Consider the following 56,820-nt stretch of genomic DNA (forward strand, 5'->3'; position numbering starts at 1 on the left):
TCGGAGAACGCCGTGCGCATCCAGGTCTACGTTGCACTGATCGCCTACATTCTGCTGCGCATGGCCCAAGCCTGCCAGACCGCGATTTCCCAACCGCTCGCCTTCACCCGCCTCGTCCGCCTCAACATCATGCACCGCAGACCGATCAACGCGCTCAGGCAAACTCCCCCATCACCGAGATCCGACCCACGACAATTGCCTCTGCCAATCGTGGAAATTTAAACCGGACAGCAGTGGGCTTGACCCGAGGATCCAAGCACGCGCATCGCCGGATGGTTAAGCGTTGATGGGCTCGGGGATGGATCCTCGGTCAATCCTCGGGTTAAACCCGAGGACGAGGATGACGACCTTGAGTCAAGCCGAAGATCCACTTTCAGACCGCAAGCCGGCACATCCCTGACTGCCTCATCATCCCGCAGGTCGCATGAGCCGCGCCCGGCGCTGATCGGACGGTGGGGGCGTCGTGAAGGTTTCTGCGGGGGCCGGGCGGCCGACGTAGTAGCCTTGCACCTGGTCTATGCGGAATTCCTGCATGAGCCTGAGCTGCTCATCGGTTTCCACCCCTTCGACGAGGATGTTGTGGCCGCGATTGCGTACGAGGCCGATGATGTCCTGGAGCATGGCCTTGCCGCGCGGGGTGCCGCAGTCGTGCAGGAACGAGCGGTCGATCTTCACCGTGTCGAAATCGATCAGGCGAAGCCAGGAAAGACCGGCAAAGCCTGTCCCGAAATCATCGAGCCAGATCTTGATGCCCAGCGTCTTCAGGTCGCTGATGCAGCGCAGAATGTCCGAATGCATCTCCATTTCGAGACCTTCGGTGATCTCCAGCGCCAGCCGGCCGCCGCCGACACCGGTCTCTCCGAGGATCGCCGCGACGGATGCGGCAAAGCCGGGGGTCTTGAGCTGGAGGGGCGAGACGTTGACGCTGACCACCGGCACGTGGTCGTTCACCAGGAGTTCGCGGCAGACCGTCCGTATGGCCCAGCGCCCGAGTTCCAGGATGGCCCCGGTGCGTTCCGCGACGGGAATGAAAAGGCTCGGCGTGACCGCTGTGCCGTCCAACATCCTCAGGCGCATCAGCGCTTCGACGGCGTCGACCCGGCCAGAGGCGACGTTGCGAATCGGCTGGTAGACGAGGGAAACCAGATGCTGGTCTATGGCGATCTTCAGCAGGGCCGCGACGTTCTCGCTCTCGTCGCTGCTCTGGGGATCGTTCGGATCGAACAGGCGCACACAGTTGCGGCCGCTTGCTTTGGCTGCGTAAAGGGCGCGGTCCGCCTCGTGGATGACCTTCTCGAGCTTCGTGCCCGTTTGATTCCGGGTGAACGAGGCGCCAACGCTGACGGTGACGATCGACGTGCCGTCCCGCCGCTGGCCGTGCGCGAGCGCCAGGTCCTCGACCGTGCGACGAATGGCTTCGGCAAGTTCCGCCACCCGCTCGCCGGTGTCCAGGTGGGCGAGAACAATGAATTCCTCGCCGCCATAGCGTCCGATCGAGCCGCCATAGGCGCTGATCGTGGCCTCGAGCGCATTGGCGACGAGGATAAGGCAGCGATCGCCCTCCTGATGGCCGTAGCAGTCATTGTACCGCTTGAAGAAATCGACATCGATCAGGATCGCCGCAAAGCTCATGCCGGATTTTTGCCAGTCGTTCCAGAGGCTGCGCAGCCTCTGGTCGATGGCCCGGCGATTTGCAAGGCCGGTCAAAGGATCGGTGTTCGACAGCCTGAGCAGAGCCTTGCCGCGTTCGGATGCCTCGTTGTGCTGAACCTTCGCCTCCAGGGCGTTGAGGAAGACCTTGTAGCGTTCCCTGTTGAGCTTCCAGTTCACGTAGGACGTGAAGACGAAGCATGAGGCGCAGAAGGTGCCGAATGCGAGCTTGTAGGTGGTATCCATCGGCGGGAAGGACAGGAGAGCGGCCAGGAAAATGACGAGAATGATGACCGATGCGACGACCGAAAGGCGAAAGTGGAAGCTGAAGAACAGGTTGACGCTCATCATGAAGATGGCGCCGTAGACCATGTAGTAGGATATGCTCTGGATATCGGCGGTCATCATGGCTGGGTATAACCAACCGGCATAGGCGAGGATCACCGCGCCCGCACAGGTGGCATCGATCGCGTTGGCGCTGGCGTTCAGGCGGAACTGCGTTTCCAGCGCGGCGATCGCGATGATGCAGACGGCGAAGCGGGCGGCGATCGTGTAGAACGCGACGTCCGGAACGAGCAAAATGTCGGTGATCGAAAACAGCAGATAGGCGGCGACCGCGATCCACAGGCCGTGTCTCGTGGCCTGCTTGCGCTTGCATTGGCCTTCCTGCCGATAGAGCGCACTAAGCTCCGCCGAGGCCGGTCTCGGCGGCTCGGTGTGGAGATCGATCTCAACTACGTCGGCCAACGTGTGCTTCATGCACTTTCCATAGCGTTGCGTCGCATTCTCTCGAGCTTGAGGCCTCTTTCCAGCAATCGACGCTGTTTCAGGCGCCCCACGCCGGCCATCCGGACAGGAAACCTATCAGGAAAGGGCAGCACTTTTCCGCACCATAGGGGAGGTGCATTAACTTTTTCTGAACTCGGTAAAAGAGCAGCCGTGTGCGACGCACAGCCGAGCCCACAACGGGCCCGTGCGTTAACCATGTCCAGCGAAAGCGGGACAGCGCGGATTGGCACTGCCTTCATTTTTCATCATTATGTTAATGATCTATTAACCGACGAGGTTCGAGTGTCCCAATTCAATATTGCGTTCGACGGCGAAAGCCTGATCACCCCCCAATCCATCATCACCGAACTTTCTTCCTCCAAAACCGATCGACACGACGAGCAACTGGCAACAGCGAAAGCCGAACTGGCGCTCGTGCTGGCAATCGCCATGCAGCAGATCGAGGAAGCCCGAGACCCGGCCCAAACCGTAAAGCGGCTCATCGGCGCGCTGCATGAAACGCGCAACAAGTTCGAGCCAAGCGTCTGGCAGGCGCTGATCCCGATCGTGCAGAGCCATCCGTCGGCGAAGATCTTTCAGCAGGATCCGTTCACGCGCTGGTCGTTCGAAAAGCCGCGCGGCTATTCCGGTGACGCGAGCCTGATCGACTTCATCTATGGCCACCCCGCCGTTGCCCACGAAGTGGCAAAGTCCACTCCGCTTGGGCTCGGGATTTATGAATATACCCGCAACGCCCCGGGCCCTGTAGCCGTCAGGGAGCGGCGCGACATCCTCACCCGCTATGTCGACGAGATCGCCGCGGAAAAAGGCCCGGAAACGGAGATACTCACGGTCGCCGCAGGCCACCTGCGTGAAGCCGACAGCTCGGTCGCCCTGAAGAACGGGCAGATCAAGCGGTGGGTCGCCCTCGATCAGGACCCGCTCAGCATCGGATCGATCGCCCGGGATTTCCAGGGCACCAGCATCGAGGCAATCGATGGTTCCGTCCGCGGGCTGCTCAGCAAGAAGCATCAGCTCGGCGAGTTTGACTTCATCTATGCCGCCGGTCTCTACGATTATCTTGCCGACAAGGTTGCGGTGAAGCTGACGCAGACCTGCATGGACATGCTCAAGCCGGGCGGTGTCTTCCTCTTCGCCAATTTCGCCAAGGGCATGGCCGACGATGGCTATATGGAATCGTTCATGAACTGGGCACTGCTCTTGCGCTCGGAGGCGGACATGTGGAACGTCATCAATTCGAGCGTCGAGCGCAACAGCGTTGAGGCGAGTGTCTGGTTCGGCGAGAACCGCAACATCGTCTACGGCACGATCAGGAAGCGCTCCTGATCCTTTGAGGTCGCGCAATGGCCTGCTGCCTGCAGCAGGCCATTTTTGTATGGACGCGGAAGATCGCAGCCGATGCCGGTCTCACGCTTTCTGTTATGGAGCCGCCGCCGGCGCGTGCTCAGATCGGCGCCGGGAATTGGCGGTGCAGCCGCCCGATTCCCTTCAGCACCTCGGCTGACAGCCTGACATCCCCGGCACCGATATTCGTCTTCAGCTGTGCCATGCTCGTTGCACCGATGATGACCGAGGTCATGAAGGGCCGGGTAAGGCTGAAGGCAAGCTGCATCTGGGCGAGATCGAGGCCGTGGGCGCGGGCGAGCTCGGCATAGGCGGCGACTGCGCCTTCCTGGTATTCGGTATAGCGTCCGCCGAGGTCGCCGTTGATGCTGAGGCGTGAGCCTTCCGGGCACGCGCCGTTGAGATACTTGCCGCTCATCAGGCCGGCGGCGAGGGGCGAATAGGCGAGCAGGCCGACATCCTCGTGATGGCTGACCTCGGCAAGATCGAGATCGAAGGCGCGGTAGAGGAAGTTGTATTCGTTCTGGATCGAGGCGATGCGCGGCAGGCCGTGCTTCTCGGCCAGCGACAGCATCGTCATTGCGCCCCAGGCGGTGTCGTTCGACAGGCCGACGGCGCGGATCTTGCCGGCCTTGACGAATTCTCCGAGCGTTTCGAGGAGCGCCAGGAGCTCGGCCGGTACCGTCGTCCTGTCCTGTTTCGACGGGTCGTAGGTCCAGGCGTTGCGGAAGTGATAATGGCCGCGGTTCGGCCAGTGCAGCTGATAGAGATCGACATAGTCCGTCTGCAGCCGTTTCAGGCTTTCATCGAGCGCGATCCGCATGGTGGCGGGGCTCATCGGGCTGCCGCCGCGGATATAGGGGCGTCCGGGGCCGGCGACCTTGGTGGCGATCACCACATCGTCGCGCTTGCCGCGCTTCTTCAGCCAGGTGCCGATATAGGCTTCGGTGAGGCCCTGGGTTTCTGCCGAAAGCGGCGTCACCGGATAGAGTTCGGCCGTGTCGATGAAGTTGATGCCCTGGCCGACGGCATAGTCCAATTGCTCGTGGGCTTCGCTTTCCGGGTTCTGGCTGCCCCAGGTCATGGTGCCCAGGCAGATTTCGGAAACGGTAATGCCGGTGCGGCCGAGTGTCTTGTAGCGCATGGAAGTGCCTCGATCTGGTTTGCCGGCGAATGTAGTGGCTGTTTGCTGCGGCGCAAGAGAAAAGCGCACACCCGATGCATAGACGGGCCGAAGGCCGCTCAAGCCTTGACTCGGACGCAAGGAATGTGAATGGAGAGGAAAATTGAAGGGAAGGACATCCCCATGGCAATCGCATTCACATTTCCCGGACAGGGCAGCCAGGCTCTCGGCATGGGCAAGGACCTGGCCGATGCCTTTCCGGAGGCAGCAGCCGTCTTTGCCGAGGTCGACGACGCGCTCGGCGACAAGCTCTCCGACATCATGTGGAACGGCCCGGAGGAGACGCTGACGCTGACGGCCAATGCCCAGCCGGCATTGATGGCGGTGTCGATCGCCGCCATTCGCGTGCTCGAGGCCAAGGGGCTCGATCTGAAATCCAAGGTCGCCTATGTGGCCGGCCATTCGCTCGGCGAATATTCGGCGCTCTGTGCCGCCGGCACCTTCTCGCTCGCCGACACGGCGCGGCTCCTGCGCATCCGCGGCAATGCCATGCAGGCGGCGGTGCCCGTCGGCAAAGGCGCGATGGCGGCGATCATCGGCCTGGAGCACGGCGATGTCGACGCGATTTGCGCGGCAGCATCCGCGCTCGGCTCCTGCCAGATCGCCAATGACAATGGCGGCGGCCAGCTGGTGATTTCCGGCGAGAAGGCCGCGGTCGAAAAGGCGGCGATGCTGGCGACCGAGAAGGGGGCAAAGCGTGCCATCCTTCTGCCTGTGTCCGCGCCCTTCCATTCGGCGCTGATGGCGCCGGCGGCAGACGCCATGCGCGAGGCTCTCGCAACCGTGGCGAAGAGCAATCCCGCCGTGCCGCTGATCGCCAATGTACGGGCTGCACCGGTGACGGATGCGGACGCGATCGCAAGCCTTCTGGTCGAACAGGTGACCGGCCAGGTCCGCTGGCGCGAGACCGTCGAGTGGTTCGCCGCAAACGACGTGAAGACGCTGTACGAGATCGGCTCCGGCAAGGTGCTGACCGGTCTTGCCCGCCGCATCGACAAGACGGTGACCGGCATCGCCGTCAATTCCCCCGCCGACATCGACGCGGCGCTTCAAACGCTGCTCGCCTGAATCGAGGCGAATGGCGAATAGAAGAAGCTGACGCTACGATTGGTCTTCGCCTATTTGCCGCCGCCTGTTCGCTATTTGCTCTAAAAGAGGAAACCAACCATGTTCGATCTGTCTGGCCGCAAGGCTCTCGTCACCGGCGCATCCGGCGGCATCGGCGAAGAGATCGCCCGCATCCTGCATGCGCAGGGCGCCATCGTCGGCCTGCACGGCACCCGCGTCGAAAAGCTCGAAGCGCTCGGCAACGAGCTCGGCGAGCGCGTCCACCTGTTTCCGGCGAACCTTGCCGACCGCGCCGCCGTCAAGGCGCTCGGCGAAAAGGCGGAAAGCGAACTTTCCGGCGTCGACATCCTCGTCAACAATGCCGGCATCACCAAGGACGGCCTGTTCGTGCGCATGAGCGACGAGGACTGGGACGCGGTGCTGGAAGTCAACCTGACCTCGGTCTTCCGGCTGACGCGCGAATTGACCCATCCGATGATGCGCCGCCGCCATGGCCGCATCATCAACATCACCTCGATCGTCGGCGTCACCGGCAATCCGGGGCAGGCCAACTACTGTGCCTCCAAGGCGGGCATGATCGGCTTCTCCAAATCGCTGGCGCAGGAGATCGCCACCCGCAACGTCACCGTCAACTGCGTTGCGCCCGGTTTCATCGAGAGCGCCATGACCGGCAAGCTGAACGACAAGCAGAAGGACGCCATCATGGGCGCCATCCCGATGAAGCGGATGGGAACCGGTGCGGAAGTGGCCGCCGCCGTCGCTTATCTCGCCTCCAACGAGGCGGCTTACGTTACCGGCCAGACGATCCATGTGAACGGCGGCATGGCGATGATCTGAGCGCGGTAAACGCCTGCGCCGCCGCGTTTTCGCGTTAATCGAAGGGGCGGGGCGGAAATACCGGGAATTGCGTGTTGACCAAGCCATTCCCGGCCATTTTCGGACTTTGCGACAGACATAAACCGTGTTAAGCGGGCCATGACTGTGCGCAGTCGATCGGAAGATATGAGGCACACGCCGTCTTTTGCAGCGCGTGGTTTGCCGCTCTTGCGGTTGAAGAGATTGCCGGGGTGATCGTCTTGATCTCTCTGGCGTTAATAGGGTACCGATGTCAGCACGGCATCGTTGAGAAAAAACAAAGGTCGAGGAATCCGACATGAGCGACGTAGCAGAACGCGTAAAGAAAATTGTTATTGATCATCTTGGCGTCGATGCCGAAAAGGTTTCGGAAGGCGCAAGCTTCATCGACGATCTGGGCGCGGACTCGCTCGACACCGTCGAACTGGTCATGGCATTCGAAGAAGAGTTCGGCGTCGAAATTCCCGATGATGCAGCGGATTCGATCCTGACGGTCGGCGACGCCGTCAAGTTCATCGAAAAGGCACAGGCCTAAGGCCGTGCAGGGCGGGGCGCGTCGCGGCCCGCCTTCAAGTCCCCGGCGGGGCAGGCTCCCTTTTTGGGGGCGACAAGCGCATTTAAGGAAAGCCTGATGGCTTCCGTACCTGATTGCGCGATATGAACATCACGGAAATGGATGTACGGGTCCGGTTTTAGCATGTGGTCCGGTCCGGTTCTGGAATTAACAGGCAGGGTGGATCACGGGCTATGAGACGTGTCGTTATCACCGGTACCGGCATGGTATCTCCATTGGGTTGTGGAACCGAGATCACCTGGTCGCGGCTGATTGCCGGAGGCAATGCCGCCCGCAGGGTGACGGAATTCGAAGTCGAAGACCTGCCTGCGAAGATTGCCTGCCGCCTGCCGTTCGGCGATGGCACCGACGGCACGTTCAATCCCGACAACTGGATGGAACCGAAGGAACAGCGCAAGGTCGATGATTTCATCATCTATGCGATGGCTGCAGCCGACATGGCGCTTGCCGATGCCGGCTGGCACCCGAAATCCGACGAGGACCAGATTGCCACCGGCGTCCTGATCGGTTCGGGCATCGGCGGTCTCGAAGGCATCGTCGATGGCGGCATCACCTTGCGCGACAAGGGCCCGCGCCGCGTTTCGCCTTTCTTCATCCCCGGCCGCCTGATCAATCTCGCCTCCGGCCAGGTTTCGATCCGCCACAAGCTGCGCGGACCCAACCATTCGGTCGTCACCGCCTGTTCGACCGGTGCCCATGCGATCGGCGATGCGAGCCGCCTGATCGCGCTTGGCGATGCCGACGTGATGGTCGCGGGTGGCACGGAATCGCCGATTTCGCGCATCGCCCTTGCCGGCTTTGCGGCCTGCAAGGCGCTGTCCACCCAGCACAACGATGATCCGCAGAAGGCGTCTCGCCCGTATGACAGGGATCGTGACGGCTTCGTCATGGGCGAGGGCGCCGGCATCGTCGTGCTGGAAGAGCTCGAACATGCCAAGGCGCGCGGCGCAAAGATCTATGCGGAAGTCGTGGGCTATGGCCTCTCGGGCGACGCCTTCCACATCACCGCGCCCGCCGAAGACGGCGACGGCGCCTATCGCTGCATGCAGATGGCGCTGAAGCGCGCCGGCCTGACGGCAGCCGACATCGACTATATCAACGCGCACGGCACCTCCACCATGGCGGACACGATCGAGCTTGGCGCCGCAGAGCGCGTTCTTGGCGAGCACGCCGGCAGGGTTTCCATGTCTTCCACCAAATCGGCGATCGGCCATCTGCTCGGCGCTGCCGGTGCGGTGGAGGCGATCTTCTGCGCGCTGGCGATCCGCGACAATGTCGCGCCGCCGACGCTCAATCTCGACAATCCTTCGGTCGAAACGAAGATCGACCTGGTGCCGCATGTTGCGCGCAAGCGCGACATCAATGTCGCCCTGTCGAATTCCTTCGGTTTCGGCGGTACGAACGCCTCCCTCGTGCTGCGCCGCCTTGCCTGATATCGGCGGTCACGGGGCCACCTGTGGGCCCCGTGTCGGCGGCATGTCGCCGGCTTATTGTATTTGATGCTTTAATTGCATCCCTTATCCAGCTTTTGCCGCATTGCTCGGTTCAAACGTGCAATAGGGACGATTTGTGACCGGAAACCGGGATGCCGGGTGTCGCCAGATCATGCTGACACAAGGCAGACGGCGTAGATTGCTATAGTCGCAGCGAAATGATTCTCTTTCCTGGTACTCTTCTGGAGTTCGCATCAGGGATTGGGACGTGCATGATGCGAACTCCAGAACCAGGACACTCGTGAACGACGCAAACGAAAACAGCGCAGTGCCTTTCGGCGGCAGCGAGGCCGGCAACAACGGCCCGATCATTCCGAAATCGGCGAGCGAAGCCCTTCGTCCGGAAAAAGTGCCGCAGCCGCCGAAGCGGTCGCGCAAGGCGAAAAGCCAGGTCGTCATCTTTCTGAATTTCGTCATGACCGTCATCGTCTGTCTGACGGTCGCTGCCGCCGCGACGATTTATTACGCGATGACGGCCTACGAGGCCAAAGGCCCGCTGACGGCAAACACCAATTTCATCGTGCGCAACGGTGCCGGCATTCAGGAAATCGCAGGCAGCCTCGAGCGCAACAATATCGTTTCCGATGGGCGCGTCTTCCGCTTCATGTCGGAAGCCTATCTGGACGACGACACGCTGAAGGCCGGCGAGTACGAAATCAAGGCAGGCTCCTCGATGCAGGAGATCATGCAACTGCTGAAATCCGGCAAGTCGATCCTTTACTCCGTGTCGCTGCCGGAAGGCCTGACCGTCAAGCAGATGTTCAGCAAGCTGAGCGCGGACCCCGTGCTCGAAGGCGATCTGCCGGCGGAGCTGCCTGCCGAAGGCACGCTGCGTCCCGACACCTATAAATTCTCGCGCGGCACCAAGCGCGGCGAAATCGTCGCGCAGATGGCAGCTGCGCAGAAGGCCCTGGTCGATCAGATCTGGGATCGCCGTGATCCGGACCTGCCGATCGCCAGCCGCGACGAGTTCCTGACGCTGGCATCGATCGTCGAGAAGGAAACGGGCATCGCCGACGAACGCTCGCGCGTTGCCTCCGTTTTCATCAACCGGCTGGAAAAGGGCATGCGCCTGCAGTCCGACCCGACGATCATCTACGGCATCTTCGGCGGCGACGGAAAGCCCGCCGACCGGCCGATCCTGAAATCGGACCTCGACAAGCAGACGCCCTACAACACCTATCTGATCAAGGGCCTGCCGCCGACGCCGATCGCCAATCCCGGCCGCGCGGCGCTAGAGGCGGTTGCCAACCCCTCGCGCACATCAGATCTCTATTTCGTGGCCGACGGCACCGGCGGGCATGTGTTCGCAGCCACGCTCGACGAGCACAACAACAATGTCCGCCGCTGGCGCAAGCTGGAGGCCGAGAAGGCCGCAGCCGCAGCCAAGGCGGCAGAACCGGCGACCGTTCAGGAATAATCGGTACCACGCTTGTGGATGATACGGCTCCGGCCCGCTTGACCCTTGCGGTCAACCGTGCCGGAGCCGTACACATTCATGCACAATTTCAAGAATTCCCGCACGCCAAGCCAGCCGGTCCGGCTGCGCGCTGCAAGGACCGAGGGAGAAGACAATGCCGCTGCAATCCATGACCGGATTTGCCCGCCGCGAGGGAACCTCCGGGCGCTATCGCTGGGCGTGGGAACTGCGCTCGGTCAACGGCAAGGGGCTCGATCTCAGGCTGCGGCTGCCGACCGGCACCGAACATCTGGAAGCCGATGTTCGCAAGCTGGTGGCGGAGTGTTTTTCGCGCGGCAACATGCAGGTGAACCTTACACTGAACACCAGCGAGGCCGGGGTTGAAACCGTGGTCAACCAGGGTGCGCTGGCAGCCGTGCTGGCGCTGCGCGAGCAGTTGCGCGATGTGATCGACCCCGCGCCGTTGCGGCTCGACGCGCTGCTTGCCATTCGCGGCGTCGTCGATTTCCGGGAGCCTGAGGAACAGGAGGGCGAGCGCGTCGCCCGCGACGGGGACCTCCTGGTTGGCCTGAAACTCGCACTCGCCGACATCACCGCCATGCGCGAGACGGAAGGTGCCGCACTCTGCCGGGTGCTGCTCGACCAGATCGAAAAGATCGCCCTCTTGACCGGGCAGATCGAGGTGGATCCGTCGCGCAGCCCGCAGTCGATCGCTGCCCGGTTGGCGCAGCAGGTGGCTCTGGTGCTGGATGGCGGCGTGACGATCGATCAGGACCGCCTCTATGGCGAGGTGGCGCTGCTGGCGGCCAAGGCCGATATCCGCGAGGAGATCGACCGGCTGCGCACGCATGTCGCCGCTGCCCGCGATCTTTTGAAGAAGGGCGGCCCGGTTGGCCGGAAACTCGATTTCCTTTCCCAGGAATTTAACCGCGAATCGAATACGATCTGTTCCAAGTCGAATGCCGCAACGGTTACTTCCGCCGGCATCGAACTGAAAGTCGTCATCGACCAGTTTCGTGAACAGGTCCAAAATCTGGAGTGACCATGAGCCCCGCCAGCCCACCATCCACAAAAGCCATTCAGCGCCGCGGCCTCATGCTGGTGATCTCGTCACCCTCCGGCGCCGGCAAGTCGACGATCGCACGTAACCTCCTGGAAGCTGATCCGCAGATGAGCATCTCCGTCAGCGTGACGACGCGCAACCGCCGTCCGAGCGAGATCGAAGGCCGTCACTACTTCTTCAAGTCGATCCGCGAGTTCGAGGGCCTGCGCCAGACCGACGCGCTTCTGGAATGGGCCGAGGTGCACGGCAATTTCTACGGCACGCCGCGCGACGCTGTGGAAGAGGCCATGGCCGAGGGCCGCGACATGCTGTTCGACATCGACTGGCAGGGCGCCCAGCAGCTGCAGGAGAAGATGGGCGGCGATGTCGTATCGATCTTCATCCTGCCGCCGTCGATGGCCGAACTGCAATCACGCCTGCACCGGCGCGCCGAGGACACGGAAGAGGTGATCCAGACGCGGCTTGCCAATTCGCGCTCCGAGATCGAGCACTGGATCGAATACGACTATATCGTCGTCAACGAGGACCTCAACAGCGCGTTTGCCTCCGTCAAGGCGATCGTCGAGGCCGAACGCCTGCGCCGCGACCGGCGCCCGGGACTGTTCGAGTTCGTCAACGGGCTTTTGACCGAAACGCCGAAGCTCTGAACGGATGTCTGATGCAGGAACGGTATCTCGGCGATTCCCACGACTATGCGAAATATTCACTCCTGCGCCATCTCGGAAACGTGCTCGGCGGGAGAGTTGGACTAAATTGGTATCTAACGCGGCACGACCAAGTTGATAAACTTGGAAACAACGATGGCGAGAAACGTCATCACGTAACGTCGAAGACATGGCGAGGATGGGAGATTGACCTTCTTCGGCAATTGCAGCCGCTTCAAACGCCGAGCGAGAGACGCCTCAGCCGAGTAGCCGAACTGGGAGTTCTACCTCAAGACACCATATATTTTGACGACTATGTTCCGCAGTTGGATAGGGCGATTTGGCACCGTACAGGACGTGAGTTGCTGAAGAGTGCCGATATAGTGTTCTTAGATCCAGACAACGGTTTTGAAGTTCCCTCGGCTACGGGCCGGACGAGACCAAAGTACGCTCTCTATTCCGAAGCAATCGACTTTCTTAACGACAACAAGATTGTCGTAGCCATTCAGTTTGCGCGCCAATGCGCGCCTGTGGAGAGAGCTTTGACAGTTCGCAGTCGACTGTCCGCTCTCGCTGAAAGAGATATTAAAACTCCAATCATACGGGCTCGTCTTGCTCCCAACCTGCTCTTTGTGACACTCGCGCCACAAGAGCGGGAAGCGGAGGTTTCCGCAGCAATCAATACTTTCGGCGAGCGGCGAGAGAAAATCGAGCTGATCGACTGATCGATATTAGAGGCAGTTGGCGATCCGGCAGAATTCCTCGACGGACAGCGTTTCGGCGCGGCGTTGCGGGTCGATGCCGGCCTTGGCCAGCAGGGCCTCGCCGCCGATCGACTTGACGCTCTGGCGCAGCATCTTGCGGCGCTGGCCGAAGGCGGCCATCGTCACCTTTTCGAGGGCGGCGGCAGAGCAGGGGATCGGGTTCTCGAGCGGTTCCAGATGGACCACGGACGAGGTTACCTTCGGCGGCGGCGAAAACGCCTGCGGCGGCACGTCGAAGGCCATTCGCGCCTGCGTCCGCCAGCCGCACAGCACGCCGAGACGGCCGTAATGGTCGTCGTTTTCTTCCGCCACGATCCTCAAGCCAACCTCGCGCTGGAACATCAGCGTCATCGACTGGTAGAAGGGAGGCCAGGCTTTCGGCAACAGCCAGTTGACCAGCAGTTGCGTGCCGACATTGTAGGGCAGGTTGGCGATGATCCGGACCGGGCCATCGGTCACGAGGTTCTCGAAGTCGATCTTCAAAGCGTCGCCCTCGATCACCTCCAGGCGGCCGGGATAGTGATCGGCGATCTCGGCGAGCGCCGGCAGGCAGCGGCTGTCCCGCTCGATGGCGATCAGCTTTTTGGCGCCGAGCGACAGGATGGCGCGGGTGAGACCGCCAGGCCCGGGGCCGACCTCGATCACCGTCACCCCCTCGAGCGGCCCGGCGGTGCGGGCGATCTTCTGGGTGAGATTGAGGTCGAACAGAAAGTTCTGGCCCAATGCCTTCCTGGCATCGAGACCATGGCGCTGGATGACGTCGCGCAGCGGCGGCAGGCCGTCGATAGCCGCCATCAGCCGTTCGCCTTCGCAGCGTTGTCGGCAAGCTCCCGCGCCATCTTCAGCGCGGCCAGCAGGCTGTCGGCGCGGGCAATGCCCTTGGCCGCGAGGCTGAACGCCGTGCCGTGGTCCGGCGAGGTGCGGATGAAGGGAAGGCCGAGCGTGACATTGACGCTGTCGTCGAAGCCGAGCGCCTTGGCCGGGATCAGCGCCTGATCGTGATACATGCAGATCGCCACGTCATAGGTTGCGCGGGCGCGGTCATGGAACATGGTATCGGCGGGCAGGGGCCCGATGATGTCGAGCCCCTCGGCCTTCAGCTGATCGATGACCGGGCGGATGATCGCATCGTCCTCGAGACCCAGGGCACCGTTTTCGCCGGCATGCGGGTTGAGGCCCGCCACCGCGATGCGCGGCGAGGCAAGACCGAAGCGCCGTTTCAGGTCATGCGCCGTGATCGTGCATGTCCGGTAGATCAGGTCGGAGGTCAGCTGCGCCGGCACGTCCTTCAGCGGGATATGGATCGTCACCGGCACGGCCTTCAGCTTCGGCCCGGCCAGCAGCATGACCGGCAGCAGTTTTTCGCCGGTCATGCGTTCGCCGATATCGGCGAGGAATTCGGTGTGTCCGGGGAACCGGAAGCCGGCTTCGTAGAGAACCGATTTGGCGATCGGATTCGTGACGACGGCGCAAGCGGCACCTTCCATCGTCAGCCGTACGGCCGTTTCGATCGCGCCGGTGATGGCGCCGGCATTGGCGGAATCGGGCTCGCCCGGCATGGCGGGAACGGCGCAGGCAACCGGCAGGACCGGCAGCGCTGCGTCGAAAGCGGCAATCGCTTCGGTGCATTCCGCTTCGCGGATCGCGACGTCATGGCCAAGCAGGCGGGCGCGCTCGGCAAGGGCGGCGGGATCGCCGACCAGGATGAAGGGCGGCGTCTGCCAGGCCTGCCTGTTCGCCCAGGTGGCAAGGCTGATGTCGAGGCCAATGCCGGCCGGATCGCCCATGGTCAGGGCGAGCGGCCTGTCGCTTGCTGGTGCGGTCATGGGAGAGCAGCTACTTGTCGATGATCTGCGCGCGCTTGCGCAGTTCCTCGATGTATTTCTTGCTGTTGCTGTCGTCGCCCTGGTCCTTCTTGCCGATATCCTCGGCGCGGAAGACGACTTCGGCGGCAAGGTCGTCGGAAACCTGGCGCTTCTTGCAAATGCCGAGATACTCGACGCCCTTTTCCGTCACGCGCGTCGCCGTCGTGTTGCCGTCGCCGGCCTTTTCGACCAGTGGCTTCCAGTCCCCGGGGATCTCCTGCACCATCATGCGGCCGAGATTGCGGACCGACACGTCCCGCATCGTGGCGGCAAACACCTTGGCCTGTTCGCAGCCGGGATATTTCGCGCGCGACGCGTTGGCTTCCGCCTGGCGCTTGCCGATGATGGCGTTGCGCTTGGCGGCGGGTACCACGAAGATCACCTGTTGCAGGAAATATTCCGTCGTCACCGGCTTGTTGCCGCCGTTTTCCTGCATGCGCCGGACGAGTTCCTCGTTGGAAAGACGGCCGCTTCCGCCGCCGCCGAACCGGGCATTGACGACGCGCGGCCAGCTCATCGCCACGGCGACGTAGCTCTTGAAGTGGTCGAGGCCGACACCGGCCTGGTCGAGCACCTGCGACAATTGCTGGACGGTCAGCTTGTTGCCGGCCGCAAAGCGGCCGACCGCCGCATCGACATCACTCGTGCTGACGGAGGCGCCGACCCTGACGACTTCGGCGCGCTTGAGAACTTCGTCGATCAGCTCCTGGCGGGCGGCGGCCTGGCCACCGGCATGCCGCTGCAGGCGCAGGAACGCAGCACGCTTGGCGACATCGCCGGACGTGATGGGCGTGCCGTTGACGACGGCGACGACCTTGCTCGCCGCCTGCACCGCCGCCGGCGCTGCCGCAAATGCGATACCGCAGGCGAGGATCAGTGTCGAAACCGCGCGTGTGATCGAGAGTTTCCCGCCCATGTCTTATCCTTTTCGTCTTCCCCGACTGCGAAGCCCCGGAGGTCGTGATCTTGTGCCGAGCGCAATCGTCCTGCGCGTTTCCTCGCAAGATGCATAATACATGCGGCCGAACAATGACAAGACCTGCAGCGCGACGCAGGCAGCACTTGCGTCTGCCCCAGCGAAGCAATGTGCGCCGCTCAGTTCAGGCTGTCGAAGTCGGTATCGCCGACATTGATGTCGCCCAATGTACGGAAGCTGATGCGGGCGCCGATCGACCAGTCGTTGGCGACGGTCTGATCGGTATCGCGCTCTTCCTTGTAGACCAGCGAGAAGATCGTGTCGCGGTCGTCATAGGTGATGCCGATGCCGTTGCGGGTCACGACGTTGCTGTTCAGGTCGTAGGTGACCGAACCGAACACCGACCAGTAGTCCTGGAACTTGTATGCGGCCGCCGTTTGGATTTCGTCCTGGTCGCTCGTCGATCCGTAAAGCGGTTGCGCCTTGATGCTGGTGTAGGTCAGCGCTGTCTGCCAGAAGATGCCCTGGTAGCCGATCGTTGCATCGGCGCGCTGCAGGTCGAAATTGCTCTCGTCGAAACGGCCGCTCAGGCTTGTCGTGATGCCGGAGGGGGCGTCGATGCCGAACATGGCGACATAATCCGAACTGTCTGTTTCCAGCCCGGAATCCGAACCGACCTTGACCAAGTCGTCCGTGGCGAAAGAATTCAGCCCGCCCAAATGGAAGGATTGGCCGGCAATGGCGCGCAGCGCATAGCCGTTGCCGAGCGCGCCGGTGTAGCGGACCCCGAGATTGGCCCGCGTGCCGCCTTCGATGCGATCGTAGCCGGAGAACTTGTCGCGGTCGAACAGCGTGGTTGCATCGAAGACGAAGCTCTGTGCGTCCTCGTTCGGCAGGCCGCCGGCATATTCCTCGTCGGGACGGGCAAAGACCTGGGCGATCGGCTCGATGATGTGGCTGCTGTAATCGGTCGTCAGCAGAATGGGATAGCGCGCATCGATTCCCGCCGTCAGCATGCGCCGGGCGGCCGCGTCATCATCGTTAAAGTTGCCGGTATAATTGGCCGGATCGGTCATCGACGTGCCGGTCAGGTCGCCCCGCGCGGCAAGGATCGGCGTCAGCGACAGTCCGCCCGGAAGGATGAAATTGCGCTTCCATTCGGCTTCGGCGGTAAACCGCTGGTAGCTGCCTTCCAGCCCCCGATAACGAAACACGTCAGGACCGGGCACGCTGACCTGCAGTTCGTCCTCGCGGTTGCGCTTGACGTTGGTGAGGTTGAAATTGGCGGTCAACTCGCCGCCAAGCACCGGCTCAGGCGCCGTGTAGGAATAATCCGTCACCTGCGCGATGGGCTGCTTGTTTTCGGCAAGGCTGTCGAGGTCGGCATCCTGGATGTCGAAGTAGAAGGCGCGGGCGTCGAAGTAATTGCGCTTGCCAAGACCGGTCAGATAGACCTGATTCGTGTAGGTCGTTCCGTCGAAGGTCGAAAGCTCGTAGGTCTTGGCGAAGTTGTTGTCGCTCTGCACCAGAACGTTCCAGCCGAACGTCCAGCGCGGATTGATCTCGAACCTGGCCTGCGAGGCGATCATGCCACGGGCGGTTTCCTTGGCATCGACGGTGCCTTCGGTGAAACTGTCGCGGTCCATCTGGCTGATGCCGGCCATGCTGAGGATGTGTTCGCCGTTTTCGAACCGCTGGCGGAACTCGCCCTCGAGCAGGAAACCCTGGCGGGTCAAACCGGTCGCGGTGACGGTGGCGTCCATATAGGGCGAAATCGCCCAGTAATAGGGGATGCCGACACCGGCGCCGAGTTTCTGCGTGTATTTGAATTTCGGAAACAGGAAGCCGCTCTTGCGCTTCACCGTGTGGTCCGGAACCTCGAGCACGGGCAGAAACATGATCGGCTTGCCGAACAGCTCGAACCTGGCATTCTCCATGCGAACGGTATGGGTCTTGCCGTTCTGGACGATGCGCTGCGCCTTGACGTGCCAGAGCGAGCGATGGTCCGGATTGGTCGCGCAGGGCGTACAGGCTGTGTAGATGGCATTGTTGAGGATCATCTCCTCGCCGTTGCGCCGCTCGCCGGTGACTGCGGCGAGCTTCGTAAGGTCGGTCGTTTCAAGCCGCATCGTTTCGATGAAGCCATCGGCGAAATTGTCCGTCACATCCATCTTGTCGGCGTAGATCTTGTTGCCGCCGGGTTCGATGAGTTCGATCTCGCCGGTCGCAATGATGCGCCCGGTCTTCTGGCTGTATTCGACCTGCTGGGCGACCATCTGGTAGCCGCCATAATTGATCTGCACGGCGCCGCGCACGATCACTCGCTCGGCGTCCTGGTTGTAGACGAGCTCGTTGGCCGAGAGAAGCATCTTGGCATCTTCGGGGAGCTTCGGCTGAAGCGAATCGATATTGGTTGCTTGTGCCCAAGCAGGTGCGACCGGGGTAAACGCCTGGAACGCAACGCCGGAAAGCAGAAGGGCCGTGAGCAGCCTGATATGTTTGCGGTTGCCTGCCGCCACTAGCCATCTTCCTCATGCAATAGAATCGTAGAGCCCAGTGCCATCGCTACAACAACTGGCAACCAGGCTGCAACGAACGGAGGCACTATGCCGCTACTCCCGAATGCTTTGACAAGCACGGTGACGACATAAAGCACGAAGCCTGAAAGGATGCCACCGAGAATCACCGGCCTCGATTGGTTAAACCGGCTAAATTTTAGAGAGACGCTTGCAGCGATCAGCGTCATTGCCACCAGAAGCAGAGGAAGCGAAAGCATGGAATGGAACTGGGTTTCCATGCCGTTTGTCGGGAAGCCGAATGATTTCGCCACTTCAATTTTGCGCTGCAAGTCAAAAAACTGAATGGAATCAGCCTTTGTAAGCGTTTCCTGAACGAATTCCGGCTTCAGATGGGTCGGCAGTTGTGCCGTGGCGAGACGGCGTGGCAGCTGCCCGTTGCGCGTTTCCGTCACGGCGTTAAGGAGCCAGTAACCATCTTCCAGTTTTGCCGTGGCGGCATCCTGTCTCGAAACGATCGTGCCGAGCGGATCGAAATGGAGCACCGTGACGTTGACCAGCGTCCTGCCCTCATCCTGAACCGAGCGGGCGCCGATGATCGTATCGTCGTTTCCGTAAATCTGCCGCAACCAGGGGATGGAGATCGCCGAGTGGGCGGAGGAAGAACTTCCCCATTCCGCTTCCAGCGCTTCGGCCTGCTTCGTTCCCCAGGCGGCGATCGGATTGAGAGCGATCACCGTCAGGATGCCGAACAGGAGCGCGCCGATGACGAAAGGCTGCAGGAATTGCCAGACGGAAATGCCGGCGGCCCGCGTCACAACCAGCTCATAGCGGCGGTTGAGCGAGATCAGTGCCGCCATGCCAGCAAACAGCGCGACGAAGGGAACGGTCTGCTGCAGGATCATCGGAATGCGGAACGTCGTCATCAGCAGGGCGCCCGCGACTGAGTATCGCGGCAATTGCGACATCCGGTTAGAGAGTTCGCTGAAATCGATGATGAAGATCAGTGCGAAAATGCCGGTGAGGAACCAGAAGGTCGTCACCGCGTATCGCCTGAAGAAATAACGCCCGAGCGTGGTGAACATCATGCGGACTGGTTCCCGTCGGAGGCAGGCGCGACCTTGGCAAGGCGCAGACGAACCAGGATCTCGTTGAGCTTCTGCTCCCAGGTCAGCGGGATTTCAAGCCGCTTGTTGCCGATCAACTGACGCACCGCCAGATAGCCGGTTGCGAGCGGAATCAGATACATGACCGGAACGAAGGCGGCTGATTCCTCCGCGCTGTTGGCGGCGTAAAAAGTCGCCCAGCGGACGAAAAGGCAGGTCAGGAGGGCGGTAATCATCGGATGCATGCGGGCTTCGCGATGTGACCGCGCATCGCTGCTGACGACCAGCGCAATCAGTGCAAACAGCAGGGGAAAGGTCCACTCGGTGAATCGGCGGTGCAATTCTGCCGAAAAGGACATCGGGTTCTTCTCGTAGACCGGGTCCTTGGGATCCGGATTTAGCAGGAAAAACAGGTCCCGGTCCTTCGCGCGGATGGTGGCTTCGCCGGCCATCTTGGTCAGGTCCGTGAGGTCGAAGGCATAGGAATCGAACTTGATGATCGAGACATTGCTGTCCGGAAGCTTGCGGTGCACCTCGCCATCCTTCATCACCAGCGCCGAGCCGTTTTCGTCGACCGCGCCCTCGCGGGCATAATAGACCAGCTCATAGGCCGGGTTGCGGGAATCGGCGACGAAGATCCCGTGCAGGACGCCGCCGCTGCGGCGCGCGGCAACCTGGACATAAAGGCCGTCGGCAATCTTGCGGAAGGTGTTTTCCTGCACCACGGACGACAGGAGGTCGGCATGGGCGGTGGCGATCATCTTGCGCACGGCCATGCGTGAATAGGGTTCGACGAAATTGTCGACCGCAAAGGACAGGACGCTGAGCGCGATGCCGAGACAAAGGACCGGCCGGATGATCGTCATGCGCGAGGCGCCGGCGGCATTCAGGACGGTGAGCTCCGAATCGGCGTTCATCGCAGTCAGAGTCTGCGCCACGCCGATCACCAGGGCGAAGGGCAGGATCAGCGGGATGATCGAGGGCAGGATGAGCGTTGCGAGCTTGAGGAAGGCGAGGATGGACTGGCCGCTGTCGGTCACCAGGTTGACGCTGGCAAGCGCCTGCGTCGTCCAGACGATCGCCATCAGCGGCAAAAGCGTGGCAAGGAACATGCCCGTTGCCCGCCTCAGGATATAGCGCTCGATCAGTTTCATGCCCGGTCCTGGCTCATCTTCCTGCCGCTTGCCCGGTCCGACGCCGCCGATAGGTATCGGGTCGGACCAGATGTCCCTATTGCGCTGATCGGACCGGTTTGCAAGTTTTCCACGACAACCAAATTGTAAAAGGGCAGGGCAAATGCACGGCAAAGAATGAAAGTTAACAGCATGTAAACATACGCTCGCGTCTTGCCAAGGCCATCAAAACCAAGAAGGGTGCACAGACCTGTTTGCGGGCTTGCGGTCGATGGCGAATGTTTGCCACTGTAGCCGCCATGTAACATAACGGCGCCGGCCCGCGGCCCTCCTGGAGTATCTTCATGGCGATGAAATTCGAAATCGGTTTCAGCAAATCAGCACGTTTGTCCGGTGGTCTGGCTATCCTGCTCAAGACTGTTGACGGAAAAGAGGCGGCTGGCGCTGCGGAAGCCGATCCAGAGGCAATTATTGCCAAGGCTGCGCGGATCGCGAAATTCAAGGCCAAATCGCTCAGCACGCTCGATATCGTTGCACCGCAAGGGGCGCCGGTCGATCGAATCGTGGTTCTCGGGCTCGGCGATGGTGCCGGCCTTTCCACGCACGACTGGCTGAAGGCGGGCGGCGCCGCGGCCGCAAAACTCCGCGGCGCGGACAAGGTGACGATTTTCCTCGATGCGCCGGGCGTCGAGGTCACCGGCAAGGCGGCCGCGGATTTCGCGCTCGGCATGGAGATGAACGCCTACAGCTTCGACACCTACAAGACGACAAAGAAGGACGACGACGAGCAGAAGGGCCCGCCGAAGCCGGTGAAGGTGACGATCGTCACCGGCGCTGTGATTGCAGCCAAGAAGGCGGCCGCCAATTCCCAGGCGATCGCCGAAGGCGTTTTCATCGCGCGCAACCTCGTCAACGAACCCGCGAACGTGCTGGGGCCGGTCGAGTTCGCAGCCAAGGCCAAGGAGCTCGAAAAGCTTGGCGTCGAGGTCGAAATCTTGACCGAGCGCGAAATGAAGAGGCTCGGCATGGGTGCGCTGCTTGGCGTGGCGCAAGGCTCCGTGCGGCCGCCACGGCTTGCGGTCATGCAGTGGAAAGGCGGAAAACCGAAAGACAGGCCGGTTGCCTTCATCGGCAAGGGGGTCGTGTTCGATTCGGGCGGCATTTCGATCAAGCCCGGCGCCGGCATGGAGGACATGAAGGGCGACATGGGCGGGGCGGCGGCCGTTACGGGCCTGATGCATGTGCTGGCGGCGCGCAAGGCCAAGGCGAATGTCGTCGGCATCATCGGCCTTGTGGAAAACATGCCCGACGGCAACGCCCAGCGTCCCGGCGACATCGTTACTTCCATGTCCGGCCAGACGATCGAGATCATCAATACGGACGCGGAAGGCCGACTCGTCCTGTGCGACGCGCTGTGGTACTGCAATGACCGCTTCAAGCCGCAGTTCATGATCAATCTGGCGACGCTGACCGGTGCCGTCATGGTGGCGCTCGGCAGCCATCATGCAGGCCTGTTCACCAATGACGACAAGCTTGCGGGACAACTGACGGCGGCGGGCCTGGCCACCCAGGAACGGCTGTGGCGCCTGCCGCTCGGCAAGGAATATGACAAGATGATCGACAGCAAGTTCGCCGACATGAAGAACACCGGCGGCCGCTACGCCGGCTCGATCACCGCGGCACAATTTCTCAAGCGCTTCGTCAAGGATACGCCGTGGGCGCATCTCGACATCGCCGGCACCGCCATGGGCTCGCCGACGGACGAGGTCAACCAGTCCTGGGGTTCGGGCTTCGGCGTGCGCCTGCTGGACGAGTTCGTCCGCACCAATTGCGAGGGCTGATCGCAGCGTGACGGATATCCTGTTCTATCACCTGACCGAATCGAAGCTCGAAGATGCGCTTCCGCCGCTGCTCGACAAAAGCGTCGAGCGCGGTTGGCGCGTCGTCGTGCAGACGGCGGACGCGGAGCGGCGCGACATGCTCGACACGCATCTGTGGACCTATCGCGACGACAGTTTTCTGCCCCACGGTACCGACGCGGCGGATTTTGCCGGGGATCAGCCGATCCTGTTGACGGCGGGTGACGGCAACGCCAACGGCGCCACCGTCCGTTTCCTCGTCGACGGCGCCGAACCGCCGCCGGTCGAAAGCTACGAGCGCGTCGTGTTCATGTTCGACGGCTACGACCAGGCGCAGCTGGAAGGCGCGCGGGCGCACTGGAAGACGCTGAAGGGCGAGGGGCACGCGCTGACCTACTGGCAGCAGAACCAGGACGGGCGCTGGGTGAAGAAGGCGTGAGGATTTCTTCTGCGGTTTCAAACCACGGCTGCTTTCACGCGGCCTTCTCATCGCGCGTGGTTGGCATTTGCCCCTCACCCTAACCCTCTCCCCGCAAGCGGGGCGAGGGGACGATTGGGCTGGAGCTTGCCGCCTTGTCCTTCTCCCCGTTCACGGGGAGAAGGTGCCCGTCAGGGCGGATGAGGGGCAGTCGGTCCTCAATCGAAGAACGCGTCCACGAACTTGCGCTTGCCAAGCATGAAGGCATCGGCGACGTGGCGCAGCGGGGCGAGGTCGACATCCGACGTCTTCGCCTTGATGATTTCGGCGAAGCGGGCGTAGAGCGCCGGATATTCCTGCTCCGGCTCGTCATGCTTGAGCACGCCATCGATCGACAGTTTCGCGCCGCCTTCGGAAAGCGTCATCGTGCCTGCGTCGGTTTCGGCGATGATGTCCCAGCTCTGGTGGCCGGTCTGGCGCCAGTCGAATTCGGCCAGGACCGGCAGGTTGCCGGCGTCGGTGAAGGTGATCGAGGCGGCGATCGGCGCGTCGCGGTTTTCCGGGAATTCCAGTGTCGCTGCGGTGATGAACAGCGGGTTCGGCAGGATATGCGTGACGATCGACAGCGCATTGATGCCGGGATCGAAGACGCCGAGGCCGCCGGCCTGCCAGATCCAGTCCTGGTTCGGGTGCCAGTGGCGCACGTCCTCCTTCCAGATCACCTTGACGCTGTTGATCTTCGTCGAGACAAGGAAGGACTTGGCGGGTTCGACTGCCGGGGCGTAGCGCGAATGCCAGCTGGCAAACAGCGACAGGCCCTTGGCGGCGGCGAGCGATTCGAGATCGGCCACCTCGCTCAGCGTCGCGCCCGGTGGCTTTTCGAGGAAGACGTGCTTGCCGGCTTCAAGCGCCACGCGCGCCGCCTGATAGCGGAACTGCGGCGGCATGCAGAGCGACACGGCGTCGATGGCGGGAACCGCGTCGAGCATCGCCTCGATCGACTTGAAATTGTCGATGCCGTCGACGACGCCATGGCGGCTGGCGGCGGCGATGAGCTTGTAGTCGGCATTCTTGGCGATGGCGGGCAGATGCTGATCGCGGACGATTTTGCCGACGCCGACGATCGAGATGTTGATGGGGCTCATGGTGTTCGCTCGATTTGTATGACTTTATGGGACGGCTTTGTAGCAGAAAGCGAAAAGCGGGCAAGCGCTGCCGTGGCGTAGATATTCGTTGTTGCCGGTGGTGGACAATAGCAAAGCCGCTCTATTTGGATAGGGCCGCAATTCCAAACAGGAGCCGCCATGCCCCCGATCATTCGAAAAGCCAGCCGCGCCGATCTGGATATTCTCATCGACTGGGCCGCACGGGAAGGGTGGAATCCCGGACTCGACGATGCAGCCGCCTTCTGGGCTGCAGACCCGCAAGGCTTTTGGATCGCCGAGGAAGATGGCGTCGTCGCAGCAGGGCTTTCATTGGTCCGGTACGGCGAGGCCTATGCCTTTCTCGGTCTCTATCAGGCGCATCCGGACTATCGCGGCCGGGGCATCGGCTACGCCTTGTGGCGGGAGGCGGTTTCAGCGGTGGGAGACGGTACCATCGGGCTCGATGGCGTGGTGGCGCAGCAGGACAACTACCGCAAATCCGGTTTCGCCTATGCCCACGCCAATTTCCGCTATGGCGGCGAGGTCCAATGCACCGAGCCACCCGGCACGGAGCTGGTTTCGGTATCTCCGGTGCATGTGCCGATGCTCATCGACTACGACGCGCGCTTCAATCCGGCGCGACGCGACGACTTCCTGCGGGAATGGCTGAAGCCGCTTTCAACGCGCGAGAGCTTTGCGTTGATCAGAAACGCCGAGGTGCTGGGCTACGGCACCATCCGCGCCTGCCGCGAGGGCCACAAGATCGGGCCGCTGTTTGCCGATACGGAAACCGGCGCCGACCTCATCTTCCGCAAGCTGGTGACGAGCGTCGGCGCCGGTCGGGTCTATCTCGATCTCCCCGAGCCGAACGCCGCCGCACGGGCGCTGTGCGATCGCTACAATCTGAAGCCGGTTTTCGAGACGGCGCGGATGTATCGCGGCCCGGTGCCGGACCTGCCCCTCGGACAAATCTACGGCATCACCACCTTGGAACTTGGCTAAGTAGGTCGGAAAAGTGTTCCACGGTTTTGCGATCAAAACCTGCGACAAAACAAGGAAAGCCAAGCAGATGAACCGTTGGCTTGCCAACGAAAGTCTGCTTGCATCAGGCCCATGGGAACAGATGGTGCTGGCCGCCGATGATCAGGACGCTGGCAAAGACGCTGATCACCAGCATGATGACGAGTACCCAGAACAATCTGCCCGACGCCGGAGCCTCATCGACGAAAACCGGCTCCTTGTTGCGCAACGCGTTCAACGCGTGCCGGGGATTTCCCCATTTGACGCGCCGGAACCGGAAGACATTTTGGGTTTCGTGTTTCATGAAGAGCGAATATAAGGCCCGATTTTAAACGAGACTTTAAACGCACTGTTAAAATTTTAGAGTTTGCTTGTGGATGAGCGCGTTTCCCGCAAGAGAGATGGCGGGATCACCCCGCCATCGCCTCTTCATATTCGGTGGAGAGGTCGAGCCACTGTTCTTCCGCCTTGCTGAGCTTGGCGACGATGTCGGCGCGTTCCTTCACCTTGGCGGCGGCCTTGGCAGGAAATTTCTCGTAGATCTCTTGGTCTTCAAGCTCCTTGTCGAGGGCTTGAATCTGTTTCTGCAGTTTGCCGGTCAAGGATTCGATATCGTTGATCTTTTTCTTCAGTGGCGCGAACGCCGCCCGCTTGTCGGCATTGGCCTTGCGCTGCTCTGCCTTGGAGCGGTTGTCTTCGGAGCCGTTGCCCTTGTCCTTGTTCCCCTTGCCGCGCGAACTCTGGACGATGGTGTTGCGGTAGTCCTCGAGGTCGCCGTCGTAGTTGGCAACGGTCCCGTCCTTGACCAGCCACAGCCGGTCGACGGTTGCCTCGATCAGATGCCGGTCGTGCGAGATCAGGATGACCGCGCCCTCATACTCGTTGAGCGCCTCGATCAGCGCATTGCGGCTGTCGATGTCGAGATGGTTGGTCGGTTCGTCGAGAATGAGCAGGTTCGGCGCCTCGAAGGCGGCAAGGCCCATCAGGAGGCGGGCCTTCTCGCCGCCAGACAGATCCTTGGCTGCGGTTTCCATCTTCTCGGTCGCAAGCCCCATCTGGGCAACACGGGCGCGCACTTTGGCTTCGGGCGCGTCCGGCATCAGCGGCCGAACGTGCTGGACGGCCGTCTCGGCCGGTCTGAGGTCGTCGAGCTGGTGCTGCGCGAAGAAGCCGATCTTCAGGTTTGGCGCCAGCCTTATATCGCCGCTTTCGGCGGACAGCCGGCCGGAGATGAATTTCGCGAAGGTCGACTTGCCGTTGCCGTTCGAGCCGAGCAGCGCGATGCGGTCGTCATTGTCGATGCGCAGGTTGAGGCCCTTGAGGATCGGTTTGCCCGGCGCATAGCCGACGGCGCCGCCGGTAATGGCGACGATCGGCGATGCCGGCTGCTTCTCGGGCTTCGGGAAGCGGATCGGCTGGACGTGATCCTCGATGACGGCCGAAACCGTGCCCATCCGCTCCAGCGCCTTGACGCGACTCTGCGCCTGGCGGGCCTTCGAGGCCTTGGCCTTGAAGCGGTCGATGAAGGACTGCAGGTGCTTGCGTGCCGCGTCGTTCTTGGCCTTGGCCTTGGTCTGCAGCTCGATCGCCTCGGCGCGCTGGCGCTCGAACTGATCATAGGTGCCACGGTAGAAGGTCAGGTTCTTCTGGTCGAGATGGATAATCGAGTTGACCGCCATGTTCAGCATGTCACGGTCATGGCTGATGATGATGACTGTATGCGGATAGCGGCGGACATAGTCCTCCAGCCAGAGCGTGCCCTCGAGATCGAGATAGTTGGTCGGCTCGTCGAGCAGCAACAGGTCCGGTTCGGAAAACAGCACTGCAGCAAGCGCGACGCGCATGCGCCAGCCGCCGGAAAAGCTCGATGCCGGCCGCAACTGTGCTTCCGCGTCGAAACCGAGGCCGGACAGGATGCTGGCGGCCCGCGCCTCGGCCGAATGGGAATCGATGTCGGTCAAGCGCGTGTGGATTTCGGCGATCCGGTGCGGATCGGTGGCGGTTTCGGCCTCGGTGAGCAGCGCCTCGCGCTCCTTGTCGGCCTTGAGCACGATCTCGATCAGCGGCTCTTCGGTGCCGGGCGCTTCCTGCGCCACCTGGCCGATGCGGGTGTTCTTTGGGATCGAAACGAAGCCGCTCTCGCTTTCCATGTCGCCGGTGATGATCCGAAACAGCGTCGACTTGCCGGCGCCGTTCTTGCCGACAAGACCAGCCTTCGTGCCCGCCGGAAGCGCCACGCTCGCATGATCGATGAGAAGACGCCCGGCGATGCGGGCGGAGAGGTCGTTGATCGTAATCATGGCGGCGTTTTGGCCGAAGTCTTGGCCGAAGGCAAGAGTTCGCCGCAGCACAATGGGTTCAGGCGACGTGCCGGGTATAGGTTTTCGTCGCGCGGCTGCCGATCGCGGCCGAGAAGACGAGAACGCCGCGATTGCCGCCGGCGCGAACGGCGTGAAGCGCAAGCTCGGCCTGGGTAAACAGGTCGGTGCTGCTGGATGCGATCAGCGCCATCGCGATTCCGATGGAGAGAGACAGCGTTTTCGAGGTGAACGTCCGGTTCGGCAACGTGATCTGCACGGCCTCGACGCAGGCGCGGATGCGCTGCGCGATCGCCTCGGCATTGTCCGTGCTGACGTCATGGAAGATGAAGGCGAATTCGTCCGTGCCGATACGGGCGACGAAGTCGTTCTTCTTGACCGATTTGCGGAACACCGGCGCCAGTTTCTTCAACGCCTTTTCGGCGATTGCCGCGCCGTGGCTGTCGCTCAGGTCGCGCAAGCCTTCAACTTTCACCAGAGCCAGGGCTGCGGGGCCGACGGCGTCGCCGTTGTCGTACAAGGCCGCGAGCCTGGCGGAAAAGGCGACCCTGTTGGCAAGGCCGGTGGTGGCGTCGCGGGTCGAGGCCTTGCGCATGGTTTCGATGTCGCTGGCGATGCCGCCCAGTTCCGCGACCGTTTCATTCATGGAGACGGCGAAGGCCCGCTCCTCCCTCTCGAAGGCGGCGACGGCATCGCGCATCCGGCCGGCGTCAGCGCTGAAATCCGACATGCCGGCGACGGGATCGTTTTCCAGGCGCGCGATGAACTGACGCAGCAGCGCGGCAAAGGCTTCCGTCCTGGCGATGCTGTTGTTCAGCCGCTGATTGACGGCCGAAATCGTCCGGGCGGCATCCGTGCGGATGACGTCCGTGGCGATCGGGGCAAAGCCGGACAGGTGAAATTTCACGCCGATCTCTTCGATCCGGCTCTGAGTCGGGTAAGAGCCAAGTGCTGCGACGTCGCGCGTCAGCGCCGGATTGCGGCCGGACAGGGCTTCGTAAAACAGCTCGTAATTGCGCGGAAAAGCGGCAACCGAGCTTGGCCATGGTCTGGGCTACCCTCAGCAGAATGGCGGCATTTTGCGCCGCATGTCCGTGCCCGTCGTGTTGAAATTCGTCCGCCATGGCCGCTTCCTCCAAAAAACGCGATGCGCCATCATGGCAACCAGAACCTGGGTATCACATCGACCTTAAAAGACCGTCAAAGACGGTCGAGGATGCGGCAGCTCACGCTCTGGTACTGCTATTTGCAGGGCCATTTCGATTGCATGGCCAACTGCATCAGCATGTCGGCGCTGCGGCCATGTTACTTCGGATTGGCTGCGACAAAGGCGCAGACCATCTTCACCTGCTCTTCGAGCGGCAGGCGGTTGACGGTCGTGTGCGACAACGTCACTTCGCGCAGTCTTCCCCCTCCGGTGTCCTCAGGAAATAAACCAGATCCAGTCCGAGGCTTGGCTGGCCCAACGCCGTCAGCGTCATGTGGCACTGGCCGCGGTGATGGGTCTGGTGGTTGAAGAAGTGGGCGAGCACCGGGGCGAGGCGCTGGGTGACCGAAACCGGGTTGGTGAGCGGCGTGTAGGTGAAATGCCCGCCGAGATCGGCCTCGCTGAGGCCGCCGATCCAGCCGAGGATGCGCTCGTCCTCTGCGGTGCGGGCCGTTGACAGGGTGGCAAGATCGTCGAACAGGATGGCGTCGAGGTTGGAGGGCGCCTCGCCCGTGCCCGTGAAGCGTTTCATCCAGATGCGGTCGGCGGCGAGGATGTGGTTGAGCGTCCTGTGCAGCGAACCGAAGAACGCGCCCATGTCCTTGCGGTATTGCGCATCGCTCAGCATGCCGGCGGCTTGATAGAGCCGGCGGTTTGCCCAGCGGTTGTATTTGGCGAACATGCGGTAGTGATCGAGCATTGCGGTCTCCTTCAAGTGCCGGGAGCTTACTCCGGAACGGCATCGTGTTGGGTGATGCGATTTATGAAAATTACTGATTTGACCGTTCGCCGTTTGCGCGTTCGGCAGGGACTCGGACAATGGCTGGTGCGTGGGCTGCCCCGGTCTTCGGGCGGCGTCGCGCGCTTCGTGACAGGGCCATGAAACTTCGCCGTTCCCCCTTGTTTTGCGCGGGATTGGCGGTTATTGAACCGCCGACTCACGGAAAACCAAGGGAATTGAGACAATGGCGATTGAACGCACCTTTTCGATGATCAAGCCGGACGCCACCAAGCGCAACCTGACGGGCGCCATCACCAAGATGTTTGAAGACGCAGGCCTGCGTATCGTCGCCTCCAAGCGCGTGTGGATGAGCAAGCGGGAAGCCGAAGGCTTCTACGCGGTTCACAAGGATCGCCCCTTCTTCGGCGAACTGGTTGAAACCATGACCTCCGGTCCGACCGTCGTCCAGGTTCTCGAAGGCGAGAACGCAATCCTCAAGAACCGCGAAATCATGGGCGCCACCAACCCGGCCAATGCTGAGGAAGGCACCATCCGCAAGGTCCACGCCCTGTCGATCGGTGAAAACTCGGTTCACGGCTCGGACGCTCCGGAAACCGCTGCCGAGGAAATCAAGTACTGGTTCTCCGACACCGAAATCGTCGGCTGATTCAATCTCTGAGGGTTTCGGCGCGAAGCGCTTGAAAAGACTCGTTCTAAAAGCCGGGGCGGAAACGCTCCGGCTTTTCCTTTCGGGGCCTGCGTCTACGACGGGCACTTCGCCGTTTCGAAGTGTTCGGGCGTCTTGCCGTCCTTGAAGACCTCCGGGTTCTTGTCATAGGCAGGGCCGACGACCAGCGCCTTGGCGGGCAGGATGTCCTGATCGAGATTGGAGGTCACCGTGGTCTTCAGCGTTTGCAGGATGGCGCCGTCCGGTCCCTTGACCTCGATAGTGACGGCATAGGGCCGCTGCTTTTTCACGCAGATTACATCCGGGCTTTCGAGAACCACCTTGTCGAGTTTGGCAAAGAGCTTGCGGTCGAGGGTCAGCGGCGCGCCGCCGGCAGGGTTTTCGAACGTGGCCACAACGGTACTACCATCCGGAACCGGCTTCGTCTTGGTCAGCGTGATCATGTAGGTGGCATAGGCCAGTCGATAGTTGAAGATGAACATCTTGCCGGTGAGTTCGAGCGGGTCCGCCCCGGTCTCGCGCTGGCAGCCGGCCAGGGCCGCCGCGCCAGCCAGAAGAAGAGCGGCAAACGTCAGGCGTTTCGGGTGAATGCTCATGGGATCAATTCCTTCCTCTGGCGCTGGTAGTGCCGGCTTGCCTTCACCCGGTTGCCGCAGACGGTCATGTCGCACCAGGTGCGGCTGCGGTTGCGGCTGCGGTCGAGGAACAGCCATTGGCAATTGGGGCAGATTTTCAGGCGCTGCGGCTCTGCGAAGGTCGCAAGCATCAGTGCGGAGCGCGCCGTGGCGGCGTCGAGCGGGGTGCGGGCTGGCTTGACGGGATGGCGCCGGATGACGGTGGATGCAGCGTCGAGCAGATCGGCCAGGTGCCCGGAGGAGGGATGCCCCAGCACCTCGGCGCGAAAATGCCGGTCGGTAGCTTCCCTCAGATCGAGAAACGCCGGCCGGTTTTCCGGCGCGACCGGCTGCAGCGGCCCGAACAAGTCCCTATCGGCGCAGAAACGCGTCGCGGCCGTGGCAAAGCCGTCGAGAGCCCGGGGGTCGGCGTAACGGTCGATCCGCCGCTCGGCATCGAAGCGCAGCACGACCGAATTGGCGACATCAAAAGCGAGTGCGCCGCCGGAAAAACGATGGGGGGTCCAGATAAACGTCACGCAACATCCTAACTGGTAAAACCTGTTTTACTAGTTATAATGATTTGCGCCGATGTTGTCATCACCCGGATTCTCCATGGCCTATTTTCTGCAGCAGCTTGCCAGTGCCCTGCCGATCGCCGCTCTCTACGCGCTGCTCGCCTTCGGCTATTCCGTCTCCTTCTCGGTCACCAAAAGGGCCGACCTGACCTATGGCGCGCTGTTCGGCTTTGCCGGCCAGATCTTCCTCTTGTTTTCCGATTTCGCCTGGAACCGTCTCTGGCTGGTGCTGCCGCTTGCGCTTGCGGTCGGTGCGATATCGGCGCTGGTCTATACGCTGGGCGCCGGCCTCGTCATCGGCCGCTCGGTCATGCGCCGTCTGGCGATGACCTCCGCCAACACCGTGGTCGTTGCCTCTCTCGGCGTGGCGATGGTGCTGATGGAACTGTCGCGGATCGCGGCGGAGACGCGCAGCCTGTGGCTGCCGCCGTTCCTCAACACGCCGCTCACGCTCTGGTCCGATCCGGATTTCCCGGTGACGCTGACGGTGATCCAACTGCTGAACACGGGGCTGATGCTGGCCATGGTGGGGGCAGGGCACCGGTTTCTGACGCGCTCCGCCTGGGGTCGATCCTGGCGGGCGGTGTCGGATGATGCGGGTGCTGCGGCACTCTGCGGCGTCGACGGCAAGCGTGTCTTCGTCGCCGCCTACGGACTGTCGACGCTGCTGGCCGCCATCGCCGGCATTCTCGCCACATCCTATTACGGCAACATGGATTTTGGCGCCGGCCTGGTGTTCGGCGTCAAGGTGCTGTTCATCGCCGCGATCGGTGGTCAGACAGCACCTCTCTTGGCCGCGGCGGGGGCAGCAGCGATGGGCCTGAGCGAAACGCTGTGGAGCGCCTATGGCCCGATGCTGTGGCGGGATTTTGCGATCTTCTCGTTCCTTGTCCTGCTTCTGGTGCTGACGAGAAAGGAACAGTTCCAGCCCTAGTCAGCTTTTCGACCAGCGGTCCCGGGCGCCATCGTCCGCGTCCTTGGCGCTGACCCAGCCGCCGGCGCTGCCATCCGTCGCGTGTTCCTTCTTCCAGAAGGGCGCGGAGGTCTTCAGGAAATCCATGATGAAATTGGCGCCGTCGAAGGCCGCCTGCCGGTGCGGCGAGGCGGTGACGACCAGCACGATGTTTTCGCCCGGCAGGATTTTTCCATAGCGGTGGATGGCGGTTGCGGCCTGCAGCCCGAAACGGTCGATGGCTTGCCTGCAGATGCGGGCGATCTCCGCTTCCGCCATGCCCGGATAGTGTTCGAGTTCAAGGGCGCTCAGCGTACCCGCCTCGTCGCGGCAAAGGCCGGAGAAGGTGACGACGGCGCCGATGTCGTGGCGGCTGGCCGATAGCGCCCGCACCTCGGCGGCAAGGTCGAAATCGTCCCGCTGGACGCGAACCGTGACAGGCGCGCCAGACATCGACCTCAGCCTCCGGTCATCGGCGGAAACAGCGCGATTTCGCGTGCCCCGGCGATCGGCTCGTGGTGGTCGACATGTTCCTGGTTGATGGCGACGCGGATGACGTTCTCGTGCTCCAGCGCCGCCACGTATTCCTCGCCCAGCGTCTTGAGATAGCCAAGCAGGTCGCCGGCCGTGACAACGCTATCGGGCAGTTCCAGCGTTTCCTCGGCCTTGCCGATCCGCTCGCGCACCCAGGCGAAATAGACGAGGTCAACGCGTGCCATCAGTCGACCATGTGCTTGAGGCCGGCGCGGAAATAGTCATAGCCGGTATAGAGCGTGATCGCCGCTGCGATCCAGAGCAGCACGATGCCCATTTCGGTGGTGTAGGGCAGGATCTTGTCGCCGGCGGGACCGGCGAGCAGGAAGGCGATGGCGACCATCTGGATCGTCGTCTTCCACTTGGCGATGCGGGTCACCGGCACGCTCACCTTCAGGGCGGCGAGGTATTCGCGCAAGCCCGAGACGAGGATCTCGCGGCACAGGATGATGATCGCAGCCCAGATCGACCAGCCGGCGATCGTGCCGTCGGCCGCGACGAGCAGCAGCACGGAGGCGACCAGAAGCTTGTCGGCGATCGGGTCGAGCATCTTGCCGATGTTGGAGGTCTGCTGCCAGATGCGGGCGAGATAGCCGTCGAAGAAATCGGTGATCGAGGCGATCGCAAACACGGCCAGCGCCGTCCAGCGGGCAAAGTCGGAACTCTGCAGCTTGCCTTCGATGAAAAAGCATAGAACGATCAGCGGAACAGCCAGAATGCGTCCATAGGTCAGGAGATTGGGGATGCTGTAGGTAGTCGGTGTGGAGGACATGGATTCGGGTTCTCTGCGAGTTCTTGGGCGACAGATGAACGGCTTTGTGACAGCCGCGTCAACCGTTCTTTGATAGATCATCCGCAATTGTGGCTGAATTCATCTGAACGGGCGGTGAACCGGGTTGAGCGCAGGACACTTCCGGCGCGAGGGCGTGTCCTGGCGCGAACAACCCGGCCGAAGGTCAGTGCGACCTGGGCCGCGTCCCGGAGACGCTATTTCGCACCTTCCTCGTGGAAGTGGTCATAGACGAGCCGCGCCACCGCTTCGGATATACCTTCCACGGCCACGAGATCGTTGATGCCGGCGCGGGAAACCGCCTTGGCGGTGCCGAAATGCTGCAGCAGCGCACGCTTGCGCGTCGGCCCGATGCCGGCGATCTCGTCCAGCGGATTCTTGACCATTTCCTTCTTGCGCCGCGCCCGGTGCGAGCCGATGGCGAAGCGATGCGCCTCGTCGCGCATGCGCTGGATAAAATAGAGCACGGGGTCGCGCGGCGGCAGCGTGAAGCCGCCGCGGCCGGGCGGAAAGAAGCGCTCGCGCCCGGCATCGCGATCGACACCCTTGGCAACGCCGATGGCAGTGACGCAATCCTCGATGTCGAGTTCCCTCAGGATCGCCCGAACCGCCGTCATCTGGCCCTGGCCGCCGTCGATCAGGATCACGTCCGGCCAGGCGGGGAAACCGGCATCCTCGACCGGTTCTGCGCTGCGATCCGGCTTTCCCTCTTCCTTCAACAGCCGCGAGAACCGCCGGGTCATCACTTCCTTCATCATGCCGAAGTCGTCGCCGGGGGTGATGTCGGTCGATTTGATGTTGAACTTGCGGTACTGGCCTTTGACGAAACCTTCCGGTCCCGCCACCACCATGCCGCCAACGGCGTTGGTGCCCATGATATGGGAGTTGTCGTAGATCTCGATCCGGCGCGGCGCGCGCTCGAGCTTGAAGGTTTCGGCAAACCCCTCGAGCAGGCGCGATTGCGACGCGGTTTCGGCGAGCTTGCGGCCATGCGCCTCGCGGGCATTGGCGACCGCGTGCTCGACCAGATCCTTCTTCTCGCCGCGCTGCGGCACGAGGATTGAAACCTTGTAGCCGGATTTCTCCGTCAGCGCTTCGCCCAGCAGTTCCTGTTCGGCCACCGGCTCGCAGAGCAGGATCTGCCGCGGACAGGGCTTGTCATCGTAGAACTGGGCGAGGAAAGCGCTCAGCACCTCGGCTGCGGGCAGGGTCGGATCGGCCTTCGGAAAATAGGCGCGGTTGCCCCAGTTCTGGCCGGTGCGGAAAAAGAACACCTGGATGCAGGAAATGCCGCCTTCGTGATGGATGGCAAAGACATCCGCTTCCTCTACGCCGGAAGGGTTGATGCCCTGATGGCTCTGGACATGCGACAGCGCCGCCAGCCGGTCCCGGTAAAGCGCGGCCCGCTCGAAGTCGAGGTTCTCCGACGCCTCGTTCATGGCGGCGGCGATGGTCGCCTTGACGGCCTGGCTCTTGCCGGAGAGGAAATCCCTGGCTTCGCTGACCAATTCGCCGTAGTCGGCGTCACTGATCTCGCGGGTGCAGGGCGCCGCACAGCGCTTGATCTGGTGCAGCAGGCAGGGCCGGGTGCGGGTTTCGAAGACGCTGTCGGTACAGGTGCGCAACAGGAAGGCGCGCTGCAGCGAGTTGATCGTCCGGCCGACGGCCCCGGCCGAGGCGAAGGGGCCGAAATAATCGCCCTTGCGGCTGCGGGCGCCGCGATGCTTGTAGAGCGCCGGCGCCCGGCTATCGCCGGTCACGAGAATATAGGGAAAAGACTTGTCGTCGCGCAAAAGCACGTTGAAGCGCGGCCGCAAGCGCTTGATGAGGTTCGCTTCCAATAACAGCGCCTCGATCTCGGTGCGCGTCGTCACGAACTCCATATGCGCGGTCTCGCGCACCATCTTGGCGAGGCGGTTGGAATGGACGCGGCCCTGCGCGTAGTTGCCGACCCGCTTCTTCAGGCTGCGCGCCTTGCCGACATAGAGCACGTCGCCCGCCTCGTTGAACATGCGGTAGACGCCGGGGCTGTTGGGCAGGCGCTTGACGAAGGCCTGGATCAGTTCGGCGCCGCGCAGACCGTCGGGGATAGCACCGGTTTCCGCCCAATCGAGAATCGGCGCCGGCGCGGGGCTCTCCGCTGCGTCGATCAGGTCATCCTCGTCGCTGGCATTTTCATCGTACAGAATGCCGCCATCGGTGGGCACGCGCCCGTTCATTCCACAATCTCCAAAATGTCCGGCGTCTGCCAGGCCAGATGCTGGCCGCCATCCAGCGCGATCATCTGCCCGGTCATCGAGGGCGTGTCGAACAGAAAGCGGATCGTGCGGCCGAATTCCCCAAGTTGCGGCCCGGTCTTGAGGATGACCGCGTCTACCTGCCTGCGGAAGTCCGCCTCATTCTGCCGTTCGTTCGGCAGGGTCGGGCCGGGGCCGATGGCGTTGACCCGGATGTTGGGCGCCAGCGCCTGCGCCATCGTCTTGGTTGCCGTCAGCAGTGCCGACTTTGACAACATATAGGAATAAAATCGCGGATTTGGAGACCAGACGCGCTGGTCGACGATGTTGACGATCAGGCCCGAATTGGCCTGCGGCAGCTGTGCCGCAAAATCGCGCGCCAGCAGCGACGGCGCCTTCACATGCAGGGCGAAATGCCGATCCCAGACCGGCTCGTCGAATTCTTCGAGACTGTCCTTCTTGAACAGCGAGGCATTGTTGACGAGGAGCCCGATCGGACCGAGCGCCGCGACGGCTTTTGCCATCAGGGCAGCGACGGCAGCGGTATCGGTGAGGTCCGCGACGATGGCCGCCGCCTTGCCGCCCTGAGCCCGAACCTCCCCCGCAAGCTCTTCGGCCTGCGCCAGCGAGGCATTGGCATGAATGGCCACGGCAAAGCCGTGCGCCGCCAGGTCCTCGACGATCGCCTTGCCGATGCGCTTGGCGCCACCGGTGACCAGCGCTGTTTTCAAAGGCATCCTCAAGGGCGGTTCCTGCTCTGCGATTCGTAACGGTGCATGTCGCAAGGATATAGGAGGCGGGTGCGGATTGCGAAACGGCACCCACCTATTGGTTTTGGAAAAATTAACGCGGAAGCGCTAAATTGAATTGTTTTCTATTGTTATAGTATATATTAAGTTAATCTTGTTTTGTGGTTAATAAATACCCTGTGGCTACGAAGCAACATCGAATTTCAGCCACCCTCACGCCACTAAAATTTCACAATTTGGCTCTTGTGAATCCGCATTTCCTCGGCAATTTCTCCGTCAACCGGGCGGGTTAATTGCAGTTTTTCCGATGTATCAGTTTAGGACCGCGAGGGTCCGGAGCATCGGTTCGAAAGGAGACTTTAATGCGTACTCTCATCACCACCCTCATGGCATCTGCCGTATCCCTCATCGCCGTCTCGGCCGTTCAGGCGGCAGACGCGATCGACGAAGTTCCGGCTGCTCCGGCTGCCGAATACAGCGAGCCGGTCGCCAAGAACTGGTCGGGCGCCTATGTCGGTGGTACGGCCAACTGGGCCCGCGGCGAATATGACGCGACGGGCGGCCGCGGCGCCTCCGGCTTCGGCGGCGGTCTCTATGGCGGCTACAACATGCAGAGCGGCCAGATCGTTTACGGCGGTGAAGCCGATATCAACTACGGCGACAACGACACGCGCAACCCGGTCCGCAAGATGGAGCAGGGCGTCAACGGCTCCGTTCGCGCCCGCGTCGGCTACGACCTGAACCCGGTTCTCGTCTACGGTACGGCCGGTGTTGCCGCATCCAGCGTCAAGGCAACGCAGGCAGGCGGTTCGGACAGGAACACGCTGCTCGGCTGGACGGCCGGTGCCGGTGCCGAAGCCCTGGTGACCGACAACGTCACCGCGCGCGTCGAATACCGCTACTCCGACTACGGCTCGAAGGACTTCAGCCTGCCGGGCGGCAATGTTTCGTCGGGTTACGACGAACACAGCGTCAAGGTCGGTATGGGCGTCAAGTTCTGATCCCGAAGTTCATGCGTGACAAAAAGGCCGGAGCGATCCGGCCTTTTTTGCGTTTTCTGGATGAGCCGGCTGCCGCTGCTCAAGCCTTGAACTGCGCATAGTCCGGGAAGAATTTCTCGAATTTCTGCGGCCAGTTCTTCAGCTTCGGGCGGCCCTTCTGCCATTCGCCGGCAAAGCGCAGTTCGATATAGCGCAGCATCGCGGCAAGGGCGAAATGGCCGGCATGGAGCTTGGCGCCGGTCTTCGGCAGGTTGGCGTTGAGGTAGTCGAGGCCGCGCACGACCTTTTCCCACTGCTTGTCGATCCAGGGCTGGTGGACCTTTTCCGGCGGATGGAAGCGCTTTTCGTAGACGATGGCGAGCAGGCTGTCGCAGATGCCGTCGCACAGCGCCTCCAGCATTTCCACCTCGGTGCGCTTTTCGGCATTGCGCGGATAGAGCTTGCCCTTGGTCTCGCGGTCGATGAAATGCATGATCGCCCGGCTGTCGTAGATCGCCTTGCCATCCGGCGTGATCAGCGTCGGGATCTTGCCGAGCGGGTTGTTGGAGATCAGTTCGGGCGGATTGGCGTTGGTGTCGGTCAGCACGCTTTCGGCTTTGATGCCGGCGTAGCGCGCGCCCATGCGCACCTTGTTGGAATAGGGGGAGGCGGGGGAGTAGAGAATTTTCATCGTGTTCTTTCTTTGGTTCAGGGAATTGCCGGCAGGCTGAGGTTTTTCATCTTGCAGCCGCCGCGATCGATGGCGTTGCAGGCACGAAAGCTGAGGTCCTTGTTGAAGCAGATACGCACCTCGTCGACGCGTCCGGCGGCGCAGGTGACCGCGAGTGCGTCGTTGCGCAAGCCGGGATTGGCGGCGGTCAGCGATGCTTCAATCTCGGCGGCGTTTGTGCGCTGGCGGGTTTCCGAGTGCAGCGCCGACGGTATCGTCACCTTCTCGCGGGCGGCGCGCAGAACCGTGAAATAGTCTTTCTGGCTGAGCCCCGAGCAGGAACCATGCTTGCGCCATTCATGGCCGATCAGCCCCATCGACGGCATGATGTCGAACAACGTGCGTCCCAGCGCCTCCGGCACCCGGTCGGATTCGCGCGTCCGGCAGAATTCCGGATACCCCTGTTCGTTCTGCGGCCAGAGCCCGTGCACGATGAAGCCGTGATCGTTTTCCGCCGCGCATTGCTGCGACCGGCCGGAAGGGTCGTTTTCAAGGCACCAACTCGGCGACCAGGAGAGCGACAGCACATAGAAGTCAAATCCGCTGCCGAGCGGGACGGGTTGGGCTTTGGTCTGGGCAGTGGCGATGGGGGTGGTTGTGGCGGGACCGGTTGCCACCGCATCCTGCTGCTGTTCGCTTTCCCCGCTGCAGGCCGAAAGCAGAAGCGCGGCAAACAGCGGCAGCAGGCGGCGCCGGAAATCCGTCAAACGGCCTATCGCAGCGAGGCGCACTGCGCACCGTAGACAAACCAGGGATCAAGGCCGCTCAGGCAGAACTCGATGTTGGAGCCGATGCCGGCAAAACCCCAGCCACGCTCGATCAGATACCAGAGCGCCCGCGTCTCGCCGTCGGTGGTGATGGCGGTGGCGAAGCAATATTCGCGCTCGACCGGGTGGGTTTCGTCGCGCAGCTCGAGCCGGTTCAGGCCCATGTCGCGGATTTCCGCGATGGCGATGTCCGCCTTCAGGTAGTGGCGGGCGCGATAGCCGAAATCGGAGGTGATGAAGCCGAGGATTGACCGGTTGTGGCAAGCCGTCTCGCCATAATCCAGTCTGCTCGACGGTTCGGCTGCCGCGGCCGGCATTGCGCCGGGCAGAAGAAGAGCCAGGGAGAAAAGAAGGCTTGCAGCGCGCGTTCTGGTCATGGTCGTCTCCCGAAAAGTCCCCCAAGAGATTGCGTCTTCCGGGGGCTGGCCGTCAAGTCACGTTCAATCCCGCTCCGGTACTTCCTCGCCGCGCAGCCAGAAGGCGCGGGCGGAGGCGTGCCGATCCTGCTTCAGCCGGTCCTTGAGGAACGGCAGGAGGACATCCAGTTCATCCTTCAGCGTATAGGGCGGGTTGACGATGATCAGGCCCGAGCCGGAAAGACCGGTCGTGTCGCGATCGCTGCGCACCGACAGTTCGGCGCAGAGCATCTTGGGGATTTCCAGCGCTTGCAGCGCCGCGTGGAAGGCGGCAATCGGCGCACCCTGTTTCAGCGGATACCACAGGCAGAAGGTGCCACCGGAAAACCGGCGCCAGGCCTTGGCGAGCCCATCCGCCAGGCGCTCGAACTCGCCGGCCACCTCGAAGGGCGGATCGACCAGCACCAGCCCGCGCTTTTCCTTCGGCGGCAGATGGGCGCCGAGCGCCAGCCAGCCGTCGAGCTGGGTGATGCGGCTCTGGAAATCGCCGTCGAACAGCCGGTGCAGCGTCTCGTAGTCGTCGGGGTGCAGTTCCATCGCCGACAGCCGGTCCTGCGGCCGCATCAGCATGCGGGTGAGCTTCGGCGAGCCGGGATAGAGCTTGAGGCCGCCATCGGGATTGAGGTCGCGCACGGCCGTCAGGTAGGGGGCAAGCAGCGCCTTTGCCTTCGCCGGAATGTCCGCGTCGAGCAGGCGACCGATGCCGTCCTGCCATTCGCCGGTCTTCTGCGCTTCCTCGCTCGACAGATCATAAAGGCCGATGCCCGCATGGGTGTCGAGCACGCGGAAGGCCTTGTCCTTCTGCGTCATGTAGACGATCAGCCGGGCGAGCACGGCGTGCTTCAGGACGTCGGCAAAATTGCCTGCGTGGTAAATGTGACGGTAATTCATTCGCGTCCCTGATCGTCCCTGATGAATTCTTTTAATGCGTGGCAAAGGGGACTTTGAGACCCTTGCGCGATGCAATATAGAAAAGCCATGAACGTTGCGACCCCCATCAAGCCAGAAAAGTCCATCGCCCATTCGGTCTGTCCGCATGACTGTCCCTCCGCCTGCGCGCTCGAAATCGACCTGACGCAGGAGGGAAGGATCGGCCGGGTTCGCGGCGCAAGCGCCAATACCTATACGGCCGGCGTCATCTGCGCCAAGGTCGCGCGCTATTCCGAGCGCATCTACCATCCGGGCCGCCTGATGGTGCCGCAGCGGCGCAAGGGGGCGAAGGGCGAGGGGAGCTGGCAGGAGATCAACTGGGACGACGCGCTCGACGAAATCGCCGGCGCGTTCGTCAGGGCCGAGCAGCAACATGGCTCCGAGGCCGTCTGGCCCTATTTCTATGCCGGCACGATGGGCCAGGTTCAGCGCGATTCGATCGAGCGTCTGCGCCATGCCAAGCGCTATTCCGGCTTCTTCGGCTCGATCTGCACCAACCTCGCCTGGACGGGGCTGACGATGGCCACGGGCTCGCTCAGAGGCCCCGATCCGCGCGAGATGGCGAAATCCGATTGCGTCGTCATCTGGGGCACCAATGCGGTGTCGACGCAGGTCAATGTGATGACCCACGCGATCAAGGCGCGCAAGGAACGCGGCGCCAGGATCGTCGTCATCGACATCTACGACAATCCGACGATCAAGCAGGCAGACATGGGGCTGGTGCTGAAGCCCGGCACCGACGCGGCGCTCGCCTGCGCCGTCATGCACATCGCCTTCCGCGACGGCTATGCGGACCGGGCCTATCTGGCAGGCTATGCCGACGATCCGGCCGGGCTCGAGAACCACCTGAGAACCCGCACGCCGGAATGGGCGTCCGCCATCACCGGCCTGCCGGTCGAGGAGATCGAGGCCTTCGGCAAGCTCGTCGGCACCACCCCGAAAACCTATTTCCGCCTCGGCTACGGCTTTACCCGCCAGCGCAACGGCGCGGTCGCCATCCATGCGGCCGCCTCGGTGGCGACCGTGCTCGGTTCCTGGAAGCACGAGGGCGGTGGCGCGTTCCACTCCAACAACGATATCTTCAGGTTCGACAAGCGCGAGTTGATGGGCTCGGCGATGCTCGACCCGGATATCCGGATGCTCGACCAGTCGCAGATCGGCCGCGTCTTGACCGGTGATGCGGACGCGCTGCGCCATCGCGGGCCGGTCACGGCGATGCTGATCCAGAACACCAATCCGGTCAACGTCGCGCCCGAGCAGCGTCTGGTGAAGCGCGGCTTCCTGCGCGACGACCTGTTCGTCGCCGTGCACGAGCAGTTCATGACCGATACGGCCAAGCTCGCCGATATCGTCCTGCCCGCCACCATGTTCCTCGAGCATGACGATCTCTATCGCGGCGGCGGCCACCAGCACATCCTGCTCGGCCCCAAGGTGGTCGAGCCGCCTTCGAGCGTGCGCACCAACCTCTTCGTCATCGAGGAACTGGCCAGGCGCCTCGGCATTGCCGACAGGCCGGGCTTCGGCCTCAGCGAGCGCGCGCATATCGACCATATCCTGGTGAGTTACGGCATCGGCTATGAAGAGCTGAAACGCGACAAATGGCTGGATGTCCAGCCGGATTTCGAGACCGCGCATTTCATCAAGGGGTTCGGCCATCCGGACGGCAAGTTCCGCTTCAAGGCCGACTGGACCGGAACGCCGGCGCCGAACCGGCCGCCGAAGGCGCTCGGCCTCTTCGGTCCGCATGCGAAACTGCCGGTATTTCCCGATCATGTCGACCTGATCGAGGTCGCGGACGAGCAGCATCCGTTCCGGCTGGCGACGTCGCCGGCGCGCTCCTTCCTGAACTCGACCTTTGCCGAGACGCCGTCCTCGATCCAGAAGGAAGGCCGCCCCGAAGCCATGATCCACGCGGATGATGCGGCGGCACTGGGCATTGCCGACGGCGATATCGTCCGGATCGGCAATGAGCGCGGCGATATCCGCCTGCACGCCAGGCTCGGCGGCGGCGCGCGGCGTGGCGTGGTGATCGCCGAGGGGCTCTGGCCGAACGATGCGCACCTGGACGGTGAGGGCATCAACGTGCTTACCGGCGCCGACGCGGCAGCGCCCTATGGCGGCGCCGCCTTCCACGACAATCACGTATGGCTGCGCAAGGATTGACCGTCGAATGACCAAATTCCGCGACGCGAAGATCGACATCCTGAAGGACGAGACGCTTTCGAAGAACTGGTACCACCTGCGCAACGTCACCTTCGATTACACCGGCTCGAACGGCGTCACGAAGAAGCTGAAGCGCGAGGTCTACGATCGCGGCAACGGCGCGACGATCCTGCTCTACGATCCCAGGCGTGACAGCGTCATCCTCGTGCGCCAGTTCCGCGTGCCCGCCCATCTGAACGGCCATTCGGGCTGGCTGCTGGAAACACCGGCCGGGCTGCTTGACGGCGATCATCCGGTCGAGGCGATCAAGCGGGAGGCGATGGAGGAAACCGGCTATCTGGTACAGGACGTGCGGCCGCTCTTCCAGGCCTTCATGTCGCCCGGTGCCGTGACCGAGACGATCCATTTCTTCGCCGCGATCATCGACGTGACGGTGCGCGCCGAAGACGGCGGCGGTGCCGCGCACGAGGACGAGGACATCGAGGTGCTCGAGGTGCCGCTCAAGGATGCCATGGCGATGATCGACAGCGGCGAGATCTGCGACGGCAAGACGATCATGCTTTTGCAATGGGCGATGCTGAATCGCACCACTTTAATGAAGTGATGTCAGATCTTGGCTGCCGGAGACTGCGACGCTCCTCCATTTTTTGAAAAGTTCAGTTCTTCCGATATCTCTTTATCGATCATTTCGTAGAGGACGGCCTCATCCAACACGTCCTCGTTTCCGACAAAACATGACACCTCAACGCGGTCGTCGTCGAAGACTGATATCTCAATTCGTTGCCCCACGACCGTTGCCGTAATATCGACGGTGTCCGGCCGATGCCTTTCCAGAAAATAATGGATGTTTGCATCGTCGAGGCGTTTCAATATTTTAAACAACGGTGATGTCACTATGGAGCCGATCTTGTTGCGTGGATCGCACGTCTAGGTTTTTTACCAATTCTTGACAGGCCGGGATGGCTTTTCGTCTTCAAGATAACGGAGAAGTCGTCAACACGCCGGTCAGGTGAGCATCCCGCCTCAGATGGCCGTCGCAACGGCCCCGCTGTCCTTCATCCACACCTTGCCCTCGGCCATGAGGCGCAGCGCCACCGGATATGTCCGGTGCTCTTCGACCAAAACCCGCGCAGCAAGCATTTCCGCGGTATCGCCCGGTAGGACCGGCACCTTGGCCTGGAGGATGACCGGTCCCTCGTCCATGCCCTCGGTGACGAAGTGCACGGTGCAGCCGGCTTCTACCATGCCGGCGTCGATGGCGCGCTGATGGGTGTGGAGACCTGGAAAAAGCGGCAAGAGGGACGGGTGGATGTTGATGATCCGGCCCTCGTAGCGATTGATGAAGGCCGCACTCAGGAGCCGCATGTAACCGGCAAGGCAGATGATGTCGGGCGAAAGGCTTTCAAGCGCTGACAGGATCGCCGCTTCATGCGCGTCCTTGCTGTCATAATCCTTGCGCGCGAACGAAAAGGTCGGAATGCCGAGTGCCGCTGCCTTGGCAAGCCCGCCGGCGTCGGCCTTGTCCGAAATCACGCCAACGATCTCAGCGGGAAAATCCGGTTCCGAGGCCGCTTTCGCGAGCGCCAGCATGTTGGAGCCGCCGCCGGAAATGAACACCACGACCCGCTTGCGGGCCGTTTTCACCGTATCGTTCATAGGGCGAGCGTGCCCTTGTAGATCGTGCCGGCGGCACCGTCCTCGCGGGCCACCATGCGGCCGAGCGCAAAGACGGTCTCACCTTCGGCCTTGAGAACCGAAGCGACCTTCTCGGCATCATCGGCCGCGACGACGACGATCATGCCGACGCCGCAATTGAAAGTGCGCAGCATCTCGTTGGCGGCAACGCCACCGGTCTTGGCAAGCCAGGAAAACACGGCCGGCGGCTTTATGGCGGAAAGATCGATCTCGGCGGCAAGGTGCTTGGGCAGCACGCGCGGAATGTTTTCCGGAAAGCCGCCGCCGGTGATGTGGGCAAGCGCCTTCAGCGCACCGGTCTCGCGGATGGCCTTCAAAAGCGGCTTCACATAGATGCGCGTCGGCGTCATCAGCACGTCCGCCAAGGTGCCTTCGCCGAAGGGAGCCGGCGCGTCCCAGGCAAGGCCGGACAGCGAAACGATCTTGCGCACCAGCGAATAGCCGTTCGAATGAACGCCGGAGGAGGCGAGACCAAGGATGACGTCGCCCTCGGCGATATCGCCGGCCGGCAGCAGTTGCCCGCGTTCGGCCGCACCGACGGCGAAGCCTGCGAGGTCGTAATCCCCGCCCGAATACATGCCCGGCATTTCGGCCGTCTCGCCACCGATCAGCGCGCAGCCGGCCTCGCGGCAACCGGCCGCGATGCCGCCGACAATCGAGGCACCCTGGTCGGGATCGAGCTTGCCGGTGGCGAAGTAGTCGAGGAAGAACAAGGGTTCGGCGCCCTGCACGACGAGATCGTTGACGCACATGGCAACGAGATCGATGCCGACGGTGTCGTGCTTGTTGGCATCGATGGCGATCTTCAGTTTGGTGCCGACGCCGTCGTTGGCGGCAACCAGAACCGGGTCGGTGAAGCCGGCCGCCTTCAGGTCGAACAGGCCGCCGAAGCCGCCAATCTCGCCGTCGGCGCCGGGACGCCGGGTCGAGCGCACATGCGGCTTGATCTTTTCCACCAAAAGGTTTCCGGCGTCGATGTCCACACCCGCATCGCTGTAGGTCAGACCGTTCTTTCCTGGCTCGCTCATGGCTTGATCTCCGCCGGCTTGTCGTTTTGGCATTGCGATTGGCATGACGATCAGGGAAGTGCAAGCATATTGCCCCTGAAACTCCCGCTTTTTTACTGTTTCGCTGCGTTGTCGCGGCCGTTTGCAGCCTTAGGCTTGACCGCGGTTGGTGGCGCATCCTATCTCCAGAGGCAGGAGCGCGTTTGCGGCTTTCAAGCACGGGGCATCGGAATAGCGGCATGGTCAACAAATTGAGCAGCAGCGGACTGCGGCGCCAGGCCATCTTCTGGGCGCTGTTTCTCGCTGCCTTCGTCGCCTTCCTGATGGTATTCTCGACGATCCTCCTGCCGTTCATCGCCGGCATGGCGCTCGCCTATTTCCTCGATCCTGTCGCCGACCGGCTGGAAAAGCTGGGCTTGAGCCGCCTGATGGCGACGGTCGTCATCCTGATCGCCTTCATCTTTGTCTTTGCCCTGTCGCTCGTCGTCATCATTCCGATCGTCTTCACCCAGGCTGCCGATTTCATCCAGAAGATGCCGGGCTACATCGCCAAGCTGCAGGAATTCGTCACCAGCCCGCAAACCGGCTGGCTTCCGGACTGGGTGGCCGGACAGATGGATACGATCAAGCAGAACTCGGCCAAACTGCTCGAACAGGGCGCCAGCTTCCTCGGCACGCTGTTCCAACAGTTATGGAATTCGGGCATGGCGCTGCTCGACATCATCTCGCTGTTGATCGTCACCCCGGTCGTCGCCTTCTATCTGCTGCTCGACTGGGACCGGATGGTGGAGACGGTCGACGGCTGGATCCCGCGCGACCACGTCGCCACCGTTCGCCAGATCGCTCTTGAGATGAACCTGACGATTGCCGGTTTCGTGCGCGGCCAGGGGTCGCTGTGCATCATTCTCGGCCTGTTCTATGGCACCGCACTGTCCTTCGTCGGCCTGAACTTCGGCCTGCTGATCGGCCTGTTTGCCGGCATGATCAGCTTCATTCCCTATGTCGGCTCGCTCGTCGGCCTCGTCCTTGCCGTCGGCGTGGCGCTCGTCCAGTTCTGGCCGGACTATCTTCACATCGGCATCGTGGCCGTCATCTTTTTTGTCGGGCAGTTTCTCGAAGGTAACATCCTCCAGCCGCGCCTGGTCGGCAAAAGCGTCGGGCTGCATCCGGTCTGGCTGATGTTTGCGCTGCTCGCGTTCGGCGCCCTGTTCGGCTTCGTCGGGCTGCTGGTGGCGGTGCCGTCGGCGGCCGCCATCGGCGTGCTTGTCCGCTTCGGCCTCGGGCGTTACCTTGACAGCACGCTCTATCACGGCCACCGGACCGGCAAGACGACAGCGCCGGAACAGCAATTTCCAGAGTAAACAGCGTATGGTCCGCAAGTTCGAACAACTGCCGCTCGTTTTCCAGCACGAGCCTCAGACGGGTCGGGACGATCTTCTGGTTTCCGAACGGCTGAAGGCAGCCGTCTCCATGATCGACAGCTGGCCGCGCTGGCCGTCGCCCGTCGTCATCCTGGCCGGACCCGTCGGATCGGGAAAATCGCATCTGGCGGCCATCTGGCGGGAAACGAGCGGCGCCGTCGCCATTCATCCGACAGCGGGCAGCGACGCGGCTGATGTCGCGGCAAAGAGCCCCGTCCTGTTCGAGGACGCCGACCGGCGGGGTTTTGACGACCGCGCCCTGTTCCACGTCATCAACAGCGTGCGCGAAAACGGCAGCAGCCTGCTGATCACCAGCCGTCTTTGGCCGATGTCCTGGCCGGTCGAGCTTGCCGACCTGCGCTCGCGCCTGAAGGCCGCGACGGTGGTCGAGATCGGCGAGCCGGACGACGAGCTGCTGGCCCAGGTCCTGGTCAAGCTGCTGTCCGACCGCCAGCTTGCGCTCGACGACCGCCTGATCGGCTACATCGTGGCGCGCATGGAGCGTTCGCTCGAATCGGCCCAGGCGATCGTCGAGCGGCTGGACCATCTGGCCCTGGCGCGCGGCACGCGCATCAACAGGGCGCTGGCGTCGGAAGTGCTCAACACTGTTGGAACGGCGCGCGAATTCGATTGACTGTCACAGTTCCGTCGTCAAACTGGGCTAACTGCTGGAAGAAAATCAGGAAATAGGCCGGGACAATGGATACCTCGACATCTGCGACCACTGCGACCACTGCCAGTGCACCGGTGGCCGACGCCATCGACCTCATGAGCAGTCCGGAACGCTTCATCAACCGCGAATTCTCCTGGCTCCAGTTCAATCGCCGGGTTCTCGAGGAAACGCTGAACACGGCGCATCCGTTGCTTGAGCGGGTGCGCTTCCTGTCGATTTCCGCCGCCAACCTCGACGAGTTCTTCATGGTCCGCGTCGCCGGTCTGGAAGGCCAGGTTCGCCAGGGCGTGCTGGTGCGTAGCCCGGATGGCAAGACGCCTGTCGAGCAGCTGGAAGACATCCTCAAGGAAATCGACAACCTGCAGATGGAACAGCAGGCCTCGCTTGCGGTCCTGCAACAATATCTCGCCAAGGAGGACATTCTCATCGTCCGCCCGGTGTCGCTGTCCGTGCAGGACCGGGCCTGGCTGGCGAACGAATTCGAACAGTCGATCTTTCCGGTGCTCACTCCCCTTTCAATCGATCCGGCGCACCCGTTCCCGTTCATCCCCAATCTCGGCTTCACCATGGGGCTGCAGCTCGTCAGCAAGAGCGGCCGCGAGCCGATGACGGCGCTGTTGCGCCTGCCGGTCGCGCTCGACCGGTTCATCCGGCTGCCGGATGCCAAGTCCGTCATCCGCTACATCACGCTGGAAGATGCCGTCAGCCTGTTCATCGAGCGGCTGTTCCCCGGCTATGAGGTGAAGGGCTCGGGCACGTTCCGCATCATCAGGGATAGCGATATCGAAGTCGAGGAAGAGGCCGAAGACCTCGTGCGCTTCTTCGAGACGGCACTGAAACGGCGGCGGCGCGGCTCGGTGATCCGCATCGAGATCGATTCCGAGATGCCGCTGGAATTGCGCCATTTCGTCGTCGGCGAGCTGAACGTTCCGGAAAACCGGGTCGCCGTGCTGCCGGGTCTGCTGGCGCTCAACACGCTCTCCGAGATCACCAAGGCGCCGCGCGACGATCTGCGCTTCGAGCCGTACAATGCGCGATTTCCCGAGCGCGTCCGTGAACATGCCGGAGACTGCCTCGCCGCCATCCGCGAAAAGGACATGGTCGTCCACCACCCCTATGAAAGCTTCGACGTGGTGGTCCAGTTTCTGCTCCAGGCTGCGCGCGATCCTGAGGTTCTGGCGATAAAGCAGACGCTTTACCGGACCTCCAACGACAGCCCGATCGTGCGTGCGCTGATCGATGCGGCCGAAGCCGGCAAGTCGGTGACGGCGCTGGTCGAGCTCAAGGCGCGTTTCGACGAGGAGGCCAATATCCGCTGGGCGCGCGACCTCGAACGTGCCGGCGTGCAGGTGGTGTTCGGCTTCATCGAGTTGAAGACGCATGCGAAGATGTCGATGGTGGTGCGCCGCGAGGAGGGCAAGCTCAGGACCTATTGCCATCTCGGCACCGGCAACTACCATCCGGTCACGGCGAAGATCTATACCGACCTGTCCTTCTTCACCTGCAATCCGAAGATTGCCCATGACATGGCCAACATCTTCAACTTCATCACCGGCTATGGCGAGCCAGAGGCCGGCATGAAGCTCGCCTTTTCGCCGCACACGCTACGGCCGCGCATCCTGCAGCATATCGCCGAGGAGGTCGCCCATGCCGAGGCCGGTGGTCCGGCCGCGATCTGGATGAAATTGAACTCGCTGGTGGATCCGGAGATCATCGACGCGCTCTACCGCGCCAGCCAGGCCGGCGTCGAGATCGACCTGGTCGTGCGCGGCATCTGCTGCCTGCGGCCGCAGGTGCCGGGGCTGTCCGACAATATCCGCGTCAAGTCGATCGTCGGGCGTTTCCTTGAACATTCGCGGATCTTCTGTTTCGGCAACGGCCATGGACTTCCCTCCGAGCACGCGCTTGTATATATCGGGTCGGCGGACATGATGCCGCGCAATCTGGACCGGCGGGTGGAGACCCTTGTGCCTCTCATCAACCGGACTGTGCATGAACAGGTGCTATCGCAGATCATGCTGGGTAATCTCATCGATAACCAGCAGAGCTACGAGATCCTTCCGGACGGAACGTCGCGGCGCATCGAAGTCGCCCGCGATTCCGAGCCCTTCAATGCGCAGGTCTATTTCATGACCAATCCCAGCCTCTCGGGGCGGGGTGAGGCCCTGAAATCCAGTACACCCAAGGTCATTGCCGGCTGGAACAGCCGCCGCAGAAAATAAAACTGGAACTGCATGGTAGAATCTGAAGCCCAGGGGCGTCTGCCTGGAATTGCCCCGGTCTCCGTCGTGGATATCGGCTCGAACTCGATTCGACTGGTGATCTATGAGGGGCTGAGCCGCTCCCCCGCCGTGCTGTTCAACGAAAAGGTCATGTGCGGTCTCGGCAAGGGCATCGACGCGACCGGACGCATGGACGCCGAAAGCGTCGAGCGGGCGCTGAAGGCACTGCATCGCTTCAGGGCGCTGTCGACGCAGGCGCGTGCCTCGACCGTCTTCGTGCTGGCTACCGCCGCTGCCCGCGATGCCTCGAACGGTCCGGATTTCATCCGCCGGGCCGAGATCATCCTCGGCCAGAAGGTCCGCATGCTGACCGGCGAGGAGGAAGCCTATTTCTCCGCGATGGGCATCATCAGCGGCTACCACGACCCGGACGGCATTGTCGGCGATCTCGGCGGCGGTTCGCTCGAGCTTGTCGATGTCGTCGGCACCAAGGTCGGCAAGGGCATCACCCTGCCGCTCGGCGGCATCCGCCTGTCGGAACATGCCGATGGGTCGATCGTCAAGGCGCGCAGCCATGTGCGCCGCTACATGAAGGGCGCGCAGGTGCTGCAGAACGTCGCGGGCCGCACCTTCTACGCCGTCGGCGGTACCTGGCGGTCGATCGCCAAGCTGCATATGGAGATGCGCAACTACCCGCTGCACATGATGCAGGGCTATGAGATTTCCTATGAGGAAGCCATTGCCTTCCTGCCCGAGGTGATCGAGCCGAAGGACACCAAGTCGCCCGCCTATGCGAGCATCTCGAAGACTCGCCGCGCACTGCTGCCCTTCGGCGCCATTGCCATGCAGGAAGCGATCGTGCAGATGAAACCGGCACGCATCTCGTTTTCAGCGCTCGGCGTTCGCGAGGGCTATCTGTTTTCGCTATTGTCGGAAACCGTGCGCGCCCATGATCCGCTGCTGACGGCGGCCCGCGAAATCGCCATCCTGCGCGCCCGCTCGCCCGAGCATGCGCGCGAGCTCGCCGATTGGAGCGGTAAGATGGTGCCGCATTTCGGCATCACCGAGACAGAGGAGGAGGGGCGCTACCGTCAGGCGGCCTGTCTGCTCGCCGATATCAGCTGGCGCGCCCATCCGGATTACCGCGGCCTGCAGGCGCTCAACATCATCGCCCACAGCACCTTTTCCGGCATCACCCATGCCGGCCGCGCCTATATCGCGCTCGCCAACTACTATCGTTTCGAGGGCCTGAACGACGACGGCGCCACCGAGCCGCTCGCCGCGATCGCCACGCCGCGCCTGCTGGAACTCGCCAAGCTGCTCGGCGGCCTGCTCAGGGTCGTTTACCTGTTCTCCGCCTCGATGCCGGGCATCGTCCGCAATCTCGATATCCGCCGGTCCCGTACCCCGGACCTCGATCTCGAATTTGTGGTCCCCTCCGCCTATTCGGAATTCACCGGCGAACGCCTCGACGGCCGGCTGCAGCAGCTCGCCAGGCTGACGGGCAAGCGGATCGCGTTCCGGTTCGAGTAGTCGCGATTTTAGGAAAAGCGGCTTTCTGGCCAGAGGATGAGGCGGCGGCTTAAATCTGCAGATTACTGCGGTGTTACTCGGGTCGTGCCTTGCCGCTTTGTGAAGGGCATCCGACCGCCTGTTTAGTTTCATTGCAAAACGGACGACCGGATATATAGTTCGCGCGGCCGAGCGGCGGATATGCCGATCTATTGAAACAGGATCCCAGAATGGCGGTATTGACCTACAGAAATCTTGGCGACGGGGTCGATATGTCCCTTGCCAACGATATCGGCAGCCTGTTCGACTACGCCAACTTTAACTGGAGTTCCACCGCGATCGCCTTCTACGACGATTTGGAGAACTACGCGTATTTCGCTGGCAGGAACCTGTCCGCGGAAACCAGCCACGGCCGGTTCAAAGATATTACCGCCGGTACGCTCACGAACCTCGCGCTCGTTGAGGATAACGTCGTTGTGTTCCGGGTCACCGACGCCAACATTTCGGCGGCCAGGATAGCAGATGCGATCCAGACGAATGATGGTGCGAGTTTCTTCTCGCTGATGCTCGCCGGCAACGATACCGTCAACGGGACACGTTACGCGGACGGATTGCTAGGGCTGGCGGGAAACGACACGCTGAACGGCGATGGCGGCAACGATGTACTCGCTGGCGGTGCCGGGGCTGATGAACTGATGGGCGGCAGCGGCAAGGATACCGCGACATATGTCCTTGCGACCGCCGGCTTGACGGCGAGCCTTGTGAATCCCGATGTTAATACGGGCGAAGCCAAGGGCGATACCTATACCGACATCGAAGGCCTCACCGGCTCCAATTTTGCCGACAGATTGACCGGCGACGGAAATGCAAATGCCATCGTCGCCGGTTACGGTAATGACCGGATCGCCGGTGGCTCGGGTGATGATCGGCTGGCGGGTCAGTTCGGCGCCGACGATCTTTTCGGTGGCGCAGGCGCCGACAGGTTCCGTTACGATGACCTCTGGGAATCGACCGTGGCCTCAGCCGGTCGCGACACGATCTTCGATTTCTCCGGGGCCGAGGGCGATCGGATCGACCTGCGCCTCATCGACGCGCGCTACGGCACCCCGGACAATCAGGCGTTCGCCTTCATCGGCACCGCCGGCTTCCACGGCAAGGCGGGTGAGCTCCGTTACGAGAAGAAAGCCTCCGATACCTATATCTACGCCGACGTCAACGGCGACGGGAAGGCCGACTTTTCCATCCATCTCGATGATGCCGTGACCATGAGCAAGGGTTCTTTCTTCCTCTGATCGGACGCTGCCCGCCTTGATCGAAAGGCCCCGCAGTTGACATTGCGGGGCGGCAGCGCGGGCCGCCATTCTCAGCCGAATCTGGTGACGGCGTTATGGCCTGCCTGTCATTCGGCGGGAATCCGCAGATCGAAGGTCTCGGCGACGGCCGCGACCTTGGCCTGTGATTTCAGCGCCATGACACCGAGCGTCTGGCCTCGCCCCTTGACGGCGTGGGTGCCCAGATCCTCGATTGCGATCGCATCCGGAAGCTTGATCCGTTCGGCGAGCTCAGCCGAGATCAGCACCGGCCTGTTCAGCGTCTTGCACAGCGATTCCAGCCGCGCCGTGGTGTTCACCGTGTCGCCGAAATAGGCGATCTTGTGGTGGTGCACGCCGATCTCCGCCGTGATGATCGATCCGCCGTGAAGGGCGGCCCGCAGCCGCGGCACCTGGCCGAACCGCTTGCGCCAGGCCTCCGCATCGGCCTCGATATCGTCAAGAATATCGGAGATGCAGCGAACGCAGCGCGCATGTTTCACGCCTTTTTCCAGCGGCCATGTGACGATCGCGGCATCGCCGATGTAGTCGTCGATCGCGCCCTTGTGACGCCGGACCGGCTCCGCAAAGGCCGCAAACAGGGCCTTCAGGAACTGCTGCGCGCGCAGGTCGCCGTGCTTTTCGGCAAAGGAGGTCGAATCGGCGAGATCGATGAACAGGAAGACGCGCTCTTCCTTTACCGGCGTGCGGTAGCGGCTGATCAGCATGCTGGTGAAGACATCATGGCCGAGCAGATCGCGAACGCGCAGAATGAAGACGATCAGGGCGCAGACGGCCAGCGCATAGAGGAAGACATTGAACGGCATGACGACGATGTCGGAGAGCGACTTCGGTTCGATGAAGCCCAGCCCCCACAGCAGCAGGGCCGCAAGCGCGTAGCCCGCGCTCATCAGAACCTCATAGATGACGAGCGCCGAAACGATGAAGAGGGGCGTCGGAAGCCGCTCGATCCAACGGCTCAGCGGGCGAAACACCAGCCGTCGTTCGAAGGCGATCAGCGGGAGGCCCATGAAGGCGGCGAAGACCGCGCCGATGATCACAGGTGAGTCGGGATAAACCACAAGGCTGTAGAGCACGCCGCTCAGCGCCATGCCGAGCATGATCATCAGCCAGTTCTCTGTGGGAGATATTTCTCTCATGATACCCGGTTCGCGGTGGCAGGAGACGCCATTGTTCCACTTAAGGACGTAGGGTCAAGTAATTTCGCGTAATCTTCTTGCCGCTTTTGTGCTCATGCCCTGTTGGGCCCGGATGACGCCTAGGTTGTCGGCAGAGCACATCTGCCGACAGAGGATGCAGCCTAAAGCTCGACCGCCTCGATCTTGCGATCGACGAAACGCAGCGCGACTTCGCCATTGATCAGCTTCAGCGCGGTATCGCCGAACAGTTCGCGCCGCCAGCCCTTCAGGGCGCCGACATCGGCCTTCGGGCCTTCCGAGGCGATGCGCTCCAGATCGTCGGAATTGGCGATGATCTTGGCGGCGACCCCCTGCTTTTCCGCGATCAGCTTGAGCAGCACCTTGAGCATTTCGCTGGCGGCGGCGGCCCCTTCCGGCGACTGGTTGTGACGCGGCAGCTTCGGCATTTCCGATTTCGGCAGTTCGAGCGCGGCGTTGACGGCCTCGAGAATGGCTGCGCCCGCCGCCGAACGCTCCCAGCCCTTGGGGATGGTGCGCAGGCGCGACAGCGCTTCCACATCCTTGGGCTGCTGCTGGGCGATCTCGTAGAGCCCGTCGTCCTTCAGGATGCGGCCGCGCGGCACATTGCGGCTGCGGGCCTCGCGCTCGCGCCAGGCGGCGACCTTCTGCAGAACGGCCAGTTCCTGTGGCTTCTTCAGCCGCATCTTCAGCCGCTGCCAGGCGTCGTCCGGGTGGATGTCGTAGGTTTCCTTGGCCTCGAGGACCGCCATCTCTTCCGTCAGCCACAGCGAGCGGCCTTCGCGTTCGAGCTCTTCCTTGAGGTGCAGGTAGACCTCGCGCAGATGGGTGACGTCGGCCAGCGCATAGTCGAGCTGCTTGTCCGACAGCGGCCGGCGGCTCCAGTCGGTGAAGCGCGAGGACTTGTCGATGTGCACCCCCTTGATGCGGCTGACGAGCTGGTCGTAGGAAACGCTGTCGCCGAAGCCGCAGACCATGGCGGCAACCTGCGTATCGAAGATCGGATGCGGGATCAGCTTGCCGAGATTGTAGATGATTTCGATGTCCTGGCGCGCGGCGTGGAACACCTTGATTACATTGGTATTGGCCATCAGCTCGAAGAACGGCGCAAGGTCGATGTCCTTCACCATCGGATCGACGATGACGGCCAGGTCCGGACCTGCCATCTGGATCAGGCACAGTTGCGGCCAGAAGGTCGTCTCGCGGAGAAATTCCGTGTCGATTGTAATATACTGCCCCTCGGCCAGCTTTTCGCAGGCGGCGGCGAGTTCGGCGGTTGTCTCGATCATCAAACTTCAATCACTATGGCGGAAATGCGGCGTTAAACTCATCCGATGTATCTCTTCATGCTATCGGTCACAATGGCAAAAAGCTCAGGCGATACGGAAATATCCCGACATTCCGGTCTTCTGGTGCTCGATAATATGGCAATGCAGCAGCCAGTCGCCGGGATTGTCGGCGACGAGGCCGAGTTCGGCCTGTTCGTCCGGCAGCAACAGGATGGTGTCGGTCGGCGGCGGCAGCACGGGGCGCTTGCTGGAACTGAGGATGCGGAAGCTCAGCCCATGCAGGTGGATCGGGTGCGCATGCGGCGTGCGGTTCCTGACCTGCAGGACATAGCTCCTGCCGAGCTTCAGCTCCGCAAGTGGGGCGACGGGATCGGGCGTGTCGCCCGGCCATGCCACCTTGTTGATTGCCCAGAAGGTATAGCCGAGCGTGCCGCAGATGCCTGGTGCCGTCGCATGGTCGGCCGTTGCGGTGAAATCGAGAGGGATATGTTCGGCGGTCGAGAGATCGGCCTCGGCGATCGAATTGGCGGCAAGCGGTTTCACATCGCCGATATCGCGCTTCAGCGACGCGCCGGTTGCCCGCAACGTTGCGATCGTCCAGGGCGTGGAGCCGCGGAAATTGCCGAGCCTGACCACCGCGCCCTCCGTGTCCGGCATGCGCAGGACGAGGTCGACGCGCTGGCCGGGGCCGAAATCGAGCCGGTCGAGCGGGAAGGGCGCTTCGACCGGATTGCCGTCGAGCGCGATGACGAGCGCCGGTGCGCCTTCCATTCCGAGTGTGTAGATCCGCGTGACATCGGTCGCTGCCAGCCGGACGCGCACGAGGCCACCGGATGGCGCGTCGTAGGCGGGCTCCTGGCGCCAGTTGGCCGTGCGGATCGTCCCATAGGTGCCGCCGCGTGCCGCGTCGCGGGGCTTGAAGGGCGCGATGAAGGCGCCACCGCTTCCCAGCCGCCAGTCACGCAGGTTGAGCACGATTTCCGCATCGAAGTCGGGATCGTCAGGGTTTTCGACGACGATCACGCCGGTCAGGCCGTGGCCCATCTGGGTCAGCGTGTTGCAATGCGGATGATACCAGAAGGTGCCGGCATCCGGCGGCGTGAAGGCATAGTCGAAGCCGTCGCCGGGATAGACGTAAGGTTGGGTCATCTCCGGGACGCCATCCATGGCGTTGGCGATGCGCAGGCCGTGCCAGTGCACGGTTGTCGGCTCGTCAAGACCGTTCACCAGCCGGGCGGCAAACGGCTCACCCTTTTTCATGCGGATCACCGGCGGCATGCCGGTCGCGGTGGCCTCGCTCGTCCCATAGGTCATCACCTTTGGCGTGATGCCATCCTTGGCGAGCTCTGCGTCAATGAACCGCGCCTTGAGCAGGAGCGGCGAGGGGGCGGCGGCACCGCGTCCGGCGGCAAGGCCGGCACCGAGCGAGAAGGAGGCGGCCGCGGCGGCCGATCCCTGGAGAAGCGTGCGGCGGCTGATGACTGGCATGAGGATGGTTCCGGCGGGTTTCGGCGCTTCCGTTTAAACCGGATGCCCTCGTTCAGCAATTGCAAAGCGCCGGCAGCTTGCCGCCGGGGCTAGACGTCCTTCTTCTCCCCGGGTGCTGCCGCCAGCTTGTTGAAGAAGGAGGAGGTGCGCAGCAGATTGCGGAAGCGCATGCGGCGTGCGCCTGCCGGCACCGCGCCGCGCGCCGTCATGCGCAGCAGCGTATAGAGCATGAAGGCGGCAAGCACGGCGGCGGTATAGATGAACAGCGCCTGCGGTCCGAATATATCCAGCAGGAAAGAGGCAAACAGCGGCCCGACGACGGCGCCGCACGACCAGAAGAACAGCATGCCCGCCGACACCAGCGCATGCTGGCCCTCGGCCGCATGGTCGTTGGCATGGGCAGAACAGAGCGAGTAGAGCGGCATGGCGAAGGCGCCGAAGATGAAGATGCCGATGAAGTTCAGCCATTCGTCGCTGCCGGCGAAGAAGGCGAGGTAGAGACCGGCGATGAGCGAGCCGAAGGTGGCGAAGAGAATGATCAGCCGCCGGTCCAGCCGGTCGGAATAGAGCCCGAGCGGATATTGCAGCACCACCCCGCCGATGATGCCGGCGCTCATGAAAGTGGCGATCGCGGTGATCGACAGGCCGATACCCTCGGCATAGATCGGCCCGAGCGAGCGGAATGTCGAGTTCGTCAGCCCGACGACGATGCAGCCGACGGTCGCAAGCGGCGAGATGTTCCACAGCGCCTTGACGTCGAACTTGATTGCGTCCGGTGCGCCGGGGCTCGACCGGTCGGCAAAGGAAATCGGCACCAGCGACAGCG

The 56,820-nt window shown here is 62.4% G+C and carries 53 protein-coding genes and 1 pseudogene (1 of these 54 only partly in view); 24 read left to right on the top strand and 30 right to left on the bottom strand.

Translation table 11 applies throughout. The features are described from left to right. Positions 1-222, top strand: a pseudogene (locus A3AY_RS35595) (IS4 family transposase); the annotation flags it as partial. 186 nt (positions 223-408) lie between these two features. Here the strand turns inward: A3AY_RS35595 and A3AY_RS0119540 are convergent. After that, the gene (locus A3AY_RS0119540) at positions 409-2,409 is read right to left on the bottom strand and encodes a putative bifunctional diguanylate cyclase/phosphodiesterase (protein WP_018327357.1); all 2,001 of its coding nucleotides are present in this window, start codon (positions 2,407-2,409) and stop codon (positions 409-411) included. 312 nt (positions 2,410-2,721) lie between these two features. On the opposite strand from A3AY_RS0119540, the gene A3AY_RS0119545 reads away from it, so the two are divergent. After that, positions 2,722-3,765 carry a class I SAM-dependent methyltransferase gene (locus A3AY_RS0119545; RefSeq protein WP_018327358.1) on the top strand — a complete coding sequence of 348 codons (1,044 nt, stop codon included), beginning with the start codon at positions 2,722-2,724 and terminating at the stop codon, positions 3,763-3,765. A gap of 118 nt (positions 3,766-3,883) precedes the next feature. Here the strand turns inward: A3AY_RS0119545 and A3AY_RS0119550 are convergent, their stop codons facing one another. After that, positions 3,884-4,927: an aldo/keto reductase gene (locus A3AY_RS0119550; RefSeq protein ID WP_018327359.1), complete on the bottom strand. Its 1,044-nt coding sequence runs from the start codon at positions 4,925-4,927 to the stop codon at positions 3,884-3,886. A gap of 162 nt (positions 4,928-5,089) precedes the next feature. Between A3AY_RS0119550 and fabD the strand changes: the two genes are divergently transcribed. The 8 genes from fabD (at position 5,090) to A3AY_RS0119590 (ending at position 12,808) form a co-directional block, all read left to right on the top strand. Beyond that, entirely contained in the window at positions 5,090-6,034 is a 945-nt protein-coding gene (fabD, locus tag A3AY_RS0119555; protein WP_018327360.1) for an ACP S-malonyltransferase, read from the top strand. Between the two features lie 99 nt (positions 6,035-6,133). Further along, on the top strand, positions 6,134-6,871 hold the full coding sequence (gene fabG, locus A3AY_RS0119560) for a 3-oxoacyl-[acyl-carrier-protein] reductase (protein WP_018327361.1): 738 nt from the start codon (positions 6,134-6,136) through the stop codon (positions 6,869-6,871). Positions 6,872-7,187: 316 nt separating this feature from the next. After that, the gene (locus A3AY_RS0119565; protein ID WP_018327362.1) at positions 7,188-7,424 is read left to right on the top strand and encodes an acyl carrier protein; all 237 of its coding nucleotides are present in this window, start codon (positions 7,188-7,190) and stop codon (positions 7,422-7,424) included. Between the two features lie 212 nt (positions 7,425-7,636). Then, complete coding sequence (fabF, locus tag A3AY_RS0119570) at positions 7,637-8,896, top strand: beta-ketoacyl-ACP synthase II (protein ID WP_018327363.1); 1,260 nt, start codon at positions 7,637-7,639, stop codon at positions 8,894-8,896. Positions 8,897-9,197: 301 nt separating this feature from the next. Next, entirely contained in the window at positions 9,198-10,376 is a 1,179-nt protein-coding gene (mltG, locus tag A3AY_RS0119575; RefSeq protein WP_018327364.1) for an endolytic transglycosylase MltG, read from the top strand. A 154-nt stretch (positions 10,377-10,530) separates the two neighbouring features. Next, positions 10,531-11,418: a YicC/YloC family endoribonuclease gene (locus tag A3AY_RS0119580; RefSeq protein WP_018327365.1), complete on the top strand. Its 888-nt coding sequence runs from the start codon at positions 10,531-10,533 to the stop codon at positions 11,416-11,418. A gap of 2 nt (positions 11,419-11,420) precedes the next feature. Then, the gene (gmk, locus tag A3AY_RS0119585; RefSeq protein ID WP_018327366.1) at positions 11,421-12,086 is read left to right on the top strand and encodes a guanylate kinase; all 666 of its coding nucleotides are present in this window, start codon (positions 11,421-11,423) and stop codon (positions 12,084-12,086) included. Between the two features lie 11 nt (positions 12,087-12,097). Continuing rightward, entirely contained in the window at positions 12,098-12,808 is a 711-nt protein-coding gene (locus tag A3AY_RS0119590; protein WP_018327367.1) for a hypothetical protein, read from the top strand. A gap of 6 nt (positions 12,809-12,814) precedes the next feature. Here the strand turns inward: A3AY_RS0119590 and rsmA are convergent, their stop codons facing one another. From rsmA to lptF, 6 genes are all read right to left on the bottom strand, one after another. After that, on the bottom strand, positions 12,815-13,642 hold the full coding sequence (rsmA, locus tag A3AY_RS0119595) for a 16S rRNA (adenine(1518)-N(6)/adenine(1519)-N(6))-dimethyltransferase RsmA (protein ID WP_018327368.1): 828 nt from the start codon (positions 13,640-13,642) through the stop codon (positions 12,815-12,817). Beyond that, positions 13,642-14,673, bottom strand: coding sequence for a 4-hydroxythreonine-4-phosphate dehydrogenase PdxA (pdxA, locus tag A3AY_RS0119600; RefSeq protein ID WP_018327369.1), 1,032 nt, complete (start codon positions 14,671-14,673; stop codon positions 13,642-13,644). Before pdxA ends, rsmA begins: the two co-directional genes overlap by 1 nt. Before the next feature lie 10 nt (positions 14,674-14,683). Continuing rightward, positions 14,684-15,628 (bottom strand): SurA N-terminal domain-containing protein, encoded by a 945-nt coding sequence (locus A3AY_RS0119605; protein WP_018327370.1) that lies wholly within the window; start codon positions 15,626-15,628, stop codon positions 14,684-14,686. A 179-nt stretch (positions 15,629-15,807) separates the two neighbouring features. Next, positions 15,808-18,147, bottom strand: coding sequence for an LPS-assembly protein LptD (locus A3AY_RS0119610; RefSeq protein WP_018327371.1), 2,340 nt, complete (start codon positions 18,145-18,147; stop codon positions 15,808-15,810). Then, positions 18,147-19,232: an LPS export ABC transporter permease LptG gene (gene lptG / locus A3AY_RS0119615; RefSeq protein WP_018327372.1), complete on the bottom strand. Its 1,086-nt coding sequence runs from the start codon at positions 19,230-19,232 to the stop codon at positions 18,147-18,149. Before lptG ends, A3AY_RS0119610 begins: the two co-directional genes overlap by 1 nt. Next, positions 19,229-20,404, bottom strand: coding sequence for an LPS export ABC transporter permease LptF (gene lptF / locus A3AY_RS0119620; protein WP_018327373.1), 1,176 nt, complete (start codon positions 20,402-20,404; stop codon positions 19,229-19,231). Before lptF ends, lptG begins: the two co-directional genes overlap by 4 nt. Positions 20,405-20,727: 323 nt before the next feature. On the opposite strand from lptF, the gene A3AY_RS0119625 reads away from it, so the two are divergent. Beyond that, a complete protein-coding gene (locus A3AY_RS0119625) occupies positions 20,728-22,224 on the top strand; it encodes a leucyl aminopeptidase (RefSeq protein ID WP_018327374.1) in 1,497 nt (498 codons plus the stop codon). 7 nt (positions 22,225-22,231) lie between these two features. Continuing rightward, positions 22,232-22,681, top strand: a complete 450-nt coding sequence (locus A3AY_RS0119630; protein ID WP_018327375.1) for a DNA polymerase III subunit chi — start codon at positions 22,232-22,234, stop codon at positions 22,679-22,681. A gap of 197 nt (positions 22,682-22,878) precedes the next feature. Here the strand turns inward: A3AY_RS0119630 and A3AY_RS0119635 are convergent, their stop codons facing one another. Beyond that, positions 22,879-23,805, bottom strand: coding sequence for a Gfo/Idh/MocA family protein (locus tag A3AY_RS0119635; protein ID WP_018327376.1), 927 nt, complete (start codon positions 23,803-23,805; stop codon positions 22,879-22,881). A 159-nt stretch (positions 23,806-23,964) separates the two neighbouring features. On the opposite strand from A3AY_RS0119635, the gene A3AY_RS0119640 reads away from it, so the two are divergent. Together A3AY_RS0119640 and A3AY_RS39265 are read left to right on the top strand one after the other, a co-directional pair. After that, complete coding sequence (locus A3AY_RS0119640; RefSeq protein ID WP_018327377.1) at positions 23,965-24,807, top strand: GNAT family N-acetyltransferase; 843 nt, start codon at positions 23,965-23,967, stop codon at positions 24,805-24,807. A gap of 13 nt (positions 24,808-24,820) precedes the next feature. After that, positions 24,821-25,144, top strand: a complete 324-nt coding sequence (locus A3AY_RS39265; protein ID WP_154663309.1) for a hypothetical protein — start codon at positions 24,821-24,823, stop codon at positions 25,142-25,144. Positions 25,145-25,235: 91 nt separating this feature from the next. Here the strand turns inward: A3AY_RS39265 and A3AY_RS0119650 are convergent, their stop codons facing one another. From A3AY_RS0119650 to A3AY_RS0119665, 3 genes are all read right to left on the bottom strand, one after another. Continuing rightward, positions 25,236-27,125, bottom strand: a complete 1,890-nt coding sequence (locus tag A3AY_RS0119650) for an ABC-F family ATP-binding cassette domain-containing protein (RefSeq protein ID WP_026203627.1) — start codon at positions 27,123-27,125, stop codon at positions 25,236-25,238. A 58-nt stretch (positions 27,126-27,183) separates the two neighbouring features. Further along, entirely contained in the window at positions 27,184-28,050 is an 867-nt protein-coding gene (locus A3AY_RS0119655; RefSeq protein WP_018327380.1) for a GGDEF domain-containing protein, read from the bottom strand. A 484-nt stretch (positions 28,051-28,534) separates the two neighbouring features. Then, positions 28,535-29,050 (bottom strand): DinB family protein, encoded by a 516-nt coding sequence (locus A3AY_RS0119665; RefSeq protein ID WP_018327382.1) that lies wholly within the window; start codon positions 29,048-29,050, stop codon positions 28,535-28,537. A gap of 265 nt (positions 29,051-29,315) precedes the next feature. Between A3AY_RS0119665 and ndk the strand changes: the two genes are divergently transcribed. Next, positions 29,316-29,738, top strand: coding sequence for a nucleoside-diphosphate kinase (gene ndk, locus A3AY_RS0119670; protein ID WP_018327383.1), 423 nt, complete (start codon positions 29,316-29,318; stop codon positions 29,736-29,738). 95 nt (positions 29,739-29,833) lie between these two features. Here the strand turns inward: ndk and A3AY_RS0119675 are convergent, their stop codons facing one another. Both A3AY_RS0119675 and A3AY_RS35600 read right to left on the bottom strand, forming a co-directional pair. Continuing rightward, entirely contained in the window at positions 29,834-30,355 is a 522-nt protein-coding gene (locus tag A3AY_RS0119675) for a hypothetical protein (RefSeq protein ID WP_018327384.1), read from the bottom strand. Next, positions 30,352-30,912, bottom strand: a complete 561-nt coding sequence (locus A3AY_RS35600) for a CGNR zinc finger domain-containing protein (protein WP_018327385.1) — start codon at positions 30,910-30,912, stop codon at positions 30,352-30,354. Before A3AY_RS35600 ends, A3AY_RS0119675 begins: the two co-directional genes overlap by 4 nt. Before the next feature lie 76 nt (positions 30,913-30,988). Between A3AY_RS35600 and A3AY_RS0119685 the strand changes: the two genes are divergently transcribed. Next, a complete protein-coding gene (locus tag A3AY_RS0119685) occupies positions 30,989-31,885 on the top strand; it encodes a branched-chain amino acid ABC transporter permease (RefSeq protein WP_018327386.1) in 897 nt (298 codons plus the stop codon). Here A3AY_RS0119685 and A3AY_RS0119690 read toward each other — a convergent pair whose 3' ends face one another. The 5 genes from A3AY_RS0119690 to A3AY_RS0119710 form a co-directional block, all read right to left on the bottom strand. Beyond that, positions 31,886-32,356 (bottom strand): molybdenum cofactor biosynthesis protein MoaE, encoded by a 471-nt coding sequence (locus tag A3AY_RS0119690; protein ID WP_018327387.1) that lies wholly within the window; start codon positions 32,354-32,356, stop codon positions 31,886-31,888. A 5-nt stretch (positions 32,357-32,361) separates the two neighbouring features. Beyond that, on the bottom strand, positions 32,362-32,622 hold the full coding sequence (moaD, locus tag A3AY_RS0119695; RefSeq protein WP_018327388.1) for a molybdopterin converting factor subunit 1: 261 nt from the start codon (positions 32,620-32,622) through the stop codon (positions 32,362-32,364). Next, positions 32,622-33,209, bottom strand: a complete 588-nt coding sequence (gene pgsA / locus A3AY_RS0119700) for a CDP-diacylglycerol--glycerol-3-phosphate 3-phosphatidyltransferase (RefSeq protein ID WP_018327389.1) — start codon at positions 33,207-33,209, stop codon at positions 32,622-32,624. The genes moaD and pgsA overlap by 1 nt, the downstream gene beginning before the upstream one ends. A 215-nt stretch (positions 33,210-33,424) precedes the next feature. After that, a complete protein-coding gene (gene uvrC / locus A3AY_RS0119705) occupies positions 33,425-35,446 on the bottom strand; it encodes an excinuclease ABC subunit UvrC (RefSeq protein WP_018327390.1) in 2,022 nt (673 codons plus the stop codon). After that, complete coding sequence (locus tag A3AY_RS0119710) at positions 35,443-36,201, bottom strand: SDR family oxidoreductase (RefSeq protein WP_420830297.1); 759 nt, start codon at positions 36,199-36,201, stop codon at positions 35,443-35,445. The genes uvrC and A3AY_RS0119710 overlap by 4 nt, the downstream gene beginning before the upstream one ends. Before the next feature lie 374 nt (positions 36,202-36,575). On the opposite strand from A3AY_RS0119710, the gene A3AY_RS0119715 reads away from it, so the two are divergent. Beyond that, a complete protein-coding gene (locus A3AY_RS0119715; RefSeq protein WP_018327392.1) occupies positions 36,576-37,214 on the top strand; it encodes an outer membrane protein in 639 nt (212 codons plus the stop codon). Positions 37,215-37,293: 79 nt separating this feature from the next. Here the strand turns inward: A3AY_RS0119715 and A3AY_RS0119720 are convergent, their stop codons facing one another. The 4 genes from A3AY_RS0119720 to A3AY_RS0119735 all read right to left on the bottom strand — a co-directional run bounded on the left by A3AY_RS0119720 (position 37,294) and on the right by A3AY_RS0119735 (position 39,997). Continuing rightward, a complete protein-coding gene (locus A3AY_RS0119720; protein WP_018327393.1) occupies positions 37,294-37,884 on the bottom strand; it encodes a glutathione S-transferase in 591 nt (196 codons plus the stop codon). Between the two features lie 17 nt (positions 37,885-37,901). Next, the gene (locus A3AY_RS0119725; RefSeq protein ID WP_018327394.1) at positions 37,902-38,630 is read right to left on the bottom strand and encodes a ribonuclease T2 family protein; all 729 of its coding nucleotides are present in this window, start codon (positions 38,628-38,630) and stop codon (positions 37,902-37,904) included. Positions 38,631-38,635: 5 nt separating this feature from the next. Then, a complete protein-coding gene (locus A3AY_RS0119730; protein ID WP_018327395.1) occupies positions 38,636-39,067 on the bottom strand; it encodes a hypothetical protein in 432 nt (143 codons plus the stop codon). 63 nt (positions 39,068-39,130) lie between these two features. After that, positions 39,131-39,997 carry a 23S rRNA (adenine(2030)-N(6))-methyltransferase RlmJ gene (locus A3AY_RS0119735; RefSeq protein WP_018327396.1) on the bottom strand — a complete coding sequence of 289 codons (867 nt, stop codon included), beginning with the start codon at positions 39,995-39,997 and terminating at the stop codon, positions 39,131-39,133. A 69-nt stretch (positions 39,998-40,066) separates the two neighbouring features. Between A3AY_RS0119735 and A3AY_RS0119740 the strand changes: the two genes are divergently transcribed. Next, positions 40,067-42,199, top strand: coding sequence for a molybdopterin-containing oxidoreductase family protein (locus A3AY_RS0119740; RefSeq protein ID WP_026203631.1), 2,133 nt, complete (start codon positions 40,067-40,069; stop codon positions 42,197-42,199). Positions 42,200-42,206: 7 nt separating this feature from the next. Beyond that, on the top strand, positions 42,207-42,803 hold the full coding sequence (locus tag A3AY_RS0119745; protein WP_018327398.1) for an NUDIX domain-containing protein: 597 nt from the start codon (positions 42,207-42,209) through the stop codon (positions 42,801-42,803). A gap of 2 nt (positions 42,804-42,805) precedes the next feature. On the opposite strand, the gene A3AY_RS0119750 is transcribed toward A3AY_RS0119745, so the two are convergent. The 3 genes from A3AY_RS0119750 to purM all read right to left on the bottom strand — a co-directional run bounded on the left by A3AY_RS0119750 (position 42,806) and on the right by purM (position 44,922). Then, positions 42,806-43,069: a hypothetical protein gene (locus tag A3AY_RS0119750; RefSeq protein ID WP_018327399.1), complete on the bottom strand. Its 264-nt coding sequence runs from the start codon at positions 43,067-43,069 to the stop codon at positions 42,806-42,808. A gap of 153 nt (positions 43,070-43,222) precedes the next feature. Next, on the bottom strand, positions 43,223-43,855 hold the full coding sequence (purN, locus tag A3AY_RS35605) for a phosphoribosylglycinamide formyltransferase (RefSeq protein WP_018327400.1): 633 nt from the start codon (positions 43,853-43,855) through the stop codon (positions 43,223-43,225). Next, positions 43,852-44,922 (bottom strand): phosphoribosylformylglycinamidine cyclo-ligase, encoded by a 1,071-nt coding sequence (gene purM, locus A3AY_RS0119760; RefSeq protein ID WP_018327401.1) that lies wholly within the window; start codon positions 44,920-44,922, stop codon positions 43,852-43,854. The genes purN and purM overlap by 4 nt, the downstream gene beginning before the upstream one ends. A 218-nt stretch (positions 44,923-45,140) precedes the next feature. On the opposite strand from purM, the gene A3AY_RS35610 reads away from it, so the two are divergent. From A3AY_RS35610 to A3AY_RS39270, 5 genes are all read left to right on the top strand, one after another. Beyond that, positions 45,141-46,262, top strand: a complete 1,122-nt coding sequence (locus A3AY_RS35610; protein ID WP_018327402.1) for an AI-2E family transporter — start codon at positions 45,141-45,143, stop codon at positions 46,260-46,262. A gap of 7 nt (positions 46,263-46,269) precedes the next feature. Further along, positions 46,270-46,956, top strand: coding sequence for a DnaA regulatory inactivator HdaA (hdaA, locus tag A3AY_RS0119770; protein WP_018327403.1), 687 nt, complete (start codon positions 46,270-46,272; stop codon positions 46,954-46,956). A gap of 65 nt (positions 46,957-47,021) precedes the next feature. Continuing rightward, positions 47,022-49,217: an RNA degradosome polyphosphate kinase gene (locus A3AY_RS0119775; RefSeq protein ID WP_018327404.1), complete on the top strand. Its 2,196-nt coding sequence runs from the start codon at positions 47,022-47,024 to the stop codon at positions 49,215-49,217. Between the two features lie 12 nt (positions 49,218-49,229). Continuing rightward, positions 49,230-50,750: an exopolyphosphatase gene (ppx, locus tag A3AY_RS0119780; protein WP_018327405.1), complete on the top strand. Its 1,521-nt coding sequence runs from the start codon at positions 49,230-49,232 to the stop codon at positions 50,748-50,750. A gap of 209 nt (positions 50,751-50,959) precedes the next feature. Next, entirely contained in the window at positions 50,960-52,021 is a 1,062-nt protein-coding gene (locus tag A3AY_RS39270) for a calcium-binding protein (RefSeq protein WP_018327406.1), read from the top strand. Between the two features lie 107 nt (positions 52,022-52,128). Here A3AY_RS39270 and A3AY_RS35620 read toward each other — a convergent pair whose 3' ends face one another. The 4 genes from A3AY_RS35620 to A3AY_RS0119805 form a co-directional block, all read right to left on the bottom strand. Then, the gene (locus tag A3AY_RS35620; protein WP_051108376.1) at positions 52,129-53,199 is read right to left on the bottom strand and encodes an adenylate/guanylate cyclase domain-containing protein; all 1,071 of its coding nucleotides are present in this window, start codon (positions 53,197-53,199) and stop codon (positions 52,129-52,131) included. A gap of 161 nt (positions 53,200-53,360) precedes the next feature. Continuing rightward, the gene (gene rnd, locus A3AY_RS0119795) at positions 53,361-54,506 is read right to left on the bottom strand and encodes a ribonuclease D (RefSeq protein ID WP_018327408.1); all 1,146 of its coding nucleotides are present in this window, start codon (positions 54,504-54,506) and stop codon (positions 53,361-53,363) included. 84 nt (positions 54,507-54,590) lie between these two features. After that, on the bottom strand, positions 54,591-55,994 hold the full coding sequence (locus A3AY_RS0119800) for a multicopper oxidase family protein (RefSeq protein ID WP_018327409.1): 1,404 nt from the start codon (positions 55,992-55,994) through the stop codon (positions 54,591-54,593). A gap of 89 nt (positions 55,995-56,083) precedes the next feature. Further along, a protein-coding gene (locus A3AY_RS0119805; RefSeq protein ID WP_018327410.1) for an MFS transporter crosses the window boundary here: on the bottom strand, positions 56,084-56,820 show its 3' portion. 502 nt of this gene lie beyond the right edge of the window; 737 of the gene's 1,239 nt are visible here — the last part of the coding sequence; its start codon lies off the right edge, out of view — the gene reads right to left on this strand; its stop codon occupies positions 56,084-56,086.

The sequence above is a fragment of the Rhizobium giardinii bv. giardinii H152 genome (assembly GCF_000379605.1).
GTDB classification, from domain to species: domain Bacteria; phylum Pseudomonadota; class Alphaproteobacteria; order Rhizobiales; family Rhizobiaceae; genus Pararhizobium; species Pararhizobium giardinii.

Bases quoted from the DNA above. Each gene is read 5' to 3' on its own strand.
- A3AY_RS0119540 (WP_018327357.1), bottom strand. From the start codon at position 2,409: ATGAAGCACACGTTGGCCGACGTAGTTGAGATCGATCTCCACACCGAG.
- A3AY_RS0119550 (WP_018327359.1), bottom strand. From the start codon at position 4,927: ATGCGCTACAAGACACTCGGCCGCACCGGCATTACCGTTTCCGAAATC.
- fabD (WP_018327360.1), top strand. From the start codon at position 5,090: ATGGCAATCGCATTCACATTTCCCGGACAGGGCAGCCAGGCTCTCGGC.
- fabG (WP_018327361.1), top strand. From the start codon at position 6,134: ATGTTCGATCTGTCTGGCCGCAAGGCTCTCGTCACCGGCGCATCCGGC.
- A3AY_RS0119565 (WP_018327362.1), top strand. From the start codon at position 7,188: ATGAGCGACGTAGCAGAACGCGTAAAGAAAATTGTTATTGATCATCTT.
- fabF (WP_018327363.1), top strand. From the start codon at position 7,637: ATGAGACGTGTCGTTATCACCGGTACCGGCATGGTATCTCCATTGGGT.
- A3AY_RS0119580 (WP_018327365.1), top strand. From the start codon at position 10,531: ATGCCGCTGCAATCCATGACCGGATTTGCCCGCCGCGAGGGAACCTCC.
- gmk (WP_018327366.1), top strand. From the start codon at position 11,421: ATGAGCCCCGCCAGCCCACCATCCACAAAAGCCATTCAGCGCCGCGGC.
- A3AY_RS0119590 (WP_018327367.1), top strand. From the start codon at position 12,098: ATGCAGGAACGGTATCTCGGCGATTCCCACGACTATGCGAAATATTCA.
- rsmA (WP_018327368.1), bottom strand. From the start codon at position 13,642: ATGGCGGCTATCGACGGCCTGCCGCCGCTGCGCGACGTCATCCAGCGC.
- pdxA (WP_018327369.1), bottom strand. From the start codon at position 14,673: ATGACCGCACCAGCAAGCGACAGGCCGCTCGCCCTGACCATGGGCGAT.
- A3AY_RS0119605 (WP_018327370.1), bottom strand. From the start codon at position 15,628: ATGGGCGGGAAACTCTCGATCACACGCGCGGTTTCGACACTGATCCTC.
- lptG (WP_018327372.1), bottom strand. From the start codon at position 19,232: ATGATGTTCACCACGCTCGGGCGTTATTTCTTCAGGCGATACGCGGTG.
- lptF (WP_018327373.1), bottom strand. From the start codon at position 20,404: ATGAAACTGATCGAGCGCTATATCCTGAGGCGGGCAACGGGCATGTTC.
- A3AY_RS0119625 (WP_018327374.1), top strand. From the start codon at position 20,728: ATGGCGATGAAATTCGAAATCGGTTTCAGCAAATCAGCACGTTTGTCC.
- A3AY_RS0119635 (WP_018327376.1), bottom strand. From the start codon at position 23,805: ATGAGCCCCATCAACATCTCGATCGTCGGCGTCGGCAAAATCGTCCGC.
- A3AY_RS0119640 (WP_018327377.1), top strand. From the start codon at position 23,965: ATGCCCCCGATCATTCGAAAAGCCAGCCGCGCCGATCTGGATATTCTC.
- A3AY_RS0119650 (WP_026203627.1), bottom strand. From the start codon at position 27,125: ATGATTACGATCAACGACCTCTCCGCCCGCATCGCCGGGCGTCTTCTC.
- A3AY_RS0119665 (WP_018327382.1), bottom strand. From the start codon at position 29,050: ATGCTCGATCACTACCGCATGTTCGCCAAATACAACCGCTGGGCAAAC.
- ndk (WP_018327383.1), top strand. From the start codon at position 29,316: ATGGCGATTGAACGCACCTTTTCGATGATCAAGCCGGACGCCACCAAG.
- A3AY_RS0119675 (WP_018327384.1), bottom strand. From the start codon at position 30,355: ATGAGCATTCACCCGAAACGCCTGACGTTTGCCGCTCTTCTTCTGGCT.
- A3AY_RS0119685 (WP_018327386.1), top strand. From the start codon at position 30,989: ATGGCCTATTTTCTGCAGCAGCTTGCCAGTGCCCTGCCGATCGCCGCT.
- A3AY_RS0119690 (WP_018327387.1), bottom strand. From the start codon at position 32,356: ATGTCTGGCGCGCCTGTCACGGTTCGCGTCCAGCGGGACGATTTCGAC.
- moaD (WP_018327388.1), bottom strand. From the start codon at position 32,622: ATGGCACGCGTTGACCTCGTCTATTTCGCCTGGGTGCGCGAGCGGATC.
- pgsA (WP_018327389.1), bottom strand. From the start codon at position 33,209: ATGTCCTCCACACCGACTACCTACAGCATCCCCAATCTCCTGACCTAT.
- uvrC (WP_018327390.1), bottom strand. From the start codon at position 35,446: ATGAACGGGCGCGTGCCCACCGATGGCGGCATTCTGTACGATGAAAAT.
- A3AY_RS0119710 (WP_420830297.1), bottom strand. From the start codon at position 36,201: ATGCCTTTGAAAACAGCGCTGGTCACCGGTGGCGCCAAGCGCATCGGC.
- A3AY_RS0119715 (WP_018327392.1), top strand. From the start codon at position 36,576: ATGCGTACTCTCATCACCACCCTCATGGCATCTGCCGTATCCCTCATC.
- A3AY_RS0119720 (WP_018327393.1), bottom strand. From the start codon at position 37,884: ATGAAAATTCTCTACTCCCCCGCCTCCCCCTATTCCAACAAGGTGCGC.
- A3AY_RS0119730 (WP_018327395.1), bottom strand. From the start codon at position 39,067: ATGACCAGAACGCGCGCTGCAAGCCTTCTTTTCTCCCTGGCTCTTCTT.
- A3AY_RS0119735 (WP_018327396.1), bottom strand. From the start codon at position 39,997: ATGAATTACCGTCACATTTACCACGCAGGCAATTTTGCCGACGTCCTG.
- A3AY_RS0119740 (WP_026203631.1), top strand. From the start codon at position 40,067: ATGCAATATAGAAAAGCCATGAACGTTGCGACCCCCATCAAGCCAGAA.
- A3AY_RS0119745 (WP_018327398.1), top strand. From the start codon at position 42,207: ATGACCAAATTCCGCGACGCGAAGATCGACATCCTGAAGGACGAGACG.
- purN (WP_018327400.1), bottom strand. From the start codon at position 43,855: ATGAACGATACGGTGAAAACGGCCCGCAAGCGGGTCGTGGTGTTCATT.
- purM (WP_018327401.1), bottom strand. From the start codon at position 44,922: ATGAGCGAGCCAGGAAAGAACGGTCTGACCTACAGCGATGCGGGTGTG.
- A3AY_RS35610 (WP_018327402.1), top strand. From the start codon at position 45,141: ATGGTCAACAAATTGAGCAGCAGCGGACTGCGGCGCCAGGCCATCTTC.
- hdaA (WP_018327403.1), top strand. From the start codon at position 46,270: ATGGTCCGCAAGTTCGAACAACTGCCGCTCGTTTTCCAGCACGAGCCT.
- A3AY_RS0119775 (WP_018327404.1), top strand. From the start codon at position 47,022: ATGGATACCTCGACATCTGCGACCACTGCGACCACTGCCAGTGCACCG.
- ppx (WP_018327405.1), top strand. From the start codon at position 49,230: ATGGTAGAATCTGAAGCCCAGGGGCGTCTGCCTGGAATTGCCCCGGTC.
- A3AY_RS39270 (WP_018327406.1), top strand. From the start codon at position 50,960: ATGGCGGTATTGACCTACAGAAATCTTGGCGACGGGGTCGATATGTCC.
- A3AY_RS35620 (WP_051108376.1), bottom strand. From the start codon at position 53,199: ATGAGAGAAATATCTCCCACAGAGAACTGGCTGATGATCATGCTCGGC.
- rnd (WP_018327408.1), bottom strand. From the start codon at position 54,506: ATGATCGAGACAACCGCCGAACTCGCCGCCGCCTGCGAAAAGCTGGCC.
- A3AY_RS0119800 (WP_018327409.1), bottom strand. From the start codon at position 55,994: ATGCCAGTCATCAGCCGCCGCACGCTTCTCCAGGGATCGGCCGCCGCG.